Source organism: Variovorax sp. Soil_C_19 (genome assembly GCF_057657255.1).
Window position 1 is genome coordinate 1 of sequence record NZ_JBDGIV010000001.1, and the last position, 55639, is coordinate 55639.

Annotated in this window: 51 protein-coding genes and 2 tRNA genes (1 of these 53 cut by a window edge); 42 read left to right on the top strand and 11 right to left on the bottom strand. The window is 68.7% G+C overall.

The features are described 5' to 3' along the window. Positions 1 to 77 precede the first annotated feature (77 nt). A complete protein-coding gene (locus AC3A6R_RS00005; RefSeq protein WP_487859685.1) occupies positions 78 to 566 on the bottom strand; it encodes a MarR family winged helix-turn-helix transcriptional regulator in 489 nt (162 codons plus the stop codon). Positions 567 to 726: 160 nt separating this feature from the next. Here AC3A6R_RS00005 and AC3A6R_RS00010 point away from each other — a divergent pair, with 160 nt between their 5' ends. From AC3A6R_RS00010 to AC3A6R_RS00120, 23 genes are all read left to right on the top strand, one after another. After that, positions 727 to 2919: a thiamine pyrophosphate-dependent enzyme gene (locus tag AC3A6R_RS00010; RefSeq protein ID WP_487859686.1), complete on the top strand. Its 2193-nt coding sequence runs from the start codon at positions 727 to 729 to the stop codon at positions 2917 to 2919. Positions 2920 to 2926: 7 nt separating this feature from the next. Beyond that, the gene (locus tag AC3A6R_RS00015) at positions 2927 to 4435 is read left to right on the top strand and encodes an indolepyruvate oxidoreductase subunit beta family protein (RefSeq protein ID WP_487863393.1); all 1509 of its coding nucleotides are present in this window, start codon (positions 2927 to 2929) and stop codon (positions 4433 to 4435) included. Between the two features lie 13 nt (positions 4436 to 4448). Then, positions 4449 to 5441: a PDR/VanB family oxidoreductase gene (locus AC3A6R_RS00020; protein WP_487859688.1), complete on the top strand. Its 993-nt coding sequence runs from the start codon at positions 4449 to 4451 to the stop codon at positions 5439 to 5441. Positions 5442 to 5461: 20 nt separating this feature from the next. Further along, the gene (locus AC3A6R_RS00025) at positions 5462 to 6775 is read left to right on the top strand and encodes an aromatic ring-hydroxylating dioxygenase subunit alpha (RefSeq protein WP_487859689.1); all 1314 of its coding nucleotides are present in this window, start codon (positions 5462 to 5464) and stop codon (positions 6773 to 6775) included. Next, positions 6775 to 7263, top strand: coding sequence for an aromatic-ring-hydroxylating dioxygenase subunit beta (locus tag AC3A6R_RS00030; protein ID WP_487863394.1), 489 nt, complete (start codon positions 6775 to 6777; stop codon positions 7261 to 7263). The genes AC3A6R_RS00025 and AC3A6R_RS00030 overlap by 1 nt, the downstream gene beginning before the upstream one ends. Positions 7264 to 7270: 7 nt before the next feature. Continuing rightward, positions 7271 to 8905 (top strand): AMP-binding protein, encoded by a 1635-nt coding sequence (locus AC3A6R_RS00035; protein ID WP_487863395.1) that lies wholly within the window; start codon positions 7271 to 7273, stop codon positions 8903 to 8905. Then, on the top strand, positions 8902 to 10074 hold the full coding sequence (locus AC3A6R_RS00040; RefSeq protein ID WP_487859692.1) for a thiolase family protein: 1173 nt from the start codon (positions 8902 to 8904) through the stop codon (positions 10072 to 10074). The genes AC3A6R_RS00035 and AC3A6R_RS00040 overlap by 4 nt, the downstream gene beginning before the upstream one ends. Then, entirely contained in the window at positions 10071 to 11324 is a 1254-nt protein-coding gene (locus AC3A6R_RS00045; protein ID WP_487859693.1) for an SDR family NAD(P)-dependent oxidoreductase, read from the top strand. The genes AC3A6R_RS00040 and AC3A6R_RS00045 overlap by 4 nt, the downstream gene beginning before the upstream one ends. Positions 11325 to 11340: 16 nt before the next feature. After that, positions 11341 to 12153 (top strand): cyclase family protein, encoded by an 813-nt coding sequence (locus AC3A6R_RS00050; protein ID WP_487863396.1) that lies wholly within the window; start codon positions 11341 to 11343, stop codon positions 12151 to 12153. Further along, a complete protein-coding gene (locus AC3A6R_RS00055) occupies positions 12150 to 12881 on the top strand; it encodes an SDR family NAD(P)-dependent oxidoreductase (RefSeq protein WP_487859695.1) in 732 nt (243 codons plus the stop codon). The genes AC3A6R_RS00050 and AC3A6R_RS00055 overlap by 4 nt, the downstream gene beginning before the upstream one ends. Before the next feature lie 62 nt (positions 12882 to 12943). Continuing rightward, positions 12944 to 14113 (top strand): ABC transporter substrate-binding protein, encoded by a 1170-nt coding sequence (locus AC3A6R_RS00060; protein ID WP_487859696.1) that lies wholly within the window; start codon positions 12944 to 12946, stop codon positions 14111 to 14113. Positions 14114 to 14127: 14 nt separating this feature from the next. Beyond that, on the top strand, positions 14128 to 15276 hold the full coding sequence (locus AC3A6R_RS00065; protein ID WP_487863397.1) for an ABC transporter substrate-binding protein: 1149 nt from the start codon (positions 14128 to 14130) through the stop codon (positions 15274 to 15276). A 31-nt stretch (positions 15277 to 15307) separates the two neighbouring features. Continuing rightward, entirely contained in the window at positions 15308 to 16636 is a 1329-nt protein-coding gene (locus AC3A6R_RS00070) for an aromatic ring-hydroxylating dioxygenase subunit alpha (protein WP_487863398.1), read from the top strand. Next, a complete protein-coding gene (locus AC3A6R_RS00075; RefSeq protein WP_487863399.1) occupies positions 16633 to 17100 on the top strand; it encodes an aromatic-ring-hydroxylating dioxygenase subunit beta in 468 nt (155 codons plus the stop codon). Before AC3A6R_RS00070 ends, AC3A6R_RS00075 begins: the two co-directional genes overlap by 4 nt. 47 nt (positions 17101 to 17147) lie before the next feature. Next, a complete protein-coding gene (locus AC3A6R_RS00080; protein WP_487859700.1) occupies positions 17148 to 18311 on the top strand; it encodes an ABC transporter substrate-binding protein in 1164 nt (387 codons plus the stop codon). 52 nt (positions 18312 to 18363) lie between these two features. Beyond that, positions 18364 to 19419, top strand: a complete 1056-nt coding sequence (locus AC3A6R_RS00085) for a branched-chain amino acid ABC transporter permease (protein WP_487859701.1) — start codon at positions 18364 to 18366, stop codon at positions 19417 to 19419. Then, positions 19419 to 21206 (top strand): branched-chain amino acid ABC transporter ATP-binding protein/permease, encoded by a 1788-nt coding sequence (locus AC3A6R_RS00090; protein ID WP_487859702.1) that lies wholly within the window; start codon positions 19419 to 19421, stop codon positions 21204 to 21206. The genes AC3A6R_RS00085 and AC3A6R_RS00090 overlap by 1 nt, the downstream gene beginning before the upstream one ends. After that, entirely contained in the window at positions 21203 to 21934 is a 732-nt protein-coding gene (locus tag AC3A6R_RS00095) for an ABC transporter ATP-binding protein (protein ID WP_487863400.1), read from the top strand. Before AC3A6R_RS00090 ends, AC3A6R_RS00095 begins: the two co-directional genes overlap by 4 nt. Beyond that, positions 21924 to 23528: an ATP-dependent acyl-CoA ligase gene (locus AC3A6R_RS00100; RefSeq protein WP_487863401.1), complete on the top strand. Its 1605-nt coding sequence runs from the start codon at positions 21924 to 21926 to the stop codon at positions 23526 to 23528. Before AC3A6R_RS00095 ends, AC3A6R_RS00100 begins: the two co-directional genes overlap by 11 nt. Then, the gene (locus tag AC3A6R_RS00105) at positions 23528 to 24286 is read left to right on the top strand and encodes an SDR family NAD(P)-dependent oxidoreductase (RefSeq protein WP_487859705.1); all 759 of its coding nucleotides are present in this window, start codon (positions 23528 to 23530) and stop codon (positions 24284 to 24286) included. Before AC3A6R_RS00100 ends, AC3A6R_RS00105 begins: the two co-directional genes overlap by 1 nt. A 55-nt stretch (positions 24287 to 24341) precedes the next feature. Further along, positions 24342 to 25118 (top strand): SDR family NAD(P)-dependent oxidoreductase, encoded by a 777-nt coding sequence (locus AC3A6R_RS00110; protein WP_487859706.1) that lies wholly within the window; start codon positions 24342 to 24344, stop codon positions 25116 to 25118. Then, positions 25118 to 25648 (top strand): MarR family winged helix-turn-helix transcriptional regulator, encoded by a 531-nt coding sequence (locus tag AC3A6R_RS00115; RefSeq protein WP_487859707.1) that lies wholly within the window; start codon positions 25118 to 25120, stop codon positions 25646 to 25648. Before AC3A6R_RS00110 ends, AC3A6R_RS00115 begins: the two co-directional genes overlap by 1 nt. Positions 25649 to 25698: 50 nt before the next feature. After that, entirely contained in the window at positions 25699 to 26100 is a 402-nt protein-coding gene (locus AC3A6R_RS00120; RefSeq protein ID WP_487863887.1) for an acyl-CoA thioesterase, read from the top strand. 287 nt (positions 26101 to 26387) lie between these two features. Here AC3A6R_RS00120 and AC3A6R_RS00125 read toward each other — a convergent pair. Next, positions 26388 to 26463, bottom strand: a tRNA-Lys gene (locus AC3A6R_RS00125). 139 nt (positions 26464 to 26602) lie between these two features. Between AC3A6R_RS00125 and AC3A6R_RS00130 the strand changes: the two genes are divergently transcribed. The 4 genes from AC3A6R_RS00130 (at position 26603) to AC3A6R_RS00145 (ending at position 28499) form a co-directional block, all read left to right on the top strand. Continuing rightward, complete coding sequence (locus tag AC3A6R_RS00130) at positions 26603 to 27316, top strand: SDR family NAD(P)-dependent oxidoreductase (RefSeq protein ID WP_487859708.1); 714 nt, start codon at positions 26603 to 26605, stop codon at positions 27314 to 27316. 223 nt (positions 27317 to 27539) lie between these two features. Beyond that, the gene (locus AC3A6R_RS00135) at positions 27540 to 27686 is read left to right on the top strand and encodes a hypothetical protein (protein WP_487859709.1); all 147 of its coding nucleotides are present in this window, start codon (positions 27540 to 27542) and stop codon (positions 27684 to 27686) included. Positions 27687 to 27712: 26 nt separating this feature from the next. Further along, a complete protein-coding gene (locus AC3A6R_RS00140; RefSeq protein WP_487863402.1) occupies positions 27713 to 28276 on the top strand; it encodes an A24 family peptidase in 564 nt (187 codons plus the stop codon). A gap of 13 nt (positions 28277 to 28289) precedes the next feature. Then, positions 28290 to 28499 (top strand): Flp family type IVb pilin, encoded by a 210-nt coding sequence (locus tag AC3A6R_RS00145; protein ID WP_487859711.1) that lies wholly within the window; start codon positions 28290 to 28292, stop codon positions 28497 to 28499. A 30-nt stretch (positions 28500 to 28529) separates the two neighbouring features. On the opposite strand, the gene AC3A6R_RS00150 is transcribed toward AC3A6R_RS00145, so the two are convergent. Both AC3A6R_RS00150 and AC3A6R_RS00155 read right to left on the bottom strand, forming a co-directional pair. Further along, on the bottom strand, positions 28530 to 29219 hold the full coding sequence (locus AC3A6R_RS00150; protein ID WP_487859712.1) for a response regulator: 690 nt from the start codon (positions 29217 to 29219) through the stop codon (positions 28530 to 28532). 18 nt (positions 29220 to 29237) lie between these two features. Beyond that, positions 29238 to 30926 carry a sensor histidine kinase gene (locus tag AC3A6R_RS00155; protein WP_487859713.1) on the bottom strand — a complete coding sequence of 563 codons (1689 nt, stop codon included), beginning with the start codon at positions 30924 to 30926 and terminating at the stop codon, positions 29238 to 29240. Between the two features lie 297 nt (positions 30927 to 31223). On the opposite strand from AC3A6R_RS00155, the gene AC3A6R_RS00160 reads away from it, so the two are divergent. Together AC3A6R_RS00160 and AC3A6R_RS00165 are read left to right on the top strand one after the other, a co-directional pair. Continuing rightward, positions 31224 to 31829 carry a type IV toxin-antitoxin system AbiEi family antitoxin domain-containing protein gene (locus tag AC3A6R_RS00160; protein ID WP_487863403.1) on the top strand — a complete coding sequence of 202 codons (606 nt, stop codon included), beginning with the start codon at positions 31224 to 31226 and terminating at the stop codon, positions 31827 to 31829. Beyond that, on the top strand, positions 31826 to 32677 hold the full coding sequence (locus tag AC3A6R_RS00165; protein ID WP_487863404.1) for a nucleotidyl transferase AbiEii/AbiGii toxin family protein: 852 nt from the start codon (positions 31826 to 31828) through the stop codon (positions 32675 to 32677). Before AC3A6R_RS00160 ends, AC3A6R_RS00165 begins: the two co-directional genes overlap by 4 nt. 91 nt (positions 32678 to 32768) lie before the next feature. On the opposite strand, the gene AC3A6R_RS00170 is transcribed toward AC3A6R_RS00165, so the two are convergent. Then, positions 32769 to 32844, bottom strand: a tRNA-Ala gene (locus tag AC3A6R_RS00170). Between the two features lie 95 nt (positions 32845 to 32939). Between AC3A6R_RS00170 and AC3A6R_RS00175 the strand changes: the two genes are divergently transcribed. Then, positions 32940 to 33809 (top strand): alpha/beta hydrolase, encoded by an 870-nt coding sequence (locus AC3A6R_RS00175; protein WP_487863405.1) that lies wholly within the window; start codon positions 32940 to 32942, stop codon positions 33807 to 33809. A 27-nt stretch (positions 33810 to 33836) separates the two neighbouring features. Here AC3A6R_RS00175 and AC3A6R_RS00180 read toward each other — a convergent pair whose 3' ends face one another. Next, positions 33837 to 34814, bottom strand: coding sequence for a GMP reductase (locus AC3A6R_RS00180; RefSeq protein WP_487859715.1), 978 nt, complete (start codon positions 34812 to 34814; stop codon positions 33837 to 33839). Between the two features lie 208 nt (positions 34815 to 35022). Here AC3A6R_RS00180 and AC3A6R_RS00185 point away from each other — a divergent pair, with 208 nt between their 5' ends. Both AC3A6R_RS00185 and AC3A6R_RS00190 read left to right on the top strand, forming a co-directional pair. Further along, positions 35023 to 37434 (top strand): UvrD-helicase domain-containing protein, encoded by a 2412-nt coding sequence (locus AC3A6R_RS00185; RefSeq protein WP_487863406.1) that lies wholly within the window; start codon positions 35023 to 35025, stop codon positions 37432 to 37434. A gap of 184 nt (positions 37435 to 37618) precedes the next feature. Then, positions 37619 to 37939: a hypothetical protein gene (locus AC3A6R_RS00190; protein WP_487863407.1), complete on the top strand. Its 321-nt coding sequence runs from the start codon at positions 37619 to 37621 to the stop codon at positions 37937 to 37939. 21 nt (positions 37940 to 37960) lie between these two features. Here AC3A6R_RS00190 and AC3A6R_RS00195 read toward each other — a convergent pair whose 3' ends face one another. The 3 genes from AC3A6R_RS00195 to AC3A6R_RS00205 are packed head-to-tail and all read right to left on the bottom strand — an operon-like array spanning position 37961 to position 40242. Beyond that, positions 37961 to 38773, bottom strand: coding sequence for a BPSS1780 family membrane protein (locus tag AC3A6R_RS00195; protein WP_487863408.1), 813 nt, complete (start codon positions 38771 to 38773; stop codon positions 37961 to 37963). Positions 38774 to 38783: 10 nt separating this feature from the next. After that, complete coding sequence (locus AC3A6R_RS00200; RefSeq protein ID WP_487859719.1) at positions 38784 to 39842, bottom strand: homoserine kinase; 1059 nt, start codon at positions 39840 to 39842, stop codon at positions 38784 to 38786. A 43-nt stretch (positions 39843 to 39885) separates the two neighbouring features. After that, a complete protein-coding gene (locus AC3A6R_RS00205; protein WP_487863409.1) occupies positions 39886 to 40242 on the bottom strand; it encodes a hypothetical protein in 357 nt (118 codons plus the stop codon). A gap of 96 nt (positions 40243 to 40338) precedes the next feature. Between AC3A6R_RS00205 and polA the strand changes: the two genes are divergently transcribed. Next, positions 40339 to 43161, top strand: a complete 2823-nt coding sequence (gene polA / locus AC3A6R_RS00210) for a DNA polymerase I (protein WP_487859721.1) — start codon at positions 40339 to 40341, stop codon at positions 43159 to 43161. On the opposite strand, the gene AC3A6R_RS00215 is transcribed toward polA, so the two are convergent. Beyond that, positions 43114 to 44667, bottom strand: a complete 1554-nt coding sequence (locus AC3A6R_RS00215) for an MFS transporter (protein ID WP_487863410.1) — start codon at positions 44665 to 44667, stop codon at positions 43114 to 43116. The two genes, polA and AC3A6R_RS00215, sit on opposite strands and share 48 nt — an antisense overlap. 83 nt (positions 44668 to 44750) lie before the next feature. Here AC3A6R_RS00215 and AC3A6R_RS00220 point away from each other — a divergent pair, with 83 nt between their 5' ends. From AC3A6R_RS00220 to AC3A6R_RS00245, 6 genes are all read left to right on the top strand, one after another. After that, on the top strand, positions 44751 to 45707 hold the full coding sequence (locus tag AC3A6R_RS00220; RefSeq protein ID WP_487863411.1) for a LysR family transcriptional regulator: 957 nt from the start codon (positions 44751 to 44753) through the stop codon (positions 45705 to 45707). A gap of 2 nt (positions 45708 to 45709) precedes the next feature. After that, a complete protein-coding gene (locus AC3A6R_RS00225; RefSeq protein ID WP_487859724.1) occupies positions 45710 to 47008 on the top strand; it encodes a M20/M25/M40 family metallo-hydrolase in 1299 nt (432 codons plus the stop codon). A 3-nt stretch (positions 47009 to 47011) separates the two neighbouring features. Then, entirely contained in the window at positions 47012 to 47914 is a 903-nt protein-coding gene (locus AC3A6R_RS00230) for a LysR family transcriptional regulator (RefSeq protein ID WP_487863412.1), read from the top strand. Positions 47915 to 47923: 9 nt separating this feature from the next. Beyond that, positions 47924 to 48280 (top strand): DUF2946 family protein, encoded by a 357-nt coding sequence (locus AC3A6R_RS00235; RefSeq protein WP_487863413.1) that lies wholly within the window; start codon positions 47924 to 47926, stop codon positions 48278 to 48280. 128 nt (positions 48281 to 48408) lie between these two features. Further along, on the top strand, positions 48409 to 50580 hold the full coding sequence (locus tag AC3A6R_RS00240; RefSeq protein WP_487863414.1) for a TonB-dependent receptor: 2172 nt from the start codon (positions 48409 to 48411) through the stop codon (positions 50578 to 50580). Positions 50581 to 50594: 14 nt separating this feature from the next. Further along, positions 50595 to 52157: a PepSY domain-containing protein gene (locus AC3A6R_RS00245; RefSeq protein ID WP_487859728.1), complete on the top strand. Its 1563-nt coding sequence runs from the start codon at positions 50595 to 50597 to the stop codon at positions 52155 to 52157. Here the strand turns inward: AC3A6R_RS00245 and AC3A6R_RS00250 are convergent. Beyond that, entirely contained in the window at positions 52087 to 53316 is a 1230-nt protein-coding gene (locus AC3A6R_RS00250) for a D-amino acid dehydrogenase (RefSeq protein WP_487863415.1), read from the bottom strand. The two genes, AC3A6R_RS00245 and AC3A6R_RS00250, sit on opposite strands and share 71 nt — an antisense overlap. Positions 53317 to 53571: 255 nt before the next feature. Between AC3A6R_RS00250 and AC3A6R_RS00255 the strand changes: the two genes are divergently transcribed. The 3 genes from AC3A6R_RS00255 to AC3A6R_RS00265 all read left to right on the top strand — a co-directional run. Continuing rightward, entirely contained in the window at positions 53572 to 54456 is an 885-nt protein-coding gene (locus tag AC3A6R_RS00255; protein ID WP_487863416.1) for a transporter substrate-binding domain-containing protein, read from the top strand. Positions 54457 to 54476: 20 nt separating this feature from the next. Continuing rightward, positions 54477 to 55244: an aspartate/glutamate racemase family protein gene (locus tag AC3A6R_RS00260; RefSeq protein WP_487859731.1), complete on the top strand. Its 768-nt coding sequence runs from the start codon at positions 54477 to 54479 to the stop codon at positions 55242 to 55244. 80 nt (positions 55245 to 55324) lie between these two features. After that, positions 55325 to 55639: the 5' portion of a dienelactone hydrolase family protein gene (locus AC3A6R_RS00265; protein WP_487859732.1), read on the top strand. The gene runs 597 nt beyond the window's last position; only the first 315 of its 912 coding nucleotides appear in the window; the start codon lies at positions 55325 to 55327; its stop codon lies off the right edge, out of view.

Below are 55639 nucleotides of genomic sequence, written 5' to 3' on the forward strand. Positions count from 1 at the left end.
ATGATGAGCATGAACACGGTATCAACAACGATGACCCTGTAGGCCCCGTTTACACAGGGGAGAAATTCAACAGCCTGCTAGCTTTCCTCGCCCGCGGCCTCGGCCTCGCCGGTCGGCACATGGACATGCAGCTCGATCATCTGCCGCAGCGTCTGCTTGAGCTCTTCGGCACGCCGCAAGCCGAACGGCTCGAGCACCCGGCGCTCGTGTTCGCGCGCGAGTTCCATCAGGTGCTCGACCGCGTGCAGCCCCTTGCGCGTGATGCGCACCAGCGTGATGCGGCGATCACTCTCGTGGGGCAGCCTCTCGACCTGGCCGCGCGCCTCCATGCGGTCGAGCAGCCGCGTCACGGTCGGCTGCTTGGTCACCGTCACCTGCGCGAGTTGGCCGATGCTGACCGGCTCGCTGCCGGCGAGCGACGCCATCACGCGCCACTCCGACACCGAGAAGCCGTGCTGGCGCGCCACCTCGTGGAACTCCGACGAAATCAGCTGGCTCGCCTGCGCCAGCAGGGCCGGCAGGTAGTCGTCGACGAAGCGGTGCGTCTCAGCAGCAGGCTCGGCCATGAAGGCACCTCACAACCAGAGGGGTCGAACGAGCCTCGGGCACGCGGTTTGCATGTCTAGGGTAATTCATGATTGTGGATACGTTTATTTGTCAACATTATAGGAAGCACGGTGTGGCAGCGTTTGCGCATCGTCCCACGAGAGAGAACAAGGACACCCCATGGCTGAGCGTTCATTCGTCGAAGAAGTCAAGAAGCTGCGGCTTTCCGGTGGCGAAGTATTTCGCGGTGAAGGCATCCTGGCCGTCACCAAGGCCCTGCTCGAATCGGGAGTGTCCTACGTCGCGGGCTACCAGGGTGCGCCGATCTCGCACCTGATGGACGTACTGGCCGACGCGCAGGACATCCTCGCGGAGCAGGGCATCCGCTTCGAGAACAGCGCGAGCGAGGCCACGGCCGCGGCCACGCTGGCGGCCTCGGTCAACTACCCGCTGCGCGGTGCCGTCACCTTCAAGGCCACCGTGGGCACCAACGTGGCGTCCGATGCGCTGGCCAACCTCGCGTCGGGCGGCGTCACCGGCGGCGCGCTCATCATCGTCGGCGAGGACTACGGCGAGGGCTCGTCGATCATGCAGGAGCGCAGCCACGCCTTCGCGATGAAGTCGCAGATCTGGCTGCTCGATCCGCGGCCCAACTTGCCGAGCATCGTCGACGCGGTGAAGACCGGCTTCGATCTCTCCGAGGCGAGCAACACGCCCGTGATGCTGCAGCTGCGCATCCGTGCCTGCCACGTGCATGGGCATTTCATCGCGGGCGACAACAAGCGCGCCAAGTTCACGCTGAAAGACGCGCTCGAGAACCCGCAGCGCGACGTCGGCCGCATCGTGCTGCCGCCCGCGAGCTTCGTGCACGAGCAGGAGAAGGTGAAGGACCGCTGGCCCGCCGCCGTGCGCTTCATCGAGGAGCGCAAGCTCAACGAGTTCTTCTCGGAAGACGCCGACGACATCGGCATCATCGTGCAGGGCGGCAGCTACAACACGCTGCTGCGCGCGCTCGAGCGGCTCGGCCTGGCCGACGTCTACGGCAACACCGAGGTGCCGCTCTACGTGATGAACGTGGCCTACCCGGTCATCGAGAGCGAGGTGATCCGCTTCTGCGAAGGCAAGCGCGCGGTGATGGTCGTCGAGGAGGGCCAGCCCAACTTCGTCGAGCAGAACCTGGCGACCATCCTGCGCCAGGCCGGCTCGACCACCGTGCTGCACGGCAAGGACATGCTGCCGGTGGCCGGCGAGTACACCGCGTCCGAACTGCTCAAGGGTGCACGCACCTTCTGCGAGCGCTATGAGCGGCTCGCGCCGCTGCCCGTGCCCGCGCCGGTGCGCAAGGTGATTCCGCTCAAGGAAGTGGCGGCCATCGGCGTCGATGCGGCGCCCCAACCGGCCGAGCCGTCCATGGCGCTCGGCGAGGTCGTGCATGCGCGTCCGCCGGGCTTCTGCACCGGCTGCCCCGAGCGGCCGATCTTCAGTGCGATGAAGCTGGTCGAGCGCGAACTCGGCGCGCACCACGTGAGCGCGGACATCGGCTGCCACCTGTTCTCGATCCTGCCGCCGTTCAACATCGGCAACACCACCATGGGTTACGGCCTGGGCGGTGCCGGTGCGGCGGCATTGAATGCACCCGCGGGCAAGCGCGCGATCTCCATGATGGGCGACGGCGGCTTCTGGCACAACGGCCTCACGAGCGGCGTGGCCAACGCGGTCTTCAACAAGAGCGACAACCTCACGATCATCGTCGACAACAACTACACCTCGGCCACGGGCGGGCAGGATATCCTCTCGTCGAGCGCCGTCAACCGCACGCGCAGCACCGGCCACGAGATCGAGCGCGCCGTGCGCGGCGTGGGCGTGGAGTGGGTGAAGACGCTGCGCCGCACCTACGACGTGGCGGGCATGCGCGACGCGCTGAAAGAAGCGCTCACCACCACGAAGAAGGGCCCCAAGGTCCTGATCGCGCAGTCGGAGTGCATGCTCAACAAGCAGCGCCGCGAGAAGCCGCTGGTGCGCAAGGCCATTGCCGACGGCCAGCGCATGGTGCGCGAGAAGTTCGGCGTCGATTCCGACACCTGCACCGGCGACCATTCGTGCATCCGCCTGTCGGGCTGCCCGTCGCTGTCGATCAAGCCCAACCCCGATCCGCTGCGCACCGACCCGGTGGCCACCGTGCTCGACAGCTGCGTGGGCTGCGGCGTCTGCGGCGAGGTCTCGCATGCCGCCGTGCTGTGCCCCTCGTTCTACAAGGCGCAGATCGTGAGCAACCCCACGCGTTGGGACCGCCTGCGCGATCGCGTGCGTTCTGCCGTGATCGGCTGGCTGCAGCGCGGCGAGGCGCGCCGGCGCGACACCTATGCCTTCTGAAGCAGCCATGACGAACAAGGCGCAACCGATCAAGATCGCGATCCTCGCCATGGGCGGCGAGGGCGGCGGCGTGCTGGCCGACTGGATCGTCGACATGGGCGAGGCCAACGGCTATCACGCGCAAACCACCTCGGTGCCGGGCGTCGCCCAGCGCACGGGCGCCACCATCTACTACGTCGAGCTGTACCCGGTGGCGCAGGCCGAGGTCGATGGCGGGCGCCCTGTGCTCGCGCTGATGCCGCTGCCCGGCGACGTCGACGTGGTGCTGGCCTCCGAACTCATGGAGGCCGGCCGCGCGGTGCAGCGCGGGCTGGTCACGGGCGATCGCACCACGCTGATCGCCTCCACCCACCGCGTGTTCTCGATCGCCGAGAAGAGCGCGCTCGGCGATGGCCGCGTCGACAGCGACCAGCTGCTCGCGCATGCGGGCCGGGCGGCCAAGCGCTTCATCCGCTTCGACATGGCGCAGGCGGCCGAGGCCGCGGGCAGCGTGATCAGCGCCGTGCTCTTCGGCGCACTCGCGGGATCTGGCGTGCTGCCGTTCAGCCGCGCCCAGTTCGAGGCCACCATCGAGCGCGGCGGCGTGGGCGTGAAGCCGAGCCTGAAGGCCTTCGGCGCAGCGTTCGCGCGTGCGCAGGACGGCGACGATGGCGAGCCCGTGCCGCAGGCGCCCATCGCCACGCCCGCGCCGCAACCGCGCCACCCCGCGGTGCGCGCGCTCGTCGAGCGCGTGCAGCGCAACTTTCCGCCCGATGCGCAAGACCTGCTGTTCGAAGGCGTGCGCCGCCTCATCGACTACCAGGATCCGGACTATGCGGGGCTCTACCTCGACCGCATGGCCGAAGTGGCGGCGCTGCCCGGCGCCGGCTCGTACCGGCTTCTGCGCGAGACCGCGCGGCACCTTGCGCTCTGGATGTCGTACGAAGACACCGCGCGCGTCGCCGCACTCAAGACCCGGGCCACCCGCTTCGAGCGCGTGCGCGGCGAGGCGCGCGTGCAGCCCGGCCAGGTGCTCGCCATCAACGAATACATGCATCCGCGGCTGCAGGAAATCTGCGAGACGCTGCCCGGCGGGCTCGGCCGCTGGCTCATGGGTTCAACGCTGCCGAAGAAGATCGTCGAGCGCTTTACCCAGCATGGCCGCGTGATCCGCACCAGCTCGCTGCACGGCTACCTGATGCTGCGCACCGTGGCCGCGATGAAGCGCTGGCGCCGTTCCACGATGCGCTATGCCGAGGAGAACCGCCGCATCGAGGAATGGCTCGCGCGCATCGCCGGCATCGCCGCGCGCAACCCCGAGTTGGCGGTTGAACTGGCCCAGTGCCAACGCCTCGTCAAGGGCTACAGCGACACGCACGAGCGCGGGATCCGCAACTACGACACCGTGATGCGCGCCGTGGAGCGCGCGGGCGCGGCGCTTGCACCGGCCACGCTGCGCGAGTGGCGCGAGGCGGCGCTGGCCGACGAACACGGCGACAAGCTGCAGGCCGCGCTGGCGCGGCATGCCATGGCCTGAAGAGACGACCACGATGACCGCACCCACCGCCACGCTCCAGCTTCGCGTTGCCGAAGCGCGCCAGCTCAATCCGTTGATCCGCCTGCTGCGCCTGCGCGCCGACGACGGCCGCGCTTTGCCCGGCTTCGCGGCCGGCGCACACATCCGCGTGCAGGTCTCGCTCGCCGAGGGCCAGACCGACTGGCGCCACTACTCGCTCATCAATTTCGACACCGCGCGCAATGCCACGAATGCGCCGACTGACTACGTGATCGCCGTCCGCAAGGAGGCCGATGGCCGCGGCGGATCGCGCTTCATGCACGAGCGGCTCAACGAGGGCGACACGCTCGCCGTCGAGGCGCCGAAGAACGACTTCCCGCTGCACACCGGCCCCGGCGGCACGGTGCTCGTGGCGGGCGGCATCGGCGTGACACCGCTCGCCAGCATGGCCGCGCGCCGCCGCGCCGAAGCCGCGCCGGTGCGCCTGCACTACGCCGGCCGCAGCCGCGAACTCATGGCCTTCCTGCCCGAACTGCAGGCGCTGCTCGGTGACGACCTGCGCGTGCATGCCGACGCCGAGGCCGGCGCGCCACTCGACATCGACGCATTGCTCGACAGCGTGCCTGCCGGCGACCGTCTCTATGTCTGCGGCCCCAAGGTCATGCTCGATGCCGTGCTCGCGCGCACCCAGGCGCGCGGCTGGGAACACGACCGCGTGCACTTCGAACTCTTCACCGAGCCGGTCGCCGAGGAAGGCGACCAGCCGTTCGAGGTCGAGCTCGCGCAGTCGGGCCAGCGCTTCACCGTGCCGGCCGACCAGAGCATCCTCGACTGCCTCATCGACCACGGCTGCGACCCGATGTTCGATTGCAAGCGCGGCGAATGCGGCGTGTGCGCGGTGCCCGTGATCGAAGGCGAGATCGACCACCGCGACTACGTGCTCACGGCCCGCGAGAAGGCCGAGGGCAACGTCATGCAGATCTGCATCTCGCGCGCCAAGGGTGCGCGCCTGGTGCTCGACATGTGAACGACAAGGAGCCGCCCCCAATGACCTCCTACCGCGACAACCCCGATGCGATCCGCGCGCTGGTCAAGCCCGACCGCGTGCACCGCGACCTGTACATCAGCCAGGAACTGTTCGAGCTCGAGCAGGAACACTTCTTCGCCAACACCTGGAACTACGTCGGCCACGAGAGCCAGCTGCCCAAGCCCGGCGACTGGATCAGCAACGAGATCGCGGGCCGCCCGCTGATCGTGGTGCGCCACTCCGACGGCACGGTGCGCGTGGTGATGAACCGCTGCGCCCACAAGGGCTCGCGGCTCGTGAGCGGCCCGTGCGGCAACACCGGCAAGTTCTTCCGTTGCCCGTACCACGCCTGGACCTTCAAGACCGACGGTTCGCCGCTCGCGATTCCGCTCAAGACCGGATACGAGAACACGCAGCTGCACGAATGCGAATCGGGCAAGGGCCTCACGCCCGTGAAGCACGTGCGCAGCCACCGCGGCTTCATCTTCGTGAAGATCAACGATGCGGGGCCGGACTTCGAAGAATACTTCGGCGATTCGCTGAGCTCCATCGACAACATGGCCGACCGCTCGCCCGAAGGCGAGCTCGAAATCGCGGGCGGCTGCCTGCGCTTCATGCACCAGTGCAACTGGAAGATGTTCGTCGAGAACCTCAACGACACCATGCATCCGATGGTGGCGCACGAATCGTCGGCCGGCACGGCCAAGCGCATGTGGGCCGACAAGCCCGAGGACGAGCCCAAGCCCATGGCGGTGGAGCAGTTCGTGCCCTTCATGTCCGACTACAAGTTCTTCGAGGACATGGGCATTCGCACCTACGACCACGGCCATAGCTTCACGGGCGTGCACTTCAGCATCCACAGCAAGTACAAGGCCATTCCCGCCTACGACGACGCCATGAAGGCGCGCTACGGCGAAGAGAAGACCGCGCAGATCCTGGGCATGGCGCGACACAACACGGTTTACTACCCGAACCTCACGATCAAGGGTGCGATCCAGGCGATCCGCGTGGTCAAGCCGATCTCGGCCGACAGGACGCTCGTGGAAAGCTGGACCTTCCGCCTCAAGGGCGCGCCGCCCGAGCTGCTGCAGCGCACCACCATGTACAACCGGCTCATCAACTCGCCGTTCTCGGTGGTCGGGCACGACGACCTGCAGGCCTACCGCGGCATGCAGGCCGGCCTGCATGCAAGCGGCAACGAATGGGTGAGCCTGCACCGCGACTACGACCCGGCCGAACTCGAGGGCGGCGAGATCACCACCGGCGGCACCAACGAGCTGCCGATGCGCAACCAGTACCGCAGCTGGCTGCAGCGCATGACGGAGACGATGTGATGACGCCGGCCGAAGTCACCCGCCAGGACCTGATCGACTTCGTGGTGAACGAAGCGCATCTGCTCGACACGCGCCGCTACGACGAGTGGAACGCGCTCTTCACCGACGACGCCTTCTACTGGGTGCCGCTCGTGCCCGACCAGGAAGACGGTCTCAACCACACCTCGCACCTCTATGAGGACAAGCTGCTGCGCGCGCTGCGCATCGAGCGCCTCAAGAGCCCGCGTGCGTTCTCGCAGCAGCCGCCGAGCCGCTGCCACCACCTGCTGCAGGTGCCGGTGGTCGAAACCCTCGATGCCGAGGGCAACCGCTTCGTGGTCCGCACCGCATTCCACTACACCGAAGCGCAGGGCGACGAGCTGCAGTTCTACGTCGGCACCTTCTTTCATCACCTCACGGCGCACGACGGCGCGCTGCGCATGACGCAGAAGCGCGTGAACCTCCTCAACTGCGACGCGGCGCTGCCGGCCGTGCAGCTCTTCATCTAGGGACGCGATGCAACAACAGCGCACTGTCCACGAGGTCTTCACGGCCACCGCGCGGCGCACGCCCGAGGCCGAATTCCTGTTCACCGAATCGGTGACCGCGGCGGCCTACGGCATCGCGGCCGGCGCCATCCGCTGGGGCGATGCTGCGGCCGAGGTCGAGCGCCTGCGCACGGCCTATGCACAGGCGGGGTACGGCCACGGCCACCGCGTCGGCCTGCTGCTGGAGAACCGGCCCGCATTCCTCTTCCACTGGTTCGCGCTCAATGCATTGGGCGTGAGCGTGGTGCCGATCAACGCCGACATGCGTTCGGCCGAACTCACCTACCTGATCGGCCACAGCGAGATCGCCCTGGCGGTCACGCTGCCCGAACGCGCGAACGACTTGCGCGCCGCGGCGGCACAGGCCGGCATGGCCTGCGAGACCATGGGCCCGGACGATGCCGTACCGCGCGCAAAGACGCCCGCCCCGCGCGCCGGCGAGCCCATCGGCGAGGCCACCGAATGCGGCCTGCTCTACACCTCGGGCACCACCGGTCGGCCCAAGGGCTGCATCCTCGGCAACGCCTACTTCCTGCGCGCGGGCCAGTGGTACGCGGCGCTCGACGGCGTGTGCAGCATCCGGCGCGATGCGGAGCGCGTCATCACGCCGCTGCCGCTCAACCACATGAACGCGATGGCCTTCTCCACGATGGTGGTGCTGGTCGCAGGCGGCTGCCTGGTGCAGCTCGACCGCTTCCATCCGAAGAGCTGGCTCGCGAGCGCACGCGAAAGCGGCGCGACCATCGCGCACTACCTGGGCGTGATGCCCGCGATGCTGCTGTCGGCGCCGCCCTCGGCGGCCGACCGCGAGCATGCGATCCGCTGGGGTTTCGGCGCCGGTGTCGACCGCAAGAACCACGCGCCGTTCGAGGAACGCTTCGGCTTTCCGCTGGTCGAGGCCTGGGCCATGACCGAGACCGGCGCGGCCGCCTGCATCATGGCCAACCGCGAGCCGCGGCGCGTGGGCACCAGCTGCTTCGGCCGGCAGGAAGACTTCGTCGAGATCCGCCTCGTGGGCGATGACGGCAGCGAGGTGGGCACCGATGCGCCGGGCGAGCTGCTCGTGCGCTCGGCCGGCGCCGACCCGAGGCGCTATTTCTTCTCGGGCTACCTGAAGGACGAGGACGCGACGAGCGAAGCTTGGGCCGATGGCTGGTTTCACACCGGCGACCTGGTGCGCCGCGACGCCGAAGGCAACTTCTTCTTCGTCGACCGCAAGAAGAACGTGATCCGCCGCAGCGGCGAGAACATCTCGGCCGTCGAGGTCGAAAGCGTGCTCAACCAGCATCCGGCCGTGAAGGCCTCGGCCGTGGCCGCCACGCCCGATACGGTGCGCGGCGACGAAGTGCTGGCCTGCATCGTGCTGCGCGAAGGCGCCGGCGATGCGGCGCAACGCGCGCAGGTTGCGGCCAGCATCGTCGAGCACGCGCTCGCGCAGCTCGCCTACTACAAGGCCCCTGGCTACGTCGCATTCGTCGAGGCGCTGCCGCTCACGCCCTCGCAGAAGATCCAGCGCGGGCAACTGCGCGAGATGGCACAGTCGCTGCCGGGGCAGGGCCACTGCATCGACACCCGGGCGATGAAGAAGAGGCAACCGGCATGAAGCGCAACCGGCTTTCCTACGAAGGCGTCGCGGTCGCGGTGCCCGTCACCGTGCCCTACGTTCGCTATTCGACGCGCACCGCGCACTGGTTCGTCGGCCAGGCCGTCGAGGCCCTCGTCAAGGCCAGCGGCGTTGCCAAGGAAGAAATCGACGGCCTCTGCCTCAGCAGCTTCTCGCTCGCGCCCGACACGGCCGTGGGCGTCACGCAGCATCTGGGCATGTCGCCGCGCTGGCTCGATCATGTGCCCACGGGCGGCGCCTCGGGCGTGATGTGCCTGCGCCGCGCCGCACGCGCCGTGCAGGCGGGCGATGCCGACATCGTCGCCTGCGTGGGTGCCGACACCAACCACGTCGACTCGTTCCGCCAGACGCTCGGCAGCTTCAGCAACTTTGCGCGCGACGCGAGCTACCCGTACGGCTCGGGCGGGCCGAACTCGATCTTCGCCTTCATCACCGCCAACTACATGCGCACCTATGGCGTGAAGCGCGAGGACTTCGGCCGCATCTGCGTCGACCAGCGCACCAACGCGCTAGGCAACCCGAACGCGATGTTCAAGAAGGCGCTGACGCTCGACGAGTACATGGCGGCACGGCCGATCTCCGACCCGATCCACCTGTTCGACTGCGTGATGCCCTGCGCGGGCGCCGACGCGTTCCTGGTGATGAGCGAAGAACGTGCGCGCGACCTCGGCCTGGCGCACGTGGTGATCCGCGGCGCCATCGAACGCCACAACGCCTATGCCGAAGACCCGGTGATGGTGCAGGGCGGCTGGCGCATGGACCGCGACGACCTTTACGCGCAGGCCGGCGTGCAGCCCGCCGCGCTCGACTTCGTGCAGACCTACGACGACTATCCGGTGATCGTCATGATGCAGTTCGAAGACCTGGGCTTCTGCGAGAAGGGCGAGGGCTCGGCCTTCGTGCAGGCCAACACCATGACCTTCGATGGCAGCTTTCCCAACAACACGAGCGGCGGGCAACTATCGGCCGGGCAGGCGGGTGCGGCGGGCGGCTTCCTCGGCATGGTCGAGGCGATCCGGCAACTGACCGATCAAGCCGGAGCGCGCGCAGTGCCCGACGCGCAACTGGGCCTCGTCGCCGGCTTCGGCATGGTGACCTACGACCGCTGCCTCTGTACGGGCGCGGTCATCCTGGGGAGATCGGCATGACCATGCCCCTGATGCGCCCACCGCGCAAGAACCCGGTGCTGCGCACCCGGCAGATGAACCTGCCGCCCGGCGCACGCGGCCGCGTGGCGCTCGGCCTCACGGCGGCCGCCGCCGAAGGCCGCTTCGAGTTGCAGACCTGTGACGACTGCGGCACGGTGCAGTACCCGCCGCGCGAGGTCTGCCACAAGTGCCTGTCGGCTTCTCTGCGCTGGCGCGAACAGAGCGGCGAGGGCGAACTGCTCGGCAGCACCACGCTGCACCACAGCAACGACCTGTTCTTCCGCGAGCGGCTGCCGTGGCGGCTCGGGCTGGTGCACCTCGATGCCGGGCCGACGCTCATGGTCCACCTGCACGGCGAAGTCGGCGAGGCGCCGCAGAAGGTGCGTGTCGGCGCCCGGCTCGACCGCGCCGGCCAGGCCGTCCTCATTGCTTTTCCGAACGAAGGGAGTCCCCATATGGCCGACGACAAGATGCTGCGCGAAATGACCAGCGACCCAAAATTCCGCAAGGCGCTGGTGACCGACGGCAAGACCGAAGTTGGCCAGGCGCTGGTGCGCGCACTGGTGAAGGCCGGCGCCGACATCGTCTGGGTCGGTCATGCCGAGCCGTGGAAGAAGCTCGGCGATGGGCTGGACGACATCTCGGCCCTGCCGCAGGTCACGCTGGTGCCCTTGGACCTGACGAATGGACGCCAGGTGACCGAGGTCGCGGGTGCCATCGGCGGCAAGGTCGACATCGTGATCAACAACGCCGAGCTGCACCGCACCTTCGGCATCGGCACGCGCCGCGGCACCGACGTGGCCAGGGCCGAGATGGACATCAACTACTTCGGCCTGCTGCGCCTCGCGCAGGAGTTCGGCCCGGCGCTCAAGGGACGCTCGGCCGACGGCGCGACCGGCGCGACCGCCTGGGTCAACCTGCTGTCGATCTACGCGCTCAGCAACTTCCCGCCGCACGGCACCTTCAGCGCCTCGAAGGCCGCCGCGCATTCGCTCGCGCAGTGCCTGCGCGCCGAGATGCGCCCGGCCGGCATCCGCGTGATCAACGTGTTTCCCGGGCCGATCGACGACGAATGGAACCAGCACATGCCGCCGCCCAAGCTCGCGCCCGCCACGCTCGCCAATGCGATCGTGAAGGCGCTGCGCGACGGCGTGGAAGACGTCTACCCGGGCGACGTGGCCCAGGAGTGGCTGGAGCGCTGGCGCGACAACCCCAAGGTGCTGGAGCGCGAACTCGCGGCCGGCGGCTGAGAACAGGAGCCACACGATGACGACAACCACCGAACTGATGTCCGCCGCCGAAGTCCTCGGCGGCCTCGTGACCGCCATGGCCAGCGGCCGCATCCGCGTGATCGACCTCACGCAGATGCTCACGCCCGAGTTTCCGCAGATCGCGCTGCCGCCCGAGATGGGCCAGTGCTGGCCGTTCCGCATCGAGGAAGTCTCGAAGTACGACGAGCGCGGACCGGCCTGGTACTGGAACAACTTCTCGTGCGGCGAGCACACCGGCACGCACTTCGATGCGCCGATCCACTGGATCTCGGGGCGCGACCTGCCGAACAACTCGGTCGACACCATCCCGGTGCAGAACTTCGTGGCACCGGCCTGCGTGATCGACTGCTCGGCCGACGTGCAGGCCAACGACGACTACCTGCTGAGCGTGGCCGACATCGAGCGCTACGAAGCCGCGCACGGCCGCATCCCGAAGGGCGCCTGGGTGCTGATGCGCACCGACTGGTCCAAGCGCAGCGATCCAGCGGCCTACCAGAACTTCGACGAGACCGGCCAGCACACGCCCGGCCCGAGTACGGAGGCGGTGCGCTTCCTGGTGGAGCAGCGCGACGTGCTGGGCTTCGGCTCGGAAGCCATCGGCACCGATGCGGGGCAGGGCTACCACCTGCGCCCGCCGTACCCGTGCCATTACTACATGCATGGCGCGGGGCGCTACGGCCTGCAGTGCCTTGCCAACCTCGACCTGCTGCCGCCGGCCGGCGCGGTGCTGATCTGCCCGCCGCTGAAGATCGAGAAGGGCAGCGGCAGCCCGCTGCGCGTGCTCGCGCTGGTGGGAGCGCAGGCATGACGGCACCGGGCAAGGTCGCAGCCGTCACCGGCGGCAGCGCCGGCATCGGGCGCGCGATCTGCGAAGACCTGCTGGCGCAGGGCTACGAGGTGGTGTCGCTCGCGCGCCGCAAGGCCGACATCGCGCACCCGAATCTCCGCAGCATCGAGGTCGATCTGAGCGACCGCGCGGCCACCGGCGAGGCGGTGCGCGAGCTGGTTGCGCGTTTCTCGCCGACCACCCTGGTGCACAACGCCGGCGTGATCCGCGCGGCTTTGCTGTCCGAAGTGAAGCTCGACGACCTCGATGCGCTGGTCGACCTGCACCTGGGCGCGGCGATCCAGCTCGTGCAGGGCGCGCTGCCCGCGATGCGCGCACAGAAGTTCGGCCGCATCGTGCTGCTCTCTTCGCGCGCGGCGCTCGGCCTGGCCACGCGCACCAGCTACTCCGCCACCAAGGCCGGCATGCTGGGCATGGCGCGCACCTGGGCGCTCGAGCTGGCGGCCGACGGCATCACGGTGAACGTGGTCGCGCCCGGCCCCATCCGCACCGACATGTTCTACGACGTGGTCGAGGCCGGCAGCGAGAAGGAGCGCGCGCTCGCGGCCTCGGTGCCGGTCAAGCGCCTCGGCGAATCGGCCGACGTGGCACGCGCCGTGCGTTTCTTTGCCGACGCCGACAACAGTTTCGTCACGGGCCAGGTGCTCTACGTCTGCGGCGGCACCAGCGTCGGCAGCCTGGCGCTCTGAACCCGCCGCTCATTCATTCATTCCAAGCGTTCATTCACCACCATCCCACCGGGAGCATTGCCATGACAGTTCCGAACCGATTCCGAGCCCTCGCGGGCATCGCCGTGGGCCTCGGCGCCCTCGTCACCGCCGCGGGCGCATGGGCGGCCGATCTCAAGGTCGGTTTCATCACCTCGCTGTCGGGGCCGGTGTCGTCGCTCGGCATTCCCTACGAGAAGGGCATGAAGGCGGCCCTGGCCTACAAGTCGGAAGTGGGCGGCCGCAAGGTCCAGCTGGTGCAGCTCGACGATGCGTCCGATCCGTCGACCGCCGCGCGCAATGCGCGCAAGATGATCGACGAGGACAAGGTCGACGTGATCATCGGCACCGCCGGCTCGCCCGGTGCGCTGGCCATTGCCGGCGTGGCGCGCGAGACGAAGACGCCGCTCATCTCCATTGCCAATGCCAACCTGCCGGGCGAGGAGGGCGCGTGGATGGTCACGCTGCCGCAGCCCGCGCCGTTGATGGTGAGCGCGGTGATCGAGCGCATGAAGAAGTCGGGCGTCAAGACGGTCGGCTACATCGGCTTTTCCGACGCCTGGGGCGACCTGGTGTACGACGCGCTGCAGAAGAGCGCAGCCCCGGCGGGCATCAAGGTGGTCTCGAACGAGCGCTATGCGCGCGCCGATTCGTCGGTCACGGGCCAGGTGCTCAAGATCGTGGCGCTGCGCCCCGACGCGGTGATTACCGGCACTTCGGGCACGCCCGGCGCGCTGCCGTACCTGGCGCTCGCCGACCGCGGCTACAAGGGCCAGATCTACGGCATGCACGCACTCATCAACCCTGATTTCGTGCGCGTCGGCGGCAACGCGGTCGAAGGCCTGCTGGCGCCCACCGGCCCGGTGATCGTGGCCGAGCAGCTGCCCGAGTCCAACCCGATCCGCAAGGTGTCGCTCGACTTTCGCGCGGCCTACCAGAAGGCCAACGGCGCGCCGCCGACCGATGCCTTCTCGGCCTACACCTTCGATGCCTGGCTGCTGTACCTCGATGCGGCCGAGCGCGCCCTCGCCACCAAGGCTGAGCCCGGCACGCCGCAGTTCCGCCTGGCGCTGCGTGATGCCATCGTGAGCACCAAGGAGCTCGTGGGAACGCACGCGGTCTACAACTTCAAGCCCACCGACCGCTACGGCGCCGATGAGCGCTCGCGCGTCGTCGTGAGGCTCGAGAAGGGGCAGTGGAAGCTCGTTCCCTGATGGAAGCCAAGACAATGAAGAAACAACACCTGATCCGCATCCTCGGCCTCACTGCCGTGGCGCTGGCCGCCACGCAGGCCATCGCCGCCGACCTCAAGATCGGCTTCATCAGCTCGCTCTCGGGCCCCGTCGCCGCGCTCGGCGTGCCGTACGAGAAGGGCATTCGCGCGGCCATCGCCGAGCACCCGCAGATTGCCGGGCGCAAGGTCGAGCTCATCGTGCTCGACGACGCTTCCGATCCGACCACCGCCGGGCGCAACGCGCGCAAGCTCGTGACCGAGGACAAGGTCGACGTGCTCATCGGCACGTCGGGCGTGCCCGGCGCCATGGCCATCGCGGCGGTGGCGCGCGAGCTCAACACGCCGCTGATCTCACCCACGCCCGTCACCATCGCAGGCCCCGAAGGCGCATGGACCGTCACCGTCTCGCAGCCGTTCCCGCTCATGGTCGCGGGCGTCGTCGACCGCATGAAGAAGTCGGGCGTCAAGACCGTGGCCTTCATCGGATTTTCCGATGCGCTCGGCGACCTGGCCTACGACTCGCTCGTGAAGAGCGCCGAGAAGGCCGGCATCCAGGTGGTGGGCAACGAACGCTATGCGCGCAGCGACTCGTCGGTCGCGGGCCAGGTGCTCAAGATCGTCGCCAAGCGGCCCGACGCCGTGTTCGCAGGCAACTCCGGCACGCCCGGGGCGCTGCCGTACCTTGCGCTTGCCGAGCGCGGCTACAAAGGAAAGATCTACGGCACGCACGGCCTCATCAACGCCGACTTCGTGCGCGTGGGCGGTGCCTCCATCGAAGGCCTGCAGGTGCCCAGCGGCCCGGTGCTGGTGGCCGACCAGCTGCCCGACAGCAACCCCATCAAGAAGGTGGCGATGAGCTTCCGCGCGGCCTACCAGAAGGCCCATGGCGCCGTGCCGACCGATGCCTTCTCGTCCTACACCTACGACGCCTACCTGCTGCTCGCCGACGCGGCTTCGCGCACCAAGGGCGAGCCGGGCACGCCGCAGTACCGCACGGCGCTGCGCGATGCCATCGTCGCGACCAAGGAGCTCGTGGGCACCCACGGCATCTACACCTTCAAGCCCGACGACCGCTACGGCTCCGACCAGCGCGGCGTGGTCGTGGTGCAGATGCAGAAGGGCCAGTGGAAGCTGGTGCCCTGACGCGACCCCGGACGACCCAAGGCCCGCGCCGATGACACCCGCCTACCGCGACCACCCCGAGCGCATTGCCGCGCTCGTGCAGGACGACCGCGTGCACCGCGACCTGTACCTGAGCGAGGAAATCTTCGCGCTCGAGCAGGCGCACCTGTTCGCGAACAGCTGGGTCTTCCTCGGCCATGCGAGCCAGGTGCCGGAGGCCGGCGACTTCGTGGCCGCAGAGATCGCGGGACGGCCGCTCGTGATGGTGCGCCAGCCCGACGGCGGCCTGCGCGTGCTCTACAACCGCTGCGCCCACAAGGGCACGCAGCTGGTCACCGACGAATGCGGCAACGCCGGCCGCTTCTTTCGCTGCCCCTACCACGCGTGGACTTACAAGCTCGACGGCGCGCCGCTGGGCATGCCGCTCAAGCAGGGCTACGAAGGCACACGGCTCAAGGCCTGCGAATCGGGGCAGGGCATGGCGCCGGTGAAGCATGTGAAGGTGTACCGCGACTTCGTCTTCGTGCGGCTCGCCGACACCGGCCCGGGTTTCGAGGACTACTTCGGCGAGGTGCTCGGCGCGATCGACAACATGGTCGACCGCTCGCCCGAAGGCAGGCTCACGGTGGGCGGCGGCGTGCTGCGCAACATCGTGCACTGCAACTGGAAGATCTACCTCGAGAACATCAACGACACGGTGCACCCGATGTCGACCCACGAGTCGGCCACGCAGGCGGCCGAGGCGCTGTGGGAAGGCCATGCGCCCACCGATCCCAAGCCGATGGCGATGGAGCAGATCCTGCCGTTCGGTGCGGGTTACGCGTTCTTCGACGACATGGGCGGCCGAGTGTTCGCCAACGGCCACAGCGTGCTCGGCGTGAACTTCAGCATCCATTCCAACTACGCGCAGCTGCCCGACTACGAGGCCGCGATGCGCGCCGCGCACGGCGAGGCGCGCGCCACCGAGATCCTGCAGCGCTCGCCGCAGAACTCGGTGCTGTACCCAAGCCTGTCGGTCAAGGGCTCGCCGCAGGCCATCCGCGTGATCCGACCGCTGGCCGCGGACCGCACGCTCGTCGAGGCCTGGAGCTTTCGCGCAGCGGGTGCGCCCGAGCTTCTTTTCGAACGCGCGATGAGCTACAACCGGCTCGTGTTCTCGCCGATGTCGGTGGTGGCGCACGACGACGTGCACCTGTTCGAGAGCATCCAGCGCGGCCTGCGCGCCGACGGCAACGACTGGGTGAGCCTGCACCGGAACTACGACCCCGCCGAGCGTGCGCAGACTACGCTCACCACCAATGGCACCAACGAGCTGCTCATGCGCAACCAGTTCCGCGCCTGGGCACAGGCCATGGCGGCAGGCATGGAGGCCCCGGCATGAACGGCGACCCGCGCGATTTCGCCGCGCACGAGGCGGCCCTGCTCGACGAGCGGCGCTTCGTCGAGTGGCTGGCGCTCTTCACCGACGACGGCCACTACTGGGTGCCGCTGCTCGGCGCCGCGCAGGCCGACCCGTTCTCGCACAACTCGCTGGCCTACGAAGACCGGTTGCTGCTGCAGCTGCGCGTGGACCGGCTCGGCAACCCGCGCGCCCATTCGCAGCATCCGCCGAGCCGCAGCCAGCACGTGCTGCAGCCGTCGCGCATCGAGGCCGAGTCGCCCGGCGAGGTGCGCCTTCGCACGCCGTTCCTCTACGTCGAAGCACGCGGCGACGCGCAGGTGCTGCTGAGCGGCACCGCGCGCCATCACCTGGTGCGCACGCCTTCGGGCTGGGCCCTGCGCGAGAAGCGCGTCGACCTGCTCGACTGCGCGAGTGCATTGCCTGCGATCCAGTTGTTCATCTGAGTTTTCTCCCGTTCGTTTCATCCACCTTCCCTCACCGGAGCCAAGACATGAAGAGCCTGATGTTGACCTTGACACGCGGCGCCCTCGCCGCGGCGCTGACCGCCTGCGGCATGGCGGGCGCCATCGCGGCCGATCTCAAAGTGGGGCTGAGCGTCTCGCTCTCGGGGCCCAACTCCTCGCTCGGCGTGCCCTATGCCAAGGGCATGCAGGCCGCGCTGGCCTACAAGGGCGAGGTCGAGGGCCGCAAGATCCAGCTCATCGTGCTCGACGACGGTTCCGACCCCACCACGGCCGGGCGCAATGCGCGCAAGCTGATCGAGGAGGAGAAGGTCGACGTGCTCATGGGCACCTCGGGCGTGCCGGCCGCCATCGCGATGGCACAGGTCGGCAAGGGCGCGAAGACGCCGATGATCGGATTGACACCCATCCTGCTGGATCCGGCCGACAACGAATGGGTGATGACCGTGGCACAGCCCACGCAGCTCATGATCGATGCGGTGATCGAGCGCATGAAGCGCAACAACGTCAAGACCGTGGGCTACATCGGCTTCTCCGACGCCTGGGGCGACCTGGTCTACAACGCGATGATGAAGGCCGCACCCGCGGCCGGTATCAAGGTGGTGAGCAACGAGCGCTATGCGCGCGCCGACGCATCGGTCACCGGGCAGGTGCTCAAGATCGTGGCGCTGCGCCCCGACGCGGTGATGACCGGTGGCGCGGGAACGCCGGGCGCACTGCCTTTCCTGGCGCTGCAGGAGCGCGGCTTCAAGGGCGGCGTGTACGGCCAGCATGGGCTGATCAACCCCGACTTCGTGCGCGTGGTCGGCGCGGCCGGGCAGAACGCGCTGATGCCCACGGGGCCTGTGATCGTGGCCGAGCAATTGCCCGAGAGCCATCCGACCAAGAAGATCGCGACCGACTTCCGTGCCGTGTTCCAGAAGGTCAACAACGCCGCCACCAACGATGCCTTCTCGGCCTACTCGTTCGACGGCTGGCTGGTGTTCGCCGATGCCGCCGCGCGCGCCATGAAGAAGGCAGAGCCGGGCACGGCCGAGTTCCGGGTGGCGCTGCGCGATGCGATCTTCAGCACCAAGGAAGTGGTGGGCACCCACGGCGTCTACACCTTCAAGCCCGGCAGCCTCTACGGCGTGGACGAACGCGCGCGCGTGATCGTCAAGCTCGACAACGGCCAATGGAAGCTCGCACCTTGAGTACACGCGCGCGAACGATCCGGACAACAACGATCCTGCAGGGAGTTTCCTCATGACATGGGACGTGGCATTGATCCTCGTCACCGATGGCCTCGCCAACGGTGCCGTCTATCTGCTCGCCGGCCTCGGGCTGGTGCTGATTTTTTCCGTCACCCGCGTGGTGTTCGTGCCGTTCGGCGACCTCGCGGCCTTTGCCGCGCTGTCGCTCGCGGCCTTCGAGACCGGCCGCGTGCCGCCGACCATCGGCATGGTGGCGGTGCTCGCGGCGCTGGCGCTTGCCACCGAGATCGGCAGCCTGGTGCGCCGCGGTGAGGCTGCGCGCATTCCGAAGGCGGTGCTGATGTGGGGCGTGCTGCCTGCGGTGCCCTGCGTGCTCGCATGGCTCGCGGCGCGGCCCGGCGTGCCCGTGGCCGTGCACATTGCCGTGGCCGTGCTGCTGGTGGTGCCGATGGCGCCGCTGCTCGCGCGGGTGGTGTTCCAGCCGATTGCCGACGCCTCGGTGCTGGTGCTGCTGATCGTGTCGCTCGCGCTGCACTTCCTGCTCTCGGGCCTGGGCCTGCTGTTCTTCGGACCCGAGGGCTCGCGCACCACGCCGCTCACGAGTGCGGTGTTCACGCTCGGCGACGGTTTCACCGTCAGCGGCCAGGTGGTGCTGATGGTGGGCGCCGCGATCGTGCTCAGCGGGTTGTTCTTTCTGGTGTTCGAACGCACGGTGGCCGGCAAGGCCCTGCGCGCGACCGCGGTCAACCGCGTGGGCGCGCGGCTGGTCGGCATCCGGCCGGTGCGCACCGCGTTGCTGGCCTACGGCTGCGCGTCGCTGCTCGCCGGCCTCATCGGCGTGTTGATCGCGCCGGTGACCACGATGTACTACGACTCGGGCTTCATCATCGGACTGAAGGCCTTCGTGGCCGCGATCATTGGCGGTCTGGTGAGCTACCCGATCACGGCGCTCGGCGCGCTGGCGGTCGGCGTGGTCGAGAGCTTCGCGTCGTTCTGGAGCGGGGCGCTGAAGGACGTGATCGTCTTCAGCCTGCTGATACCCGTGCTCATGCTGCGATCGTTCCTGGCGGTCCACAGCGAAGAGGAAGAAGACGAGGTGGAGCAATGATGAACGCGAACCGCAAACGCATGGCGTTGATCGCCGGAGTGGTCGTCGTGCTGGCACTGCTGCCGGCGCTGGCGGGCAGCTTCACGGTCTCGCTCTTCAACGACATCGGCATCGGCGCCCTGGTGGCGCTGGGCCTGGTGCTGCTCACCGGCGTGGGCGGCGCCACGTCGTTCGGACAGGCCGCCTTCGTGGGCATCGCAGCCTATGCGACGGCATGGCTCACGACCACGCAGGGCCTGTCGCCGTGGATCGGCCTTTTCTTCGCGCTGCTGTTGACCGGCGTCTCGGCGTTGGCGATCGGCATGCTCACGCTGCGGCTCGGCGGACACTTCCTGCCGCTCAGCACCATCGCCTGGGGCCTGTCGATCGCAATGCTGTTCGGCAACGTCGATGCGCTCGGGCGCCACACGGGGCTGTCGAACATTCCGCCGCTGCATGTCGCGGGCTGGTCGCTCGCCGATCCGCGCGCGATGTACTACCTGATCTGGGCGATCGTCGGGCTGGCCTGCCTGTTCAGCCACAACCTGCTGCAGTCGCGCCCGGGCCGCGCCATCCGCGGACTGCGCGGCGGCGCCACGCTGCTTGCGAGCGTGGGCGCCGACGCTTACCGCGTGCGCCTCACGCTGTTCGTCACGGCCGCGCTCTTCGCGGGCCTGGCGGGTTGGCTCTATGCGCACATGAACCGCTTCGTGAGCCCGTCGCCGTTCGACGTTCGGGTGAGCATCGAATACCTGCTGATGGCGGTGGCGGGCGGCCTCGGCCACCTGTCGGGCGCGCTGGTGGGTGCGGCGCTGGTGCTGGTGCTCAAGAACGGGCTGCAGGACGTGCTGCCCATGCTCACGCAGCGCGCGGGCCAGCTGGAGGCGGTGGCCTTCGCGACGCTCTTCATCCTGCTGCTGCACTTTGCGCGCGGCGGGCTGATGGGGCTGCTGCGACGCTGGACGCGGCGGCACGGCGGCACCTCGGGGGCTTCGCGCTACGAAGGGCCTGAAGTGGCGCCGCTCGCACACCGGCAGTTGCCCGCGCGCGGCACGCAGGTGCTGTCGGTCAAGGGCGCGGTCAGGCGCTTCGGCGGCCTCGTGGCGGTCAACGACGTGAGCTTCGAGGTCAATGCGGGCGAGATCGTCGGCCTCATCGGGCCCAACGGCGCCGGCAAGTCGACCATGTTCAACCTGCTGACCTGCACCTTGCCGATGAGCGCGGGCGAGGTGCGCTTTCTCGGGCGCGACATCGCGGGCATGCCGCAGCGGCAGGTCGCGCGGCTCGGGCTGGCGCGCACCTTCCAGCACGTCAAGCTGCGCCCCCACATGAGCCTGCTCGACAACGTGGCGCTGGGTGCGCATTCGCGCACGCGCTCGGGTGTCCTCAGGGCGGGCCTGCGGCTCGACCGCGCCGAGGAGCGGCAGATCCTGCAGGAGGCGCAGCGCCAGCTCGACCGCATCGGCCTGGGCGACCGCGCGGACGAACTCGCGGGCAGCCTGCCGCTGGGCACGCAGCGCATCCTCGAGATCGCACGTGCGCTCGCGGCCGACCCGGTGCTGCTGGTGCTCGACGAGCCCGCGGCGGGCCTGCGCCGCAAGGAAAAGATGGCGCTCGGCGACCTGCTGCGCAAGCTGCGCGAGGAGGGCGTGACGATCCTGATCGTCGAACATGACATGGACTTCGTGATGAAACTCGTGGACCGGCTGGTGGTGATGAATTTCGGCTCCAAGCTCGTCGAGGGCGTGCCGTCGGCGGTGCGCGCCGACGAACGCGTGCAGGCGGCTTATCTGGGGAGCGTTGTATGACCGCCATGCTCGAGATCGGCGACCTGCACGTGTCGTACGGGCAGGTCGAGGCGGTGCGCGGCGTGTCGCTCGAACTGCAGCCGGGCCAGATCATCTCGGTGATCGGCCCGAACGGCGCGGGCAAGACCACGCTGCTCGCGGCGGCGATGGGCCTGCTGCCCTGCAAGGGAACGCTGCGCTTCGAGGGCGAGGACCTGCAGGGCCTCGACGTCGAATCGCGCGTGGAGCGCGGCCTGTGCCTCGTGCCCGAGAAGCGCGAGCTGTTCGGCGAGCTGACGGTGCTCGACAACCTGCAGCTCGGCGCCTATGCCAAGCGGCTGCGCGGCGACGCGATGAAGAAGCGCTTGCAATCGGTGTACGACCGGTTCCCGCGCCTGGCCGAGCGCCGCGCGCAGCGCGCCGACACGCTCTCGGGCGGCGAGCGGCAGATGCTCGCGGTCGGGCGGGCGCTGATGTCGGCCCCGCGGCTGTTGATGCTCGACGAGCCGAGCCTCGGGCTGGCACCGCTCATCGTGCGCGACATCCTGTCGATCGTGCGCAAGCTGCGCGACGACGGCGTCTCGATCCTGCTGGTCGAGCAGAACGCGCGCGCGGCGCTCGAGACCTCCGACCACGGCTACGTGCTCGAGACCGGCGAGATCGCGCTGTCGGGCGCCTCGGCCGAACTGGCGGGCGACCCGCGCGTGCAGGCCACCTACCTCGGCGGAGGCACGCACGATGACGAGTGAGGTGCGCGCGCTGCCGCCCGGCCAGCGCACGCTGCCGGCGATGCTGCAGCGGCAGGCCGAGCGCTTCGCGGGGCGTCCGCTGGTGCGCATCGCGGGGCGGCAGTGGACGCACGGCGATGCGGCGGTGGCGGCCGCGGTGCGCGCCGGCGCCCTGGCCGCGGCCGGCGTGGCGCGCGGCGACCGCATCGCCGTGATGTGCGGCAACCGCATCGAGTTTCTCGAGGTCTTTCTCGGCGCCGGCTGGCTCGGCGCGGCGGTGGTGCCGGTCAACAGCGCGTCGATGGGGCCGCAGCTCGAATACTTCCTCGCCAACAGCCAGGCGAAGCTGCTGGTGATCGAGGCCGGATTCCTCGAACGGCTGGCGACGGCCGACCTCGCGCGCACGTCGCTGCAAGCGGTGTGGGTGGTTGGCGAGGCTGGCGCTGCGTGGACAGCGCCGGCAGGCGTGCGCGTGAGCCGCTATCCGCTGGAGGGGCCTTCGCTGCCAGCCGCAGACGTTCTGCCCGGCGATCCGCTTGCCATCCTCTACACCTCGGGCACCACCGGCCCCGCCAAGGGCGTGGTCTGCCCGCATGCGCAGTATTTCTGGTGGGGCGTGAACAGTGCCGAGGTGATCGGCGTCGGTGCGGACGATGTGCTGTGCACCACGCTGCCGCTGTTCCACATCAATGCGCTCAACACCTTCGCGCAGGCCGCGCTGACCGGCGCCGAGGCGGTGTTCGAGACACGCTTCTCGGCGTCGGGCTTCTGGCCCGCGATGCGCGACAACCGCGCGACCGTGGTCTACCTGCTCGGCGCGATGGTGCCCATCCTGCTCGCGCAGCCCGAGGGCGAGAGCGAACGCGGCCACCGCGTGCGCATCGGGCTCGGGCCGGGCGTGCCCGCGACGGCCGCACAGGCCTTTTTGGCGCGCACCGGCGTGAAGCTGCTCGAGGGCTACGGCTCGACCGAAACCAACTTTGCGATCGCCACCGCGCCGGATTCACCGCGCGGCGGCGTCATGGGCTGGCTGCGTCCGGGCTTCCAGGCGCGCGTGGCCGACGAGGGCGACGTGGAACTTCCGATCGGCGAAGCCGGCGAATTGCTGCTGCGTGCGGACGAACCCCATGCCTTCGCGAGCGGCTACTTCCAGATGCCCGAGAAGACGGTCGAGGCCTGGCGCAACCTCTGGTTCCACACCGGCGACCGCGTGGTGCGCGATGCCGATGGGGCGTTCCGTTTTGTCGACCGCATCAAGGACGCGATCCGCCGCCGCGGCGAGAACATCTCGTCGTTCGAGGTCGAGCAGGTGCTGCTGAGCCATCCCGGCGTGGCGGCCTGCGCGGTCTATCCGGTGCGCTCGGAACTTGCCGAAGACGAGGTGATGGCCGCGCTCGTTGCGCGCGAGGGCGAGCACATCGAGCCGGCCGCGCTGGTGCGCTTCTGCGAAAGCCGGCTGCCGTACTTCGCGGTGCCCCGCTACATCGACCTGCTGCCCGACCTTCCGCGCACCGAGAACGGCAAGGTGCAGAAGTTCAAGCTGCGCGAACGCGGCGTGACCGCCGGCACCTGGGACCGCGGGCCGGCGTCGCGGCCTGCCGCAAAGGCGGCCTGATGGCCGCATCGCCCGTGCTCGCCGGCCGCGCCGCCTTCGTCACGGGTGCGGCGCAGGGGCTGGGCGAGGCCATCGCGCGCGGGCTGGCCGAGGCGGGCGCGCGCACCGTGCTCGCGGACATCGATGGCGATGGCGCCGAACGCGCGGCCGCGCGCTTGCGCGGCACGGGCGCCGACTGCGTGGCCATGCAGCTCGACGTGCGCGACGAGGCGGCGTTCTCGCGCTGCTTCGATGCGGCCGCCGCGCGCTTCGGCGCGGTCGACGTGCTGGTCAACAACGCCGCACGCACCGCCTTCACCTCGCTCTGGGACATCACGCCCGAGGAGTGGGACGAGGTGCTCGCGGTCAACCTGCGCGGCAGCTTCTTCGGCTGCCGCATCGCGGGGCGCCACATGCGCGCGCGCGGGCAGGGGCGCATCGTCAACATCGCGTCCATGGCGGGGCAGCAGCCCAGCGCGGCCACGGGCGCGCACTATGCGGCCAGCAAGGCGGCGCTGCTGGCGCTGACACGCAGCTTCGCCGCGGAACTGGCGCCGCACGGGGTCACAGTCAACGCCGTCGCGCCCGCGGCGGTCAGGAGCCCCGCGCTCGACGCGCTCGATGCGGCGCGGCAACAGGCACTACAGGCCGGCATTCCGGTAGGCCGCTTCGGCGAGCCCGAAGAAGTGGCGGCTGCGGTGGTCTATCTCGCGTCGCCCGCAGCGGCCTTCATGACAGGCGCCACGCTCGACCTCAACGGCGGCCGTTTCATGCGCTGAAAAGGCGATGCGCCAAAATCGCGGTTCGAAAAGTTCATAAGTAAATATTTCAGGTATGCAAGAAAATCCACTCGCCGGACGCCATGCACTCGTGACCGGCGCCGCGCGCGGCATCGGCGCCGAAATCGCCCGCACGCTCGCGGCCGAGGGCGCCACATTGACGTTGCTCGGGCGCGACCTCGATGCGCTCGCGCGCGTGGCCGCATCGCTGCCGGGCCAGGGGCACGGTGTCGCGGCGGCCGACGTGGCCGACGAGGCCGCGGTGCGCGCGGCCTTCGCACAGGCCAGCGCTGAACGCGGGCCCGTCGCCGTCCTCGTGAACAACGCGGGCGCGGCAGAGAGCGCACCCTTCCTCAAGACCACGCCCGCGCTCTGGCAGCGCATGCTCGACGTCAACCTGACCGGCACCTTCCTGTGCACGCAGGCGGCACTGCCCGGCATGCTCGAGGCCGGCTGGGGCCGCATCGTCAACATCGCGAGCACTGCGGGCCAGAAGGGCTACGCGTACGTAGCGGCCTATACGGCGGCCAAGCACGGCGTGATCGGGCTCACCCGCGCGCTCGCGCTCGAGGTGGCGCGCAAGGGCATCACGGTGAACGCGGTGTGCCCCGGCTACACCGACACCGAGATCCTGCGCACGAGCGTGGCCAACGTGGTCGGCAAGACCGGGCGCAGCGAAGCCGATGCGCTGGCCGAGTTCTCTGCCGTCAATCCGCAGAAGCGCATCGTGCAGCCCGCCGAAGTGGCCGATGCGGTGCGCTGGCTCTGCGGCGAGGGCGCCGGCTCCGTCACCGGGCAATCGGTGTCGGTTTCGGGCGGAGAGGTGATGTGATGCGCAACGACGCCTCGCATGCGGCGCTCAGCGACGCCGAAGAACTGGGCCACGAAGCGCGCGCCGGCCACGACGACCACGCGATGCTCAAGCTCTGGCTGCGCATGCTGGCCAGCACCACGCAGATCGAGGCCGAGATCCGGCGCCGGCTGCGCGAGCGCTTCGGCATCTCGCTGGCGCGCTTCGACTACATGGCGCAGCTCCATCGCTACCGCGAAGGCCTCAAGATGCGCGTGCTCTCGCGCTACCTGATGGTGACCGGCGGCAACGTCACCGGCCTGACCGACGAGCTCGAACGCGATGGCGTGGTGGTGCGCACGCACAGCCCCGACGACCGTCGCTCTTGGATCGTGAGCCTCACGCCCAAGGGCCGCACGAGCTTCGAGGCCATGGCCAAGGAGCACGAACAGTGGATCCTCGAGATGTTCTCGGGGCTCGACATGAAGACCGTCAAGCAGATGCATGCGCAGCTCGGGCAGCTGCGCGTGCACGTGATGCGCAGCGAGCCTGCGGGCGAGGAAGCGGCGTGAGCGCCATCGACGCGCCCGCCCAGACCGTGGTCGAGTTCCAGCGCGCGCGGATGATCCGCTTCTCGGACTGCGACCCGGCGGGCATCGTCTTCTATCCGCAGTACTTCGTGATGCTCAACGGCCTCGTGGAAGACTGGGTGGGCGAGGGCCTCGGCGTCGACTACCACGCGCTCATCGGCGGGCGGCGCATCGGCCTGCCGACCGTGCGACTCGAGGCTGATTTCCGCGCGGTGAGCCGCATGGGCGACGATGTGATGCTCGGGCTCTCGGTGGAGCGGCTGGGTTCGCGTTCGATCGCGCTCGCGCTGCGCTGCTTCGAGCCTGCGACCGGCGAGCTGCGCATGCAGGTAAAGCAGGTGCTCGTGACCACGTCGCTCGAAAGCCACCGCGCCGTGGCCGTGCCCGAAGACATCCGCGCTGCGATCCTGCGCGGCTTTTCGCCGCCGGCCTGAACGGAACAGGCAAAAAAAACCCGCCTGGGCGGGTAGAAAAACGAACTGGCGTTTGGACGCGAGACTTCTGTCGCGGTCGTTCTTGTTCTTCTTTTGGTGCGTGACAGCAGTTTGCAAGATGCCACGCCAAAGGACTGTCCGGCGTAGGCGGCGGCCGGAAGCAACTCGGATTGGCTGTGAAACCGTGAAATATTTCCTCTTCTTCCGAGAGGATCCTCTCCGGCCGGGGCGGCGTATCACCATGAAAAAAGCCTGCTACCGAGCGGTAGCAGGCTTTTCGTGTTGGTTGGTGGGCCCTGAGTGACTCGAACACTCGACCTACGGATTAAGAGTCCGCTGCTCTACCAACTGAGCTAAGAGCCCTTGCTTTTCAAACGCTTGGCGTTTTTTGGCAAGACCGCAAGTATAGCGTAAAAATTTTGGGGCTCAACGATTTTGTGCGCCGCAGCGGTAGCATGCGTCATCGGCGGCGGTCCACGCCCTTCACCAGGAGAACACTTCCATGACAACAGCAGACACAAGCACCATGCCGCATGTGGTGATCACCGGCGCCGCGGGCGCGCTGGGCCGTGCGGTGGTCCAGCACTTTCTTGCGCAGGGCGCACGTCTCGCGCTTGTCGACCATCGCGCGGACCGGCTGGCCGATGCCTTCCCGGGTCTCGACAATTCGCAGCACCTGCTGCTGGAGGGCGACGTGACCTCGGTCGACGAGATGTCGGCGCTCGCGACGCAGGCGCGAAAGGCGTTCGGCCGCATCGATGCACTGGTCCACATCGCGGGCGGCTTCGAGATGGGCGAGGCCACGCATGCGCTCACGCGCGCGAGCTGGAACCGCATGATGGACCTCAACGCCTGGTCGTTCGTGGCGGTCACGCAGGCGGTGCTGCCGTCGATGATCGAGCATGGGGCCGGACGCATCGTCGCGGTCACCGCCAAGGTGGCTGCGCGCGGCCTGCCGGGCATGGCCGCCTACATCGCGTCGAAGAGCGCGCTGCAGCGCCTGGTCGAAGCCATGGCGGCCGAAGCGGCGCCGCATGGCGTGGCCATCAACAGCGTGGCGCCCAGCGTGCTCGACACGCCGGCCAACCGACAGGCGATGCCCGACGCGAATCCCGCCGACTGGGTGTCGACCTCGGTCGCGGCGCAGACCATCGCGTTCCTCGCCTCGCCCGCGGCAGCAGCGCTGCATGGCCAGCACCTGACGCTCGACACCTGAGAAGCGGCGCGCCCGGCCCACGGGCGGCACGCATCCAGAGGCCCCGGCACACACCGGGGCCTTTTTCACGGGCGCGCCCCGCGCTGGTGCACGCGAGGCAGGCGCTTTGTCATGCACCCGGGCGGCGGACCCGGGGCACATGTCTCCCCGGGCCGGGGGCGCACGGCCCATGCGCGCAAGCGTGCCAATTCCTACAGTGACGCCACATCACCGGGAAATACGCATGGAATCGCACGAACTGCTGCCAAGAAACTTCATGAACCTGCTGCGCGAGGAAGCAGGCATGTCGTTCATGGAGTTCGCACTCATCGGTTCGCTCGTGCTGGCCGTGTGCCTGCTCCTGCTGCTCGCGGTGCGGCGCAGCGCCTGACCGCCGGCAGACAGGAGCATCAGGCCATGCGCGGACTCGACGCCTTCCTCGACCTGTTGACGGTGGCGGCACTGGATTTTCGCCTGGGCGGGCTGCTGGTGCTGCTGGCGATGGCCGCGGTCAGCGACTGGCGCTTCTACCGAATTCCCAACTGGCTGACCTTCGGCGGCATGGTCTTCGCGGTGGTCTACGGCACCATCGCGGCGCGCACGCCGGCGGCAGGTGCGTCGCACGCGTTCGGTGGCCTTGGCCTCGGCCTGGCCATCATGCTGCCGTTCTACCTGCTCGGTGTGATGGGTGCGGGCGACGTCAAGCTGATGGCGATGGTGGGTGCCTTTCTCGGCCCCCACCAGACGCTGACGGCCATCTTCTTCACATGCATGGCCGGGGGCGTGGCCGCCATCGCCTTTGCCATCCACCGCAGCCGCCTCTGCCACATGCTCGCCAACGTGGTCTCGGGGATGGCCTGCATGCGGCCGGACGCGGCCGGCGACCTGCGCCAGTCGATCGGAAAGCTGCCCTACGGCATCTGCATCTGCGCCGGGACCGTGACCCAGGTCCTCGCGAACCAATTGGGCTGGTTGAAATGAAAGGGAAAGACCAATGAACCAGGTTCTCCAGGCCCTCGGCCAATCGACCCGCGGGTTCCTGCGCGGCGAAGAGGGCGCTCAGCTGGTCGAATACGCGCTGGTCATCGCGGTGGTGTCGATCACGCTGGTCGTGTCGTTCAGGGCGCTCGCCGAAGACATCGGCGGCTTCGAGACGATCTTCGGTCGTCTCACGGCCTGCCTCGCCCGGTCCGTCTGTGATTGAGCGGATACCGCCGGGCGCGGCCTTCCGCGCTCAGTGCGGCGCGACGTGGAGCTGGTGCTTCATCGCGTAGATGTACAGCTCGAGGCGGTTCGCGACGTCGAGCTTCTGGTAGATCGACGTCAGGTGATTGCGGAAGGTGTGCTCGGTCACGAACAGCCGCGATGCGAGTGTCTTGTTCGGCGCGCCGCTGCCTTCGACGACGGCGCGGATGGCCTGGCGCTCCTTCTGCGTCAGGCTTGCGATCCTGGCGGCTTCGGGGTCGGGCCTGGCGGCCTTCTTCGGTGAAGTGAGCTGCGAGAACACGCGGCCCATCGCCTGTGCGTCGATGCAGAGTTCGCCCTTGTGGACGCGCTCGATCGCGTCGAGCACCTGTTCCGCAGGGGCGTCCTTGCACAGCACGCCGCGCGCCCCGCTCAGCACCGCGAGGTCGAGCGTGTGCTGCTGGCGCTCGGCCGTAAGGATGAGCGCACGCGACACCTCGTTCGCGAGCAGCATCGGCAGGATGTCGAGGGCGCTCTGGCCGGCCAGGTCGAGATCGAGCACGATCACGTCGGGCATCGTCGCCTCGCTTCGCTCCAGTGCCTGTTCGGCGCAGTTGGCCGTGGCGACGACCTTCATGCGCGGCTGTTCGCCGTCGATCAGCTTCGAGAGGCCCCAGAGCATGGTCCGATGATCGTCGACGAGCATGACGCTGATGGGTCGGGCGGTGGTTGGCTGCATGGGCACCTTCTCCTTGATTCAGATGGGTATTTCGACCAGCACGGCAGTGGCGCCGTCCCAGCCCCGACTCACTCTGGCGCTGCCGCCTAGGGCGGCTGCGCGTTCGCTGATGGAACGCGGGTGGAATTCGACAGGTTCCGCGTCGCAGGCATCGTTCTCGATGCGCAGCTGCAGCTTGCCGTCGGCGCAGCCGATGCGGATGCGGCCGTGGTGCGCGTCGGTGTGCTTGCAGATGTTGTGCAGGCCTTCGCGCGCGAGCTGCAGCACTTCGGCCGTCATGCGGTCGTCGAGCTGTACGTCGCCCTCGACCACGATGTCGATGTCGATGCCGTAGAGCACCTTGATGCGCGCGGCCTGGCGGTGCAGGTGCGGCAGGATGAACTCGCAGCGGTTGTCGGCGCCGTCGCGCACGGTGCCCGCGTAGTGGCGCAGTTCCGCCACCACGCCGTCGGCCATCGCGGCCAGCCGGTCGAGGTCGGCAATCAGCGGGTTGTCGGCCGACGCTTTCTTGCGCAGCGCGCTCAACCCGAGCTTGAGCCCGATGTAGGGCTGGATGGCAGTGTCGTGCAGGTCGAGCGAGATCTTCAGGCGCTCCTTCGAGGCGGCCTCCGAGGCCATGCGGTCGAGCACCTTGATCGTCTCGATCACCGGGATGACCTGGCTCATGATGTGCGCGAGGAAGGTCGCGTCGGCCTTCTGGAACAGCCCGCCGCGCGAGCCCACGAAGATTCGCCCCTCGCCCTGGCGCAGCGGCAGCGGCGCGCTGATGAAGGCGCGCACCTCGAGCATGGCGGCCACCGCGGCGCTGCGTGCGAGCCCTTGCGCATCCTGGGCAAGCCAGCGCTGCGTGCGCGGGGCGCAGATCTGGCCCTGCGCGCCCAGCAGGCTCAGCGGCCAGGGCCTGCGGTTGCTCAGCACGATGTGCTCGGCGCCCAACCCCATCAGCGGCGAACTCGAGAGCAGGTCGAGCGTTTCGACGCTCGCCGGCTTGCCCGGGTCGGCGTGTCCGAGGCTGCGCATGGCCCAGGGGCCGTTGGCCGCGTCGCGCATCAGCAGGATGCAATGGCTCGCTTCGAAGAAGGCCATCGTCTTTTCCATCGTGCTCGCGAGGGTGCGGTCGACACCGAAGCGCGGGTTCGACAGCCGGCTCACCTGGCTCAGCAGCGCGAGGCGCCGCTGCAGCGCCACTTTCGATCCGCCCCAGTGGCCGACCATGTGGCCCAGCGCCAGCAGGAAAGTGGCGCGCATGAGCAACTGCGGCGTGCTGTTTCCCGTGACGCTCGCAAGGCAGCAGGCGCCGAACGAGACCACCGATGCCATCGTGATGCGTGCGCCTTCCTCGTAGCCCCAGCGGAACGACGACGTGAGGATCGCGAAGAAGTAGAAGAGGAAGTAGTGGCTTTGGATGCCGCCGGTCACGAAGATGAGCAGCGTCGACCACAGCACGTCGAACCAGTGGATCGCCTTGCCCTGGAAATACGGCTGGCCGCTGCGCGTGCAGGCGTAGACCCCGAGGCTGTAGAGCGCGTAACCCGAGAACGCGAGCCAGGTGCCGCCGTCCAGGCGCCGTTGCGACTCTCCAGCGTCAACCGCAACGGCCAGCAGGGCCGAGACCGCCAGCACCAGCCGCATGCCCGCCACCATGAGCGCATCGGCGGCGATGCCTGGGTCGGGCCCGCGGGGCGGGCTGAGGGGTTTGGCTGGCACGGAGTTGGTTCCAGTCCATACCGCGGCTCATGCCTGCCCGTTCCAACAGGCCAAGGCGTCCGCACCCCGGAGGGGGAGGTGGGAGGACGTAACACCTTGGTTCACTTTGGATAGATATTTAATAAATGCGAGGCATTTACAGTACTACCTTTGTAGTCAATTGCAAACTTGATCTGAAAAACCCACTAAAGCAGTACGCTTTTGTTAACACAGGAGTGCAAATGCGAGGGAACGATGGATGTTCCTAGTTTTCGTCAAAACCTTGAATCAGACGAATAAACGGAACATACTCCCGGCATGCTTGCCGACACGCACACCCAACGGGTCCTTAATCTCGCCAGCCAAAAGGGGCTACTGCGCGCCAGCGATCTGGACGGCATCGAAGCGCCGCGGGTCATGCTGACGCGCCTGACCGCCGCTGGCCTGCTGGACAAAGTTGGGCGCGGCATCTACCGCCTGACCAGCCAACCGGGTTCGGAGCACGAAGGGCTGGCGACCATCGCCGCCAGAGTCCCGCAGGCCGTGTTCTGCCTGCTGACAGCCCTCCAGTTCCACGAGCTGACCACCCAACTCCCCCGGCAGATCTGGATCGCTATGCCGCGCGGCAGCCATGTGCCGCGCGTTGACTACCCGCCGGTCAAGATGGTTCAGATGACGGGCGATGTCTACACGGCCGGCATCGAGGAACACCTGCGCGACGGCGTGAAGCTGCGAATCTATGGTGCCGCCAAAACGGTTGCGGATTGCTTCAAGCACCGGAACAAGATCGGTTTGGACGTGGCGTTGGAGGCACTGAAGGACGTGCGCGCCAAGCGCAGGGCATCGGCGGATGATCTCTGGCGTTATGCGAAGGTTTGTCGTGTGGCAAACGTGATGCGCCCGTATCTGGAAGCTGTTGGGTGAGCAACATCGCCGCATCCGTCCGCGCTCGCCTGCTCAACCTCGCCAAGGCGCAAGGATCGGACTTCAATCAGGTGCTGGTGCGTTTCGCGCTGGAACGCATCCTCTACCGCCTGACGCAATCGCAGCACGCGGATCGCTTCCTGCTCAAGGGCGCACTGCTGTTCACGCTCTGGTACGACATGCCGCACCGGGCCACTCGCGACGCCGATCTGCTGGGTTTTGGCGCGAGCGATCTGGAATCGGTCGTGCAGGTTTTCCGCGAGATCGCCGCCGTTGCCGTGGACGATGGCATCGTGTTCGATCCGGCCTCGGTGGCGGCTGAGGAAATCCGCAAGGAAACAGGCTACGGCGGCGTCCGCGTGGTCATCGCAGGCGAGTTGGCCACGGCGCGTTGCAAGACGCAGATCGACGTTGGCTTCGGCGATGCCGTTACCCCCGGCCCGGTCGATTCGGTCTATCCAGTGCTGCTCGACGACTTGCCCGCCCCTCGACTTTGGGCCTATCCGACCTGCACGGTGGTCGCGGAAAAGCTTCATGCGATCGTCCTGCTGGGCATGACGAACAGCCGCGTGAAGGACTACTTCGACCTATCGGTGCTGCTGGAACGTGAAACCCTCGACGCCGACCTCCTTGCCCAAGCGGTCAAGGCGACGTTTGAGCGTCGTGGCATGGTCGTGCCCGCGGAATTGCCGGTCGGCCTCACGGACGAGTTCGCGCACGATGCATCGCGGAAGGCGCTGTGGCAGGCATTCCTCAAGAAGAACGAACTTCTCCCCGAACCCTTGGCCGCCATCGTGGACCGGCTGCGGGCATCCTTGGAACCAGTACTGAACCGCGCCGCTCGATGACGGTCATTTCTTCGTAGCCGCCAAGGGCCGCCCTTGTTTGCGGAACCCGCAACGGAAAACGCCCAACCGAGAATGGTCGGGCGTCGAATGTTGGTGGAGAGGATGAGGATCGAACTCACGACCTCCGCATTGCGAACGCGGCGCTCTCCCAGCTGAGCTACCCCCCCAACGCAAGCCGAATTCTAACCAGATCGTGTCCGCCGGCGCAGGGCCGGCCAGTGCATGCCAAGATGCGCGTCCCCCCACAAGGAGCAGCATCCGCATGGCCGCGCACGACGATCCCGCCTGGCTCGAAGGCATGTACAACAACCTCGCCCGGGTCAAAGAGTATCCGGCGTATTTCTCGCGCTGGGCGCGCGAATCGGCCGCGGCGCGCGAAGCGCTGCCGTGCCGCATCGACGTGCCCTACGGAGGCGGTGTCAACGAGACCTTCGACATCTTTCCCGCGCCGGTGCCCGACGCGCCGGTGCTGGTGTTCATCCACGGCGGCTACTGGCGCGCGATGGACAAGCGCGACCATTCCTTCATCGCACCCGCATTCAACGACCGCGGTGTCTGCGTGGTGATGCCGAACTACGCGCTGTGCCCCGGCACGCCCGAGCAGCCGGTCACGGTGCCCGGCATCCTGATGCAGATGGTGCGCGCGCTCGAATGGGTCTGGCGGCATGCGGCGGCGCTGGGCGCCGACCCCGCGCGCATCACGGTGGCGGGGCATTCGGCCGGCGGCCACATGGCGGCTGCGCTGCTGGCCTGCGACTGGCAGGCGGTGGCGCCCGACCTGCCGGCGCAGCTGGTGCGCAACGCACTGTCGATCTCGGGCCTCTACGACCTGCGCCCGCTGCAGCGCACGCCGTTCCTGGCCAACACGCTGAAGCTCGGCGATGCCGATGCGCTGCGCGCGAGCCCGGCGCTGTGGCCGGCGCCCGCGCGCGGGCAGCTCCATGCGCTGGTGGGGGGCAACGAGAGCGACGAGTTCCTGCGCCACAACGCGATGATCCGCGCCGCCTGGGGCCGGCATGCGGTGCCGGTGTGCGAGACGCTGCCGGGCCTGGACCACTTCAGCATCGTCGATGCGCTGGCCGACCCGGCGCACCGGCTGCACCGGTGCGCGGTGCAGTTGCTGGAGGCCTGACGAAAGAGGAGGCCTCCGGGCCGGGCGCTACATCAGCAGGTGTTCGCCTGCGTTGTCGCCGCCGAGCGTGACGTAGTTGACCTTGCGGATGTCCATCAGCGTGCGCCCGCCCGCGTAGCTGATGGAGCTCTGCACGTCCTGCTCCATCTCGACCAGCGTGTCGGCCAGCAGGCCCTTGATCGGCTCGAGGATGCGCTTGCCCTCGACGTGCTTGTACTCGCCCTTGTTGAAGTCGCTGGCCGAGCCGTAGTACTCCTTGAAGCGGGCGCCGTCGACCTCGACCGTCTGGCCCGGCGACTCCTCGTGGCCCGCGAACAGCGAGCCGATCATCACCATCGAGGCGCCGAAGCGCACGCTCTTGGCGATGTCGCCATGGTCGCGAATGCCGCCGTCGGCAATGATCGGCTTGGTGGCCACGCGCGCACACCACTTGAGCGCGCTGAGCTGCCAGCCGCCGGTGCCGAAGCCGGTCTTGAGCTTGGTGATGCAGACCTTGCCCGGGCCGATGCCGACCTTGGTCGCGTCGGCGCCCCAGTTCTCGAGGTCGATCACGGCTTCGGGCGTGCCCACGTTGCCGGCGATCACGAAGGCGCCCGGCAGCTTCTGCTTGAGGTAGCCGATCATGTTCTTCACGCTGTCGGCATGGCCGTGCGCGATGTCGATCGTGATGTATTCGGGCACCAGGCCCTCAGCCACGAGCTGGTCGACCGTCTCGTAGTCGGGCTTCTTCACGCCCAGCGAGATCGAGGCGAACACGCCCTGGGCCTGCATCTCGCGCACGAACTTCACGTTGTCGAGGTCGAAGCGGTGCATCACGTAGAAGTAGCCGTTCTGCGCCAGCCAGAGGCAGATCGGCTCGTCGACCACCGTCTTCATGTTGGCGGGCACCACCGGCAGGCGGAAGCTGCGGCTGCCGAGCACGACGCTGGCGTCGCATTCGGAACGGCTCTCGACGCGGCACTTGCGCGGCAGCAAAAGGATGTTGTCGTAATCGAAAATCTGCATGGACTGGCTCCTCGGAAATTTCGTCCCAAAAAAAACGAATGAGCGCTTGGTCCGGCCGGTTCCCGTGTGCTTTTCACCAAAGTGAGCGGGCACAAAAAACCGGGCGCAAGAAACTTGGGCCCGGTGATTGATTTTACGCAGTCCCACGAAGGCGGGTCTTCCGCTTCTTCATATAACCCCCATACGCGGCGGTTTCTACAATCGACGGATGTTGTTCAACGATCCTGCGGCTGATGCCCACCCCTCGGACCTGCCGCTGCTGCAGAACCTGAACCCGGAGCAGCGCGCTGCGGTCACGTTGCCTGCGGGCAATGCACTCATCCTCGCGGGCGCGGGCTCGGGCAAGACCCGCGTGCTGACCACGCGCATCGCCTGGCTGCTGCAGACCGGCCAAGTCTCCGCAGGCGGCATCCTGGCCGTGACCTTCACCAACAAGGCCGCCAAGGAGATGATGACGCGGCTGACGGCGATATTGCCGGTGAACGTGCGCGGCATGTGGATCGGCACCTTCCACGGCCTGTGCAACCGCTTCCTGCGCGCGCACTGGAAGCTCGCCAACCTGCCGTCCACGTTCCAGATCCTCGACACCCAGGACCAGCTCTCGGCCATCAAGCGGCTGATGAAGCAGTTCAACGTCGACGACGAGCGCTACCCGGCGAAGCAGACGCAATGGTTCATCGCGGGCGCCAAGGAAGACGGCCTTCGCCCCAAGGACGTGGAGATCCGCAGCGAGGACGACCGCAAGAAGGTGGAGCTCTACCAGCTCTACGAAGAGCAGTGCCAGCGCGAGGGCGTGGTCGACTTCGGCGAGCTCATGCTGCGCAGCTACGAGCTGCTGCGCGACAACGAGCCGGTGCGCGAGCACTACCAACGGCGCTTCCGCCACATCCTGATCGACGAGTTCCAGGACACCAACCGGCTGCAGTACGCCTGGATCAAGATCCTCGCTGGCAACACGGTCTCGGGGCACTTCATGCCCGGTCCCAACAGCGTGATCGCGGTGGGCGACGACGACCAGAGCATCTATGCCTTCCGCGGCGCGCGCGTGGGCAACATGGCCGACTTCGTGCGCGAGTTCGATGTGCAGAACCAGATCAAGCTCGAGCAGAACTACCGCAGCTACAGCAACATCCTCGATTCGGCCAACGAGCTCATCAGCCACAACAAGAAGCGGCTCGGCAAGAGCCTGCGCACGACCCAAGGCCCCGGCGAGCCGGTGCGCGTGTACGAGGCGCCGAGCGACCTGGCCGAGGCGCAGTGGATGGTCGAGGAGATGCGCCAGCTCGTGCGCGACGACTTCGAGCGCAAGGAAATGGCCGTGCTCTACCGCAGCAACGCGCAGAGCCGGGTCATCGAGACGGCGCTCTTCAATGCCGGCGTGCCGTACCGCGTGTATGGCGGCCTGCGCTTCTTCGAGCGGGCCGAAATCAAGCACGCGCTGGCCTACCTGCGCCTGCTCGAGAACAAGGACGACGACACCAGCTTCCTGCGGGTGGTCAATTTTCCGCCGCGCGGCATAGGCGCGCGCACGCTCGAGCAGCTGCAGGACGCCGCGCGCAACGCCGGGCGCTCGCTGCACGACGCGGTGCACGCCGTGGGCGGCAAGGCGGGTGCGAACCTCACGGCATTCGTCGCCAAGATCGACGTGCTGCGCGAGCAGACGCAGGGCATCAGCCTGCGCGAGATCATCGAGCTGGTGCTCGACCACAGCGGCCTCGTCGAGCACTACCGCGCCGACCGCGAAGGCGCCGACCGCATCGAGAACCTGGAAGAACTCGTGAACGCGGCCGAGAGCTTCGTCACGCAGGAGGGCTTCGGCCGCGATGCGGTGGCACTGCCAGTCGACGAGCTGCGGCAGTCGCCCGCGAGCCAGGGCCTCGACCCGAGGCGGCCAGTGCTAGACGAACCGCTCGCACCCGACGCCGAAACGGGCGAGACGCTGAGCCCGCTCGCGGCCTTCCTCACGCATGCGGCGCTCGAGTCGGGCGACAACCAGGCGCAGGCCGGGCAGGACGCGGTGCAGCTCATGACGGTGCACGCCGCCAAGGGGCTCGAATTCGACTGCGTGTTCATCACCGGCATGGAAGAGGGCCTGTTTCCGCACGAGAACTCGATGAGCGACTTCGAGAGCCTCGAGGAAGAGCGCCGCCTGATGTACGTGGCGATCACGCGCGCGCGCAAGCGCCTCTACCTGAGCCATTCGCAGACCCGCATGCTGCACGGCCAGACGCGCTACAACCTGAAGAGCCGCTTCTTCGACGAGCTGCCCGAGGGCGCGCTCAAGTGGCTCACGCCGAAGAACCAGGGGTTCAAGCCCTCGGCTTTCGGCTACGGCGGTGGTTACGGCAGCACGCGTTCCGGGGGCGGCGGCGGCTACGGCGGGGGCAGCGGCTACGGCAGCAGCAACAAGGACAGCTTCGCGAGTCCGCCGGTGCCGCCGCAGAAGGCCGCGCCCTCGCACGGCCTGCGCTCGGGCATGCAGGTGTTCCACAACAAGTTCGGCGAAGGCACGGTGCTCGCACTCGAAGGCACCGGCGACGATGCGCGCGCGCAGGTGAAGTTCTCGCGCCACGGCGTGAAGTGGCTCGCGCTGTCGGTCGCCAAGCTCACGCCGGTTTGACGATGCCCGCGCCGCAGGCGGGCTGCGGTTTAGGTCGATAGTTCAAACTGCGGCCACCGTCGCCCTCGCGGCAGCGGGTTATTTCGCATCGGCGTGCCCAACGCGGCGAGAAATCGGGAAAGATGCGGCTTCTTCTGCCCGAAGGAGGTGCCGCATGAAGCCTGGTGCGAACTCATCGCGCCCCATGGTGTGTGTTGTCCGTTGGTCCGTGGCGTTGGCCGCGGCCTGGTTCTGCGCGGCCGGCGCACAGCAGCCGGTCGGCACCGCACCGGACACGCCCGCGGTCACGCGCATGGCGGTGGACGACGCCGCGATGCGCCGGCCACCGGTGCTCGAGGCCGTCGATGCGGCCGTTGCCGCGGCGGTTCAGTTGCCGGTGCCCATCGAGCCGCACCCCGCGCGCGAATGGTGGCTGTGGGGCGCGCTGTGCGTCGCGCTGCTGCTGCTGGCGGGCATGGTCTGGTCGCTGTTCGCGAGCCTGCGCAAGGACCGGGCGCGCGGCTGAGCGGCGCGTCTCGCGCCGCGTTCAGTTCGGGTCGAAGCTGTCGCGGAAGGTGAACCAGGTCGAGCTCAGCGACATGGCCGCGAGCACCAGCGCCGAGCCGACGATCAGCATGTTGCCCAGGAAGGCCGCCGAGCCCACGCTCATCAGCACGGTCGCGACCAGCCCCATGGCGATGCCCGCGAGCAGGAACACGCCGAACCAGGCCACCGCGAACAGCGCGTAGGCGCCGAAGTTGCGGAACAGCGCCACGATGCTGAAGAAGATGCTCTTGACCGGCTCGACGCGGTGCCAGTGCACCAGCGCGGGCGCATGCCACATGGCCAGCGACAGCGGCAGGTTCAGGCACATCAGGAACATGCGCGCGAGCTGGAAGTCGCTGCTTGCCATCACCTCGGGCGTGGGCGCCTGGTCGAGCAGGTAGGCGCGCGCCAGTTCGCCGCCGTCGATGAAGCCCGTGAGCAGCACCGCGAGCACGAAGTACACCGCCGAGATCACGCCGAGCTTGACGAGCGCGCGCCATTCGGCGCGCATGGCGCCGATCACCGCGACCAGCATCGCGGAGCCCATGGGCCGCTGCACCTGGCCCGCGGTGGCGGGCTGCGGCGGACCCTCGCCGTAGGCCACGGAGGTGGCGACCATCAAGCCCAGCGTCATGAACGGCAGCAGGATCGGCGCCAGCAGGCTGCCGACCAGCGGCAGCAGCGACACCGTGGAGATGATCGCCATCAGCAGGAAGAACAGCGAGATGAAGGCCAGCGGCTGGCGCCAGAAGGTCTTGAGCCCGAGGCGGACCCATTCGGCGCCGGTTCGCGCCGGCACGATGTGGAGTTTCATTTCTTGGGGCTCAGGCGGCCATGGACTCGAGCGATCGCGCCATGGCGTGCGGATGGAAGACGCGCTCGCGCAGCACGCGCTCGAAGTGCGCCGGGTCGTGCGGCTTCAGCATGCTGGCTTCGCGTGGCAGGTGAAAGTCCCAGAGCCGCGAGGTCCAGAAGCGCAGCGCCGCGGCGCGCAGCATGGCGGGCAGCAGGGCGCGCTCGGCCGCATTCAGCGGGCGCACGGTCTCGTAGGCTGCGAGCAGCGCGTCGGCGCGCGCGGCATCGTGCCGGCCGGTCGCGAGGTCGATGGCCCAGTCGTTCAGGCACACGGCAAGGTCGAACAGCCAGGTGTCGGTGCCCGCGAAGTAGAAATCGAACACGCCCGTCAGGCGCGGTGTGGCGCCGGCTTCAGCGTCGGCCTCGGTGCCGCTCGCGAACATCACGTTGTCGCGGAACAGGTCGGCATGCACCGGCCCGCGCGGCAGCGCCGCATAGGCCGCCGATTCGGCAACGTGGTTCTGGTAGGCGAGTTCGGCGCGCAGCAGGGCGGCCTGGGCCTCGTCGATGTAGGGCAGGACCACCGGCACCGTCTCGTTCCACCACGCAAGGCCGCGCAGGTTCGGCTGGATACGCGGAAAGTCGCGCGCCGCGAGGTGCATGCGCGCGAGCATGCTGCCGAGCTCGGTGCAGTGCGCGGCGTTCGGCGCCAGTTCGCTGCGGCCCGAAAGGCGCTGCACCAGCGCGGCCGGCTTGCCCGCCACCTGCAGCAGCAGTTCGCAGGGCGCCTGGGCGGGCATGGTGAGGGGGTGGCCCGAAGGCGGCGCGACGGCTGGGTCGGCCACGGGCTCGGGCACCGGCAGGCCGCGCGCGGCCAGGTGCTTCATCAGGCAAAGGTAGTAGGGCAACTGCTCGGCGCCCAGGCGCTCGAACAGCGTCAACACGAACTCGCCACGCTCGGTGGTCGCGAAATAGTTGGTGTTCTCGATGCCGCCCTCGATGCCGCGCAGTTCGCGCAGGGGGCCCAGGCCAAGGCGCTGCACGAGCGCGTCGGCCTCGCCGAACTCGACTTCGGTAAAAACTGCCATGGCGGTGCTCAGCGGGGTGCTGCCAAAGGAAGGCGCAGCACGGTCAGAACTTCATCACGTTCCAGACGCGCGCGCCGTTCCCGCTCGAGTCGCTCGGTCCGGGGCGGGCGGTGCCGGCGTCCTGCGGCAGCACCTCGTAGCCGGGCATGTTCGATTTGGGCTTGACGTTGATGCTCTGCGTGCGGCCGCCGTAGCGGACTTCGTCGACCGTGGCGCCGCTGTCCTCGGTGCGGATGTGCTCGATCTTCTGGTTGCGGCGGCCGTCGGTCTGCTCCTGGTTCTGTAGCGACTCGGCCGGCGGCGCGGCGGGCGCGGGTTGCGCCTGCAGGGCGGCAACGGGGGTGGCGAAGGCCAGCGCCAGCAGGATGCGGCGGGCGACCAGGAGTGTGGAGTCAGGCATGGCCGGATTGTAGGCGCGCGCCCGTTCCAGCGTGTCGGTTGGCCGCGCATGCGCCCGTGGTTCGGAAGGCCGCGGCGGGCACGGCAAAATGGCCCGATGACCGACAAGAAAACGCTGCTGCTCGTCGACGGATCGAGCTATCTGTACCGCGCCTTCCACGCCATGCCCGACCTGCGGGCCGTGCCGGGCGATCCCAAGAGCCCGGCCACCGGCGCGATCCGGGGAATGATCAACATGATGACGGCGTTGCGCCGCGAGGTCCGCGCCGACTACGCGGCCTGCGTGTTCGACGCGCCCGGCAAGACCTTCCGCGACGACCTGTACCCCGAATACAAGGCCAACCGGTCGCCGATGCCCGACGAGCTGCGCAGCCAGATCGAGCCGATCCACGAGGTGGTGAAGCTGATGGGCTGGCCGGTGCTCTGCGTGCCCGACATCGAGGCCGACGACGTGATCGGCACGCTCGCCAGGACGGCCGCGGCGCAGGGCGTGGAGGTCATCGTGTCGAGCGGCGACAAGGACCTGAGCCAGCTGGTCGACGAGCACATCACGATCATCGACACGATGAACGGCAAGAAGCGCGACGTGGCAGGCGTGACGGCCGAGTTCGGCGTGCCGCCGCAGCTGATGGTCGACTACCAGACGCTCGTGGGCGACGCGGTCGACAACGTGCCGGGCGTGGACAAGGTCGGGCCCAAGACAGCGGCCAAGTGGCTGCTCGAATACGGCTCGCTCGACGGCTTGATCGCACGCGCCGCCGAGGTCAAGGGGCAAGCCGGCGAGAACCTGCGCAAGGCGATCGACCGGCTGCCGCTGTCGCGCCAGCTCGTCACCATCCGCACCGACTGCGACCTGGCCGCGCATGTGGCGGGCCTGCCTTCGCTCGAGGGCCTGCCGGTGAGCGCACCCAAGACGGCCGAGCTCAAGCCCTTCTACGAGCGCTTCGGCTTCAAGAGCCTGGTCAAGTCGATCGAGGCGATGGAAGTGCCGCCCGAGCTGATCGAGGAGAACATCAAGAAGCAGGCGGCGCGCGGTGGTGCGGCGAGCACCGACCAGGCCGGCCTGTTCGACGAATCGACCAACCTCGGCGCGCTGGCGGCCGCCGAACCGGCGAGCAACCTCAAGTACGACACGGTCACGACCTGGGAACTGTTCGACGCCTGGCTCGCCAGGCTCGAGGCCGCCGAGCTCGTGGCGATCGACACCGAGACCACCTCGCTCGACGAGATGGTGGCGCAGATCGTCGGTGTGAGCTTCAGCGTCGAGCCCGGCGAGGCGGCCTACGTGCCGCTCGCGCACGACTACCCCGATGCGCCCGCGCAGCTGCCGCTCGACGAGGTGCTCGCGCGGCTCAAGCCCTGGCTCGAGAACGGCGAGAAGAAAAAGCTCGGCCAGCACATCAAGTACGACCGCCATGTGTTCGCCAACCACGGCATCGAGGTGCAGGGCTATGCGCACGACACGATGTTGCAGAGCTACGTGCTCGAGGCGCACCGGCCGCACGGCCTCGCGAGCCTGGCCGAGCGCCACCTGGGGCGCAGCGGCATTTCGTACGAAGACCTGTGCGGCAAGGGCGCGCACCAGATCCCGTTCAGCCAGGTCGACATCGCCAAGGCCGCCGAGTATTCGTGCGAGGACAGCGACCAGACGCTCGACGTGCACCGCGCGCTGTGGCCGCAGATCGAGCGCGACGAGAAGCTGCGCTTCATCTACCGGCTCGAGCTGGACTCGAGCGAGGCGCTCTACCGCGTCGAGCGCAACGGCGTGCTGATCGACGCACCCACGCTCGCGGCGCAGAGCCACGAACTCGGCACCCGCATCATGGCGCTCGAGCAGGAGGCCTACGAGCTCGCGGGCCAGCCTTTCAACCTCGGTTCGCCCAAGCAAATCGGCGAGGTGTTCTTCACCAAGCTCGGGCTGCCGGTCGTCAAGAAGACGCCGAGCGGCGCGCCGAGCACCGACGAGGAAGTGCTCGAGAAGCTGGCCGAGGATTTTCCGCTGCCGGCCAAGATCCTCGAGCACCGCGGCCTGTCGAAGCTCAAGGGCACCTACACCGACAAGCTGGGCCAGCTGGCCAATCCGCGCACCGGCCGCGTCCACACGCACTATGCGCAGGCGGTGGCGGTGACCGGGCGGCTGTCGAGCAACGATCCCAACCTGCAGAACATCCCGATCCGCACGCCCGAAGGCCGCCGCGTGCGCGAAGCCTTCGTCGCCCCGCCGGGCAGCGTGATCGCGAGTGCCGACTACTCGCAGATCGAGCTGCGCATCATGGCCCACATTAGCGGCGACGAGTCGCTGCTGCGTGCGTTCCGCGAAGGCATCGACGTGCACCGCGCCACCGCTGCCGAGGTGTTCGGTTCCACGCCCGACCAGGTATCGAGCGAACAGCGTCGTTATGCCAAGGTGATCAACTTCGGGCTGATCTACGGCATGAGCAGCTTCGGGCTGGCGCGCAACCTCGGCATCGAGACCAAGGCCGCGGCGTCCTACATCGAGCGCTACTTCGCGCGCTACCCGGGAGTGAAGGCGTACATGGACGAGACCAAGGCGATCGCCAAGGAGCAGGGCTACGTCGAAACGGTGTTCGGCCGCCGCCTGTACCTGCCCGAGATCAACTCGCCCAACGGCCCGCGCCGCGGCGGTGCCGAGCGCGCTGCCATCAACGCGCCGATGCAGGGCACCGCTGCCGACCTGATCAAGCTCAGCATGGTCAAGGTGCAGGACGTGCTCGATGCCGAGCAGCGCGCCACCAAGATGATCATGCAGGTGCATGACGAACTGGTGTTCGAAGTGCCCGAGGCCGAGGTCGAATGGGTGCGCGCCGAGATCCCGCGCCTGATGGCCGGCGTGGCCGAGCTCAAGGTGCCGCTACTGGCCGAGATCGGCATCGGCCCGAACTGGGACAAGGCCCATTGAGCGCTGGCTGCGCCTGAAGAAGGCGTGGCTCGCGAGCGCAAGCAGGCCGACGCCGATGCCCGCATAGCGCATCACGTCGCCGAAGCCTTCGCGCAGCGCCGCCTGTGCGAGCGCGGGGCCGGCGGCGCCCGGCAGCACGTCGAGCTTGCCGGCCGCCACGCCCTGCGCGAGCTGCAGTAGTTCGCCGGGCCCTGAAGGCAGCCCCGCTTCGCCCAGGTGGCGCGCAATGCCGCTCACCAGCACGAAGCCCATGAGCGCGATGTTGAAGGCCAGGGTGATGAGCCGCGCGCTGAAGTCGATGCCCGAGGCCATGCCCGCGCGCGCCGCCGCCACCGAGCCGGTGCTGGTGTTGGTGACGGGCGAGTTCGTGAGGCCGAGGCCGATGCCCGCCGCGAGGCAGGCGGCGATCACCACGGCATCGCTGCCTTGCGCATCGCCCAGGGCCATGAGCAGGAACCCCGCGGCCATCAGACCCAGGCCGCCGGGAATGACGCGTTCGACGCCGTGGCGCAGCGCCAGCCGCTCGGCCAAGGGCGGCACCAGCAGCGTGGGCAGCGTGTAGGCCAGCAGCGCCCAGCCCGTGCGCATCACATCGTGGCCGAGGCCCGCCTGGAAGTAGATCGGCAGGTAGATCATGAACGGCCAGAAGCTGAAGTTCATGCCGATCGAGCCCATCATCGCGCCGTTGAAGCGGTGGATGCGAAAGACCGAGAAGTCGAACATCGGGTGCGCGCTGCGCCGTTCGGCCCGCACGAACAATGCAAGGCTCAGCGCCGCGCCGGCCAGGAGCGCGAGCCCGAGCGGGTTCGAAAAGCCGCGCACCGTGCCGAGCGTGATGAACCAGACCAGCGCGAACACCGCGAGCGTCAGCGTGAGCATGCCGGCCAGGTCGAGCCGGTGCGCATCGGGGTCGCGCGATTCCTGCACGCTCGCATGCACCAGGCCGAGCGTCAGCAGCGTGAGCGGCGCATGCACCAGGAACACCCAGCGCCAGTCGGCCAGGGCCACGATGGCGGCACCCACGATCGGGCCGAACCCCAGGCCGATGCCCGCGACCACGCCCCAGAGCGCGAACGCGCGCGAGCGCGCTGCGGGTTCGCGGAACTGCTGCGACAGGATCGCGAACTGGCAGATCATCATCGCGCCGGCCCCCACGCCCTGCACGAAGCGCGCCGCGATCAAGAGCGGCGCACTCGGCGCCAGGCCGCACGCCAGCGATGCCACGCCGAACAGCCACAGGCTGGCCACCAGCACCCGGCGCCGGCCGTAGCGGTCGGCCAGCGTGCCCGCGGCCATCAGCACCGAGGTGCAGGCCAGCGTGTAGGCGTTCATGATCCATTGCGCGTCCTGGAAGTCGGCGTGCAGCACCTGCTCGAGCGCCGGCAGGATCACGGGCACGCTGGAGATTTCGAGGCCGAACATCAGCGCGACGAGGCAGATGGCGGCGAGCGCTGCGGCATCGCGGCGCGGGCTGGGTGGGGAAACAGGCTGTGGCGGTGGAGTCATGCGGCCATCTTGATGGGAAAGTGCTTCCGCATTGGCGACATCGGTTCTGCCGATTCGGGAATTAGAAGGCACAATACCACGCCATGACCGACCGATTCGATGGCATCCAGACCTTCCTCGAGGTGGTCGAGAGCGGCAGCCTCACGCTCGCGGCCGAACGGCTCCACCTCACGCGCTCGGCGGTGGGCAAGGCCCTTGCGCGGCTCGAGGCGCGGCTCGGCGTGCGCCTGCTCCAGCGCACCACGCGCAGCCAGAGCCTGACCGAGGAAGGGCAGGCCTACTACGAGCACTGCTTGCGCGCGCGGGCCGAGCTCGAGGCCGCGGAGTCGGGCCTCGACAGCGGCGGGCGCGCGCCGCGCGGCCGGCTGCGCGCCAGCCTGCCGCTGGCCTTCGGCCATCACCACGCCGCGCCCGCGCTGCTGGGGCTGATCGAGCGCCATCCGCAGCTGCAGGTCGAGATCGCCATCAGCGACCGCATGGTCGACCTGGTGCAGGAGGGCTACGACCTCGCGGTGCGCATCGGCGAGCTGCCCGACAGCGACCGGCTGGTGGCGCGCCGCCTCGGCGAGCAGACGATGGTGCTGGCGGCCTCGCCGGCCTACCTCGCACGCTTCGGACGGCCGGCGGACGTGGCCGCGCTGGCGCGGCACCGCGGCATCGACTATTGCGGCCCCGGCGATTCGCAGCGCTGGCGCCTGCGCGATCCGCAGGGCCGGCTGCTCACGGTGCAGTTGCCCTGGCATGCACGGCTGAACGACCTGCAGGCCGTGGCCGATGCGGCCATCGCAGGAGCCGGCCTCGCCTGGCTGCCGAACTGGCTGCTGGCGCGGTACGTGCAAGCCGGGCAGCTCGAACGCGTGCTGGCCGACCACCACGCCGACGCGATGCCGATCCACGTGCTCTGGCCGCACGCGCGGCATCTGCCCGCGAAGACGCGCTGCGCGATCGATGCGCTGGTCGCCGCGATGCCGGCCTGCATGGAAGAATGCCCGCACCGTGCGGTACCGGCCGCGCGGCCCCATAAAACAAAAGGACGTTGACCATGAATCCGTTTTCCGTTCGTTCCTGGCGCCACCTCGGCAGCGCCGGCCTGCTCGCTGCAATGTGCGGCGCCGCGCTGGCTGCGCCCGATGCGCGCATCGCCACCCTGGCCGCCGAGCAGAAGCAGCCGCTGCTCGATTCGCTGTCGCAGCTCGTGGGCATCGAGTCGGGCAGCCGCGACCTCGAAGGCCTCGCGAAGATCTCCGACCTCATCGCCGGCAAGCTCAAGGCGCTGGGCGGCGAGGTCGAGCTGATCGACCCCAGCGCCGAGGCCTACCGCATGGAAGACACGCCCGAGACGATGGGCCGCGTCGTGCGTGCCACCTTCAAGGGCACGGGCAAGAAGAAGATCATGCTGATCGCGCACATGGACACGGTCTACACCGTGGGCATGCTCAACAAGCAGCCGTTCCGCATCGAGGGCGACAAGGCCTTCGGCCTCGGCATCGCCGACGACAAGCAGGGCGTGGCGGTCATCATCCACACGGTGGCGATGCTGCAGGCGCTCAAGTTCAAGGACTACGGCACGCTCACGGTGCTGATCAACGGCGACGAGGAGATCAGCTCGCCGGGCTCGCGCGCGCTCATCACGCGCCTCGGGGGCGAGCACGACGCGGTGCTGTCGTTCGAGGGCGCCTCGGTCAAGGAAGACAAGCTCTCGCTCGCCACCGCCGGCATCGCCTCGGTCACGCTCAACGTCACGGGCAAGGCCTCGCATGCGGGCTCGGCGCCCGAGCTCGGCGTGAACGCGCTCTACGAGCTGTCGCACCAGGTGCTGCAGATGCGCGACCTGTCCGACCCCGCGACAGGCCTCAAGATGAACTGGACGATTTCGAAGTCGGGCAGCAACCGCAACGTGATTCCGGCCAGCGCCACCGCGGCGGCCGACGTGCGCGTGCTCAAGGTCAGCGACTACGACCGCATCGAGCAGCAGGTGCAGGAGCGCGTGAAGAAGCAGCTGATCCCCGAGGCCAAGGTCGACATGAAGTTCGAGCGCCGCCGTCCGCCGCTGGAAGCCACCGACGCCTCGCGCGCGCTCGCCAGGCATGCGCAGGCGATCTACAAGGACGAGCTCGGCCGCCCACTCGGTGCCGACGACAAGGCCGCGGGCGGCGGCACCGATGCGGCCTTTGCCGCGCTCAAGACCAAGGCGCCCGTGGTCGAGCGCTTCGGGCTGCAGGGTTTCGGCGCGCACTCGGCCGATGCCGAATACGTGCTGGTCGACTCGATCGAACCGCGCCTTTACCTTGCCACGCGCATGGTGATGGATCTTTCGCGCGACAAGGTCGGCGGCCGCTGAGCGATGCGGCTGCGCCACATCGAGGTCTTCAACGCGATCATGCTCACGGGCAGCGTGAGTGCGGCGGCCCGGCTCATCAACATCACGCAGCCGGCGGTGAGCCGCACCTTGCAGCATGCCGAGCTGCAGCTGGGCTTTCCGCTGTTCCAGCGCGCCAAGGGCCGGCTCACGCCGACCACCGAGGCGCTCACGCTGTACCCGCACATCGAGCGGCTGTTCGCGCAGCTCGACGAGGTGCAGCGCCTCGCGTCGAACCTGCGCGCGGGCAGCGACACGGGCGAACTGCGCATCCTGAGCGTGCTGGCGCTGAGCTACGAAATCCTGCCGCGCGCGCTCAAGGCCTTCCGCGAGAAGCACCCGGGCTATGCGATCACGGTCGAGTCGCTGCACTCGCCGCAGATCATGTCGGCGCTGCTGCTGCAGGAGGCCGACGTGGGCTTCGTCTTCAGCCCCGCGGTGCATCCGTCGCTCACGCAGGAGACGCTCGCCGACACGCGCATGGTGTGCATCGCGCCCAAGGGCATGCTCCCGCGCGCGTTGGTGCGCAACGGTTCGGTGGCGCTGCACGACCTGGTCGACCGGCCGGTGATCGGCCTCGACAGCCGCGACCCGGTGGGCACCAGCCTGAGCCAGGCCTGCCGCCAGGCGGGCGTGGGCTTCCAGCAGGCGGTGGTCACGGTGCAGACCTACCACGCCGCGCTGTCGATGGCGCACCACGGCCTGGGCGTGGCGCTGGTCGACGGCTGCACCGCGCGCTCGGCCGATGCGGCCAAGGTCGACGTGCTGGCGCTGGAGCCGCACATTCCGGTGCCGGTGCGCGCCTTGCGCTTTGCGGGGCGGCCCGACTCGGTGGCGGTGCGCGGCATCACGCGCTGCATGCGCGAGGCCATCGAGCAGGCGGCATAATTCCGGCCCATGCACGCCCTTCGAGCCCTCCGCTTCCTGCACCGCCTGGTGCTGGCGTGGTTCATGGGCTCGCTGCTGGTGGCCGGGGCCTCGCCGCTGGTGAACCCGCAGTCGATCGAGCTGATCTGTTCCGCCGCCGGAACCGTCAAGCTCATCGTGCAGGGCGACGACGGCCCGGCCGAACTCGACGCGGCCGCCATGCACTGCCCGCTGTGCATGGTCTCCGGGCCACCGCCTGCCGCCGTGCAGGTCGCGCTGCCCACGCCGCTGCCGCTCGGCCGCGCGCTGCAATCGATTCCCGCTGCCCGCATCGCGGCAGCCACGGCCGCGCCGTTGCCGGCGCGCGGGCCGCCCGCGCTCTCCTGAACTTCCGCCTTTCGTCCGCCTGACGCAGCCCGCCCTGGGGCGCGTGGCGGTTCCCGGTCGTTCCGTGGCCGGCGCTGCGCTTGCGCTTCCTTCTCTTGCGCGCGCACGCCGATGGCCAGAGAGATTCCATGTCCCGCCTTCCTTTTGCTCCCACGCTCGGGCTGCTTGCCCTTCTTGGCGCCGCGAGCGCCCCCGCACGCGCCCAGACCGCCGGCGCGCCCACGCTGCCACCGATCGAGGTGGTCGATGAGGCGCCGCGCGCGAACGGCCGCCTCGACCTCGATACTCCGTCCGGCACCGCGAGCCGGCTCGGCCTCACGCCGCGCGAGACGCCGGCCTCGGTCACGGTGGTGAACCGCACCGCGATCGAGGCGCGCGGCGCGCAGGACACGCAGGAGATCCTGCGCGCCATTCCGGGCGTGACCGCCCATGACGCGCCGGGCAACGTTGGCGTGAGCTACCGCGGCTTCGGCAGCAACTCGATCGGCCAGCTCTTCAACGGCATCAGCGTGCAGTATTCGATTGCGGCGCGCCCGGTCGACAGCTGGATCTACGACCGCGTCGAAGCCATCGGCGGACCCTCGAGCTTTCTGTTCGGCTCGGGCGCGCTGGGCGGCTCGGTCAACTACATCACGAAGGTCGCCGAGCGCGGCAACGACTTTGCCGAGGCGCAATTGCGGCTCGGCACCGAGCACCTCAGGGAGGCTTCTTTCGGCCTGAACCGCCGCGTTGTGGGCGATGGCGGGCCGGGTAGCCAGCATGCGCGCATCGACGTGAACCACCGCGATGCCGACGGCTGGACCGACGGCACCAGGCGCCGTGCCACGCAGCTCGCGGCCTCGCTGCTGTCGGATCTGGGCGGCGGCCTCACGCACACGCTGGCCTACGAATTCCAGGACGAGCAGGTCGACCGGCCGTACTGGGGCACGCCGGCGCTCAACCCGCTGGCCGGCACGATGCGCATCGACCCCGCCACCCGCTTCAAGAACTACAACAGCAGCGACGGCCGCTATGCGCAACGCGTGCAGTGGCTGCGCTCGGTCACCGAATGGCAGGCCACCGACGCGCTGCAGCTGAAGAACACCTTCTATGCCTATGACGCCCTGCGCGACTACCGCAACGTCGAGAGCTACCGCTACAACCCGTCGAACACGGCCGTGGTCCGCTCGGCCGCGCTGCTGCAGCAGCACGACCACACGGTGTGGGGCAACCGCATCGAGGGCGTCTACAAAGGGCAGCTCGGCGGGCTGAAGAGCGACTGGTCGTTCGGGCTGGATTTCAGCGAGAACCGGCAGACGCGCTTTCCGAACAGCCTGCCGGGTACGGTGAGCACGGTGGACCCCTACCTGTTCGCGACCGAGCGCTTCTTCGAGGTGCCGGGCATGGTGCCGGGCTTCCGGCCCGACCGCGACAACCGGGTGCGCACCACCGCGCTCTATCTGGAGAACCGCACCGCGCTCGCGCAGACGCTGCATCTGGTGACGGCACTGCGCCACGAGCGCATCGACCTCGACCTGGTCAACCGCCGCACGGTCGACGCGTCGAATCCCGCCACGTTCCACCGCGGCTACAAGCCCACGACCGGGCGCATCGGCCTGGTGTGGGACGTCGCGCCGGGCGCGAGCCTGTATGCGCAGTACGCGACGGCGGCCGATCCGCCGTCGGGGGTGCTCTCCACCGCGTCGTTCGCCGACGTGCGTAACAACAGCGAGCTCACCACCGGACGCCAGCTGGAGGTCGGCACCAAGCTCGACTTCTGGCAAGGCAAGGGCAGCGCCACGCTCGCGGCCTACGGCATCCGCCGCAACAACATCGCCACGCAAGACCCGGCCAACAGCGCACTCACGCTGCTGGTCGGCGAGCAGTCGTCCAAGGGGGTCGAGCTGGCCGTCGGCCTGCAGCCGACGCCGCAATGGTCGCTGCAGGGCAACGTGAGCTACGTGGATGCGCGCTACGAGCGCTTCACGCAGGGCGGCGTGTCACTGGCCGGCCGCACGCCGACCAACACGCCGGCCACGGTGGCGAACCTCTGGGTGTCGTATGCCTTCACGCCGAACCTGCAGGGCAGCGTGGGCGTGCGGCATGTCGGCAAGGTGTATGCCGACGCGGCCAACACGCTGCACTGGCCCGGCTACACGTTGCTCGACCTGGGCCTGAGCTGGAAGCTCAACCGGTCGGTCACGCTGGTCGGCCGCATCCGCAACGCGACCGATCGCATCCATGCCACGAACGTGGGCAGCACCTTTGCCTACCTCGGCGCGCCGCGCACGGCGGACGTGTCCGTGCGCGTGGCCTTCTGAACCGGAGCCGCACCATGCACTGGAAGCGCTGGTTGTTCCTGGTCCACCGCTGGCTCGGCGTGCTGGCCTGCGCCTTCTTCGCGATGTGGTTCGTCTCGGGCGTGGTGATGATGTACGTGGGCTATCCGAAGCTCACCGAGGCGGAGCGGCTGCGGCACCTGCCCGTGCTCGACGCTTCTGCGCCGCTGCTCGCGCCACGGCAGGCGCTCGACGCAGCGGGGCTGGTCGGGCCGTTGAAGGACTTGCGGCTCGCGGCGGCGAGCGGCGGGCGTCCGGTGTACCTGGCGCGGGCGGCGGCGCGCGGCGGCGTGGTGGTGATCGACGCACGCACGGGCGCCGTGCTGCGCGAGGTCGACCGCGAGCGCGCACTCGCGAGCGCGCGCGCTTATGTGGGCGAGGGCCGGGCGGGCGAGGGCGTGGCCGCCGAGCACCGCGGCACGATCGACGAGGACGCGTTCACGCATTCGCGCGCGCTCGATGCCCACCGCCCGCTGCAGGTGGTCGATCTCGCCGATGCCGGGGCCACGCGGCTCTACGTGTCGGGGCGCACCGGGGAAGTGGTGCGCGATGCGCCGCGCACCGAGCGGCTCTGGAACTACGCCGGCGCCTGGATCCACTGGCTCTATCCGCTGCGCGGCACCGCGCTCGATCGGTATTGGGCCGACATCGTCAACTGGCTGTCGATCGCGGGCATCGCGCTCACGCTGACCGGCACCGCGGTCGGCCTGATGCGCTGGCGCTTTCGCCGCAGCTACCACCGCAGCGGCTCGCATTCGCCCTATCAGGGACGCATGATGCGCTGGCATCACATCGCGGGGCTGTTGTTCGCGCTCGTGACGCTGACGTGGATTTTCAGCGGGCTCATGTCGATGAACCCGTGGCGCATCTTCGACAGCGGCGCACCGGCGCTCCGCACCGAGGCGATGAATGGCGGCCCGCTCGAACCGTCGGCGGACGACGCCGCGCCGGCGGCGCTGCTGGCTTCTGCCGGCACCGGGGTGCGCGAGCTGCGCTGGGTGCGCGTCGCCGGGCGCACGCTGGTGCGCGCCGAGCAGGCGGGCGGCCGCCCGCAATTGCTTGACGCACGCAATGCCGCGCCGCAGGCGGTCGATGCCGAGGCGCTGCGGCGTGCGGTGGCGCGGCTATTGCCCGACAAGGTCGAGCGCGTCGAGGTGCTGCGCGCCTACGACAGCCATTACTACGCCCGCGATCCGCACACCATGACGGGCGGCAACGAGAAGCCCTTGCCCGTCTGGCGCGTGGTCTTCGCCGACGCGAACGCCACCTGGGTGCATGTCGACCCGCAGACCGGCGCGGTGCTCGGCCGCTCCGACAATCAGCGCCGCCTGAGCCGCTGGCTGTTCGCGATGCTGCACAGCTGGGACTGGCTGCCGCTGCTCGAGCGGCGCCCGCTCTGGGATCTTGTGCTGGTCGCGCTGAGCCTTGGCGGTGCGCTGCTGAGCCTGACCGGCGTCGTCATCGGCTGGCGCCGCCTGGGTCGCAAGCTCAGGACGGCGACGGCGGGGCGGCGTCCAGCGCCTCGGCAACCCGCAGCGCGGAGCCGAACGCCAGCGTGAAGCCCAGCGCGCCATGCCCGGTGTTGAACAGCATGTTCGACGGCGCGCCGGCGAGCCGCCCGATGATCGGCAGCCCCGTGGGGGTGGCCGGCCGCATGCCGGTCCAGGGGTGCAGTTCCGCGAGCCGGCTGGCGTGCGGGAACAGCGCGCGCGTGGCGGCCGCGAGCGTCTCGATGCGCGTGGCCGGAATGCTGGCGTCGTGGCCCACGAGCTCGGCCATGCCCGCCACGCGCAGCCGCGAGCCGATGCGCGCGAACACCACCTTGCGTGCGCTGTCGGTCACGTTCACGTGCGGCGCGGCGCCGGGCGCCGGGTCGACCTCGACCGTGATGCTGTAGCCCTTGAGCGGGTACACCGGCAGGTAGGCGCCGAGCGCGCGGCCGAGCCGGTGCGAGGCGGTGCCGAGCGCCATCACGAAGGCATCGGCCTCGATCGCGTCCGCGCTCGTCTGCACCGCGGCCACGCGGCCGCCGTGCTGCACGAAGCCATGCACATCGGTGCCGAGCAGAAAGCGCACGCCGCGCGCTTCGAGCACGCGCATCAGCTCGGCGCACACCTTCAGGCAATCGGCCGCGCATTCGCTCGGCGTGTACACCGCACCGGCCATCCGGTCGCGGTAGCCGGCCAGCGCGGGTTCGATCGCGATGCACTCGTCGGGCGTGACGATGCGCTGTTCGCTGCCCATCGTGCGCTGCAGTTCGAGCTGCGCGTGCGCGCCCGCGAGCGAGGCCTCGCTCGCATAGAGCACCAGCTTGCCGGTGGCGGAGAAGTCGCAATCGGGCGACACATCGGCCTGCATCGCCTCGAACCCGGTGCGGCTCAGTGCGGCCAGCGCCAGCAGCCGGGCGGTTGTGTCGCGCGAGGTCGGGGCATTGCAGGCCGCCAGGAAGGCGAGGCCCCAGCGCCACTGCAGTGGATCGAGCTGCGGCCGCAGCTTGAGCGGCGAGGTGGGCGACAGCAGCAGCTTGGGCAGCTGCTTCCAGATCGACGGGTCGGCCAGCGGCTGCACGTACGAGTAGCTGAGCTGCGCGCCGTTGCCGCCGCTCGCCCCCGCACCGGGGGCGGCACGGTCGATGACCGTGACCTCGTGGCCCTGGCGCTCGAGCTGCCAGGCGGTCGCCAGGCCCACGATGCCGGCGCCGAGCACACACACATGCATCAGGCAACTTTCAGGAAGGAAGACGGGAACAACGGAGAAGACAGAAAGCAGAAGAACGAACCGGAACGACGAATGTAGGTGCGCCTCGGCCGTCCCGGAAATGCCAAAAGCGCCGCGCCCCATAGCCAAACCGCATGGCTGGCCTGCCAGGTACCCATAACCTTTGGGTATGGCCTAGGGTTCATTTGGAATTGTCGCGGTGTGTCACTCCTTCTTACACTGGCCGCTCCGTTCAACCCACTGAAGAAGGCACGCATGAAACTCTCCGCTTTGATGGCCGCCGCCGCCCTGGTGACGCTCACCGCCACCGGCGTCCAGGCCGCCGACACGCTGGCCAAGATCGCCGCCTCCGGCAAGATCACGCTCGCCTACCGCGAGTCGTCGGTGCCCTTCAGCTACCTGGACGGGAACAAGCCGATCGGCTTCTCGGTCGAGCTTTCGAACGCCGTGGTCGAGGCGGTCAAGAAGAAGCTCAACAAGCCGGACCTGCAGGTCGGGCTCATGTCGGTGACCTCGCAGAACCGCATCCCGCTGATCACCAACGGCACGGTCGACCTGGAGTGCGGCTCCACCACCAACAACACCGCGCGCGGCAAGGACGTGGCTTTTGCCGTCAACCATTTCTACACGGGCACGCGGCTGCTGGCGAAGAAGTCGTCGAAGATCACGAACTACGCCGACCTCGCCAAGAAGACGGTGGCGAGCACCACCGGCACCACCAACGCGCTGGTCATGCGCAAGTACAACGCCGAGAAGAACCTCGACATGGACATCGTGCTCGGAAAGGACCACGCCGATGCCTTCCTGCTCGTCGAAAGCAATCGCGCGGTGGCCTTCGCGATGGACGACATCCTGCTGTTCGGCCTGATCGCCAACGCCAAGAACCCGGCCGACTACGAGGTGGTGGGCGACGCGCTGCAGGTCGAGCCCTATGCCTGCATGCTGCCCAAGGACGACCCGGCCTTCAAGAAGCTCGTGGACGACACCTTCACCGGCATGATGAAGAGCGGCGAGTTCGAGAAGCTCTACACCAAGTGGTTCATGTCGCCGATCCCGCCGCGCAACGTGCCGCTGAACCTGCCGATGAACCAGCAGCTCAAGGACAACATCGCGAACCCGAGCGACAAGCCGGCGACCTGATCGGGCAAGGCGCACGCGGCATGGCTTCCCCCAACGTCGTCGGCATCCTGGGCGGCATGGGCCCGGCGGCGGGGGCCGACTTCGTGCGGCTCTTCGTCGAGGCCTGTGCCGGGCAGATGCGCGCGCGCGGGCTGCCGGTGCGGGACCAGTCCTTTCCCGAGCACTGGCTCGCGCAGGTGCCGGTGCCCGACCGCACGCAGGCGCTCGGCTCGCCCGACAGCGGCGCGCACCAGCCGCTCGAGCCGATGCTGCAGGCACTCGGGCGCCTGGCGGCGCTCGGCAGCCAGGCCGTGGCCATCGCCTGCAACACGGCGCATGCCTGGCACGCCAAGCTGCAGGAGCGCTTTCCGCAGGTGGAACTGCTGCACATGGCGCGCGAGGTGGCGCTGCACCTGGCCGCGCACAACGTGGGCAAGGTGGCGCTGATGGCCACCGAGGGCACCTACCGCGTGCGCCTCTACGAACAGGCGCTGGCCGAGGCGGGGCTCGAATGCCACGTGCCGCTCGCCGACGAACGCCGCGCCATCACGCGGGGCATCTTTGACGGCGTCAAGGCGGGCAACATGCCGCTCGCCGAGCAATGCTTCTCGCAGGTGGCGCTGCGGCTCGCCGAGCGGCACGGGCCGGTCACCATCATCATGGGCTGCACCGAGGTGCCGCTCGGGCTGCAGGGCTCGGCGGCCGTGGCGGGCCTCGCCCTGGTCGATCCGGCGCAGGTGCTCGCCGACGCGTTGGCGCGGCGCGCCTACCGCGGCTGGACAACCCTGCCGTCAGTCGGGCCGGCCTGATTTCGCCTACATTGCGGCGTGCGTTCCAGAGTCTGGTCCGCATGCCCGTTCTGTTCGACGAACCCACTGGAGTCCCTCCCATGTCCCTTCGCGACGACAGCCGTTCCGACCTCCGATCCGAATTCGATTCGCTGCGCCCCGGCGAGAGCACCGAGCAGGGCGCCACGCGCCGCACCGCGCTCAAGGCCGCGATCGGCGTGGGCTATGCCGCCGCCGTCATGCCGGTGATGGCGCAGAGCACCGTCAGCACCTCGGCCGAGGGCCTGAAGGCCGGCCCGATCAAGTACACCGTCAACGGCTTCGAGGTGCCCGGCTATGCCGCCGCGCCGGCCGGCAAGACCGGGCTGCCGGTGATCCTCGTGGTGCAGGAGATCTTCGGCGTGCACGAGTACATC

Excerpts from the sequence above, each read along its gene's own strand:
- AC3A6R_RS00005 (WP_487859685.1), bottom strand. The coding sequence starts at position 566 with ATGGCCGAGCCTGCTGCTGAGACGCACCGCTTCGTCGACGACTACCTG.
- AC3A6R_RS00010 (WP_487859686.1), top strand. The coding sequence starts at position 727 with ATGGCTGAGCGTTCATTCGTCGAAGAAGTCAAGAAGCTGCGGCTTTCC.
- AC3A6R_RS00015 (WP_487863393.1), top strand. The coding sequence starts at position 2,927 with ATGACGAACAAGGCGCAACCGATCAAGATCGCGATCCTCGCCATGGGC.
- AC3A6R_RS00020 (WP_487859688.1), top strand. The coding sequence starts at position 4,449 with ATGACCGCACCCACCGCCACGCTCCAGCTTCGCGTTGCCGAAGCGCGC.
- AC3A6R_RS00025 (WP_487859689.1), top strand. The coding sequence starts at position 5,462 with ATGACCTCCTACCGCGACAACCCCGATGCGATCCGCGCGCTGGTCAAG.
- AC3A6R_RS00030 (WP_487863394.1), top strand. The coding sequence starts at position 6,775 with ATGACGCCGGCCGAAGTCACCCGCCAGGACCTGATCGACTTCGTGGTG.
- AC3A6R_RS00035 (WP_487863395.1), top strand. The coding sequence starts at position 7,271 with ATGCAACAACAGCGCACTGTCCACGAGGTCTTCACGGCCACCGCGCGG.
- AC3A6R_RS00040 (WP_487859692.1), top strand. The coding sequence starts at position 8,902 with ATGAAGCGCAACCGGCTTTCCTACGAAGGCGTCGCGGTCGCGGTGCCC.
- AC3A6R_RS00045 (WP_487859693.1), top strand. The coding sequence starts at position 10,071 with ATGACCATGCCCCTGATGCGCCCACCGCGCAAGAACCCGGTGCTGCGC.
- AC3A6R_RS00050 (WP_487863396.1), top strand. The coding sequence starts at position 11,341 with ATGACGACAACCACCGAACTGATGTCCGCCGCCGAAGTCCTCGGCGGC.
- AC3A6R_RS00055 (WP_487859695.1), top strand. The coding sequence starts at position 12,150 with ATGACGGCACCGGGCAAGGTCGCAGCCGTCACCGGCGGCAGCGCCGGC.
- AC3A6R_RS00060 (WP_487859696.1), top strand. The coding sequence starts at position 12,944 with ATGACAGTTCCGAACCGATTCCGAGCCCTCGCGGGCATCGCCGTGGGC.
- AC3A6R_RS00065 (WP_487863397.1), top strand. The coding sequence starts at position 14,128 with ATGAAGAAACAACACCTGATCCGCATCCTCGGCCTCACTGCCGTGGCG.
- AC3A6R_RS00070 (WP_487863398.1), top strand. The coding sequence starts at position 15,308 with ATGACACCCGCCTACCGCGACCACCCCGAGCGCATTGCCGCGCTCGTG.
- AC3A6R_RS00075 (WP_487863399.1), top strand. The coding sequence starts at position 16,633 with ATGAACGGCGACCCGCGCGATTTCGCCGCGCACGAGGCGGCCCTGCTC.
- AC3A6R_RS00080 (WP_487859700.1), top strand. The coding sequence starts at position 17,148 with ATGAAGAGCCTGATGTTGACCTTGACACGCGGCGCCCTCGCCGCGGCG.
- AC3A6R_RS00085 (WP_487859701.1), top strand. The coding sequence starts at position 18,364 with ATGACATGGGACGTGGCATTGATCCTCGTCACCGATGGCCTCGCCAAC.
- AC3A6R_RS00090 (WP_487859702.1), top strand. The coding sequence starts at position 19,419 with ATGAACGCGAACCGCAAACGCATGGCGTTGATCGCCGGAGTGGTCGTC.
- AC3A6R_RS00095 (WP_487863400.1), top strand. The coding sequence starts at position 21,203 with ATGACCGCCATGCTCGAGATCGGCGACCTGCACGTGTCGTACGGGCAG.
- AC3A6R_RS00100 (WP_487863401.1), top strand. The coding sequence starts at position 21,924 with ATGACGAGTGAGGTGCGCGCGCTGCCGCCCGGCCAGCGCACGCTGCCG.
- AC3A6R_RS00105 (WP_487859705.1), top strand. The coding sequence starts at position 23,528 with ATGGCCGCATCGCCCGTGCTCGCCGGCCGCGCCGCCTTCGTCACGGGT.
- AC3A6R_RS00110 (WP_487859706.1), top strand. The coding sequence starts at position 24,342 with ATGCAAGAAAATCCACTCGCCGGACGCCATGCACTCGTGACCGGCGCC.
- AC3A6R_RS00115 (WP_487859707.1), top strand. The coding sequence starts at position 25,118 with ATGCGCAACGACGCCTCGCATGCGGCGCTCAGCGACGCCGAAGAACTG.
- AC3A6R_RS00120 (WP_487863887.1), top strand. The coding sequence starts at position 25,699 with ATGATCCGCTTCTCGGACTGCGACCCGGCGGGCATCGTCTTCTATCCG.
- AC3A6R_RS00130 (WP_487859708.1), top strand. The coding sequence starts at position 26,603 with ATGACAACAGCAGACACAAGCACCATGCCGCATGTGGTGATCACCGGC.
- AC3A6R_RS00135 (WP_487859709.1), top strand. The coding sequence starts at position 27,540 with ATGGAATCGCACGAACTGCTGCCAAGAAACTTCATGAACCTGCTGCGC.
- AC3A6R_RS00140 (WP_487863402.1), top strand. The coding sequence starts at position 27,713 with ATGCGCGGACTCGACGCCTTCCTCGACCTGTTGACGGTGGCGGCACTG.
- AC3A6R_RS00145 (WP_487859711.1), top strand. The coding sequence starts at position 28,290 with ATGAACCAGGTTCTCCAGGCCCTCGGCCAATCGACCCGCGGGTTCCTG.
- AC3A6R_RS00150 (WP_487859712.1), bottom strand. The coding sequence starts at position 29,219 with ATGCAGCCAACCACCGCCCGACCCATCAGCGTCATGCTCGTCGACGAT.
- AC3A6R_RS00160 (WP_487863403.1), top strand. The coding sequence starts at position 31,224 with ATGCTTGCCGACACGCACACCCAACGGGTCCTTAATCTCGCCAGCCAA.
- AC3A6R_RS00175 (WP_487863405.1), top strand. The coding sequence starts at position 32,940 with ATGGCCGCGCACGACGATCCCGCCTGGCTCGAAGGCATGTACAACAAC.
- AC3A6R_RS00180 (WP_487859715.1), bottom strand. The coding sequence starts at position 34,814 with ATGCAGATTTTCGATTACGACAACATCCTTTTGCTGCCGCGCAAGTGC.
- AC3A6R_RS00185 (WP_487863406.1), top strand. The coding sequence starts at position 35,023 with ATGTTGTTCAACGATCCTGCGGCTGATGCCCACCCCTCGGACCTGCCG.
- AC3A6R_RS00190 (WP_487863407.1), top strand. The coding sequence starts at position 37,619 with ATGGTGTGTGTTGTCCGTTGGTCCGTGGCGTTGGCCGCGGCCTGGTTC.
- AC3A6R_RS00195 (WP_487863408.1), bottom strand. The coding sequence starts at position 38,773 with ATGAAACTCCACATCGTGCCGGCGCGAACCGGCGCCGAATGGGTCCGC.
- AC3A6R_RS00200 (WP_487859719.1), bottom strand. The coding sequence starts at position 39,842 with ATGGCAGTTTTTACCGAAGTCGAGTTCGGCGAGGCCGACGCGCTCGTG.
- AC3A6R_RS00205 (WP_487863409.1), bottom strand. The coding sequence starts at position 40,242 with ATGCCTGACTCCACACTCCTGGTCGCCCGCCGCATCCTGCTGGCGCTG.
- polA (WP_487859721.1), top strand. The coding sequence starts at position 40,339 with ATGACCGACAAGAAAACGCTGCTGCTCGTCGACGGATCGAGCTATCTG.
- AC3A6R_RS00215 (WP_487863410.1), bottom strand. The coding sequence starts at position 44,667 with ATGACTCCACCGCCACAGCCTGTTTCCCCACCCAGCCCGCGCCGCGAT.
- AC3A6R_RS00220 (WP_487863411.1), top strand. The coding sequence starts at position 44,751 with ATGACCGACCGATTCGATGGCATCCAGACCTTCCTCGAGGTGGTCGAG.
- AC3A6R_RS00225 (WP_487859724.1), top strand. The coding sequence starts at position 45,710 with ATGAATCCGTTTTCCGTTCGTTCCTGGCGCCACCTCGGCAGCGCCGGC.
- AC3A6R_RS00230 (WP_487863412.1), top strand. The coding sequence starts at position 47,012 with ATGCGGCTGCGCCACATCGAGGTCTTCAACGCGATCATGCTCACGGGC.
- AC3A6R_RS00235 (WP_487863413.1), top strand. The coding sequence starts at position 47,924 with ATGCACGCCCTTCGAGCCCTCCGCTTCCTGCACCGCCTGGTGCTGGCG.
- AC3A6R_RS00240 (WP_487863414.1), top strand. The coding sequence starts at position 48,409 with ATGTCCCGCCTTCCTTTTGCTCCCACGCTCGGGCTGCTTGCCCTTCTT.
- AC3A6R_RS00245 (WP_487859728.1), top strand. The coding sequence starts at position 50,595 with ATGCACTGGAAGCGCTGGTTGTTCCTGGTCCACCGCTGGCTCGGCGTG.
- AC3A6R_RS00250 (WP_487863415.1), bottom strand. The coding sequence starts at position 53,316 with ATGCATGTGTGTGTGCTCGGCGCCGGCATCGTGGGCCTGGCGACCGCC.
- AC3A6R_RS00255 (WP_487863416.1), top strand. The coding sequence starts at position 53,572 with ATGAAACTCTCCGCTTTGATGGCCGCCGCCGCCCTGGTGACGCTCACC.
- AC3A6R_RS00260 (WP_487859731.1), top strand. The coding sequence starts at position 54,477 with ATGGCTTCCCCCAACGTCGTCGGCATCCTGGGCGGCATGGGCCCGGCG.